The sequence below is a fragment of the Aminobacter sp. DSM 101952 genome, from assembly GCF_001424795.1.
In the GTDB taxonomy this organism is placed as follows: Bacteria; Pseudomonadota; Alphaproteobacteria; order Rhizobiales; family Rhizobiaceae; genus Aminobacter; species Aminobacter aganoensis.
Genome location: NZ_LMCL01000031.1, coordinates 165,765 through 222,696, shown reverse-complemented (window position 1 = coordinate 222,696; position 56,932 = coordinate 165,765). Strand labels below are relative to the sequence as shown.

Genomic DNA, 56,932 nt, shown 5'->3' with positions numbered 1-56,932 from the left:
CCGACACCCTCACCCAGCTCGGCACCCATGTTCAGACGCCGGCCTCGCCGGAAACCGCCGTGCTCGAAACCGTGCCCTACGACCGCGTCGGCGGCCCACCGGCCATCGTTCGCTTCACCTGCCCGGAGTTCACTTCGCTGTGCCCGGTGACAGGCCAGCCCGATTTCGCGCACATCGTCATCGATTATGCACCGGACAAGCTGCTGGTCGAATCCAAGTCGCTCAAGCTGTTCATGGTGTCGTTCCGCAACCATGGCGCCTTTCACGAGGACTGCACCGTGATGATCGGCCGCCGCGTCGTCGAAGCGACGAAACCGTTGTGGCTGCGCATCGCCGGCTATTGGTATCCGCGCGGCGGCATTCCGATCGACGTGTTCTGGCAGACCGGCACGCCCCCGGAGGGTTCGTGGCTGCCCGAAACCGGCGTTGCGCCCTATCGCGGGCGCGGCTGAGCCAACGCGACATGCTTCTGCCGGCTCATCGCGCCGCAGCGTCATCTATCACCTCGACCTTGGCGATCCGGCAGTTCGCATCGAAATGAACGGTTTCCACGCCGGATCGGCTGAGGCGCACGCCGGTCGCCGCATCCGAAGCGTCGAGCCGCCAGCGCGACCAGGCCGCCCGCGGCGACAGCGCGGCCACGGTCTCGTCCTTGGAAACCTGGTCGCCATAGACGGCAAAATAGCCGCGAAACGCCGCCATGATCGCATCGCGCCCGACGATCGCACCGACCCCATCGGAGACATATTCGGCATCCGGCGCGAAACAGGCTTCGATAGCCTCGAAGTCGAGGTCGTCGATGGCCGCGTGGTAGTGCTTCAACGCCGCAACGGGATCGAAGGCCAGCTCGTTCATGCCGCCGTCCATCAATACCACGCATCTTCCATCGACGCCTTCTTGCGCGTCATGAACTCCTGCAGCGCTTCGTCGATGCCGGGATCGAGCGGCGGCGCCTGATATTCAGCCAGCATCGTCTTCCAGCGCTTGTTGGCGCGAGCGGCGGCGTCGACCGAACCCGCCGCCTCCCATTTCTCGTAGGGCTCGTTGTCGGCGATGGCCGAATCCCAGAACGCCGTTTCGTAGTTGGCCATGGTATGGGCGCAGCCGAAGAAGTGGTTGCCGGGCCCGACCTCCCTGAAAGCGTCGAGCGCCAGCTGGTTGTCGTCGATCTTCACGCCGTCGAGATAGGTGTGCAGCGCCCCGCAGAAATCGGCATCCATGACGAACTTCTCGTAGGACATCGACAACAGCCCGTCGAGGAAACCGGCGGAGTGCAGGATGAAGTTAGCCCCGCAATGCACCGCCGCCAGCATCGACATGGTGCCTTCGTTCATGGCGTGGGCATCGGGCAGCTTCGAGGTGGTGAAATTGCCGGAGCAGCGCAGCGGCAGGTTGAGCCGCCGGGCCAGTTGCCCGATCACCATCGAGCCGATTGCCGGTTCCGGCGTGCCGAAGGTCGGCGAGCCCGAACGCAGCGACATGGACGACAGGAAATTGCCGAAGATAACGGGCGCGCCGGGTCGTTCGAGTTGGGTCAGAGCGCAGCCAGCCATGGTTTCGGCCAGCGACTGGGCGATGGCGCCGGCATTGGTCACCGGCCCCATGGCGCCGCCGAGGATGAAGGGCACGACCACCGCCGCCTGGTTGGCGCGGGCATAGGCGCGCAGGGCGGTGGTCATCGTGGCATCCCAGACCAGCGGCGAATTGACATTGACGTTGCCTAGGATGACGCAGTTTTTATCGGCGAACTCGTCGCCGAAGACGATGCGTGCCATGTCGATGGAATCTTCGGCGCGGGCTTCCGAGGTCACCGAGCCCATGAAGGCACGGTCGGAATAGCGGATATGGCTGTAGACCATGTCGAGATGGCGCTTGTTGACCGGCACGTCGACGGGCTCGCAGATGGTGCCGCCGGAATGGTGCAGCCAGGGCGAGGATTGGGCCAGCTTCACGAAGTTGCGGAAGTCCTCGATGGTGCCGTAGCGGCGGCCCTTGTCGAGATCCATGACGAAGGGCGAGCCATAGGCCGGCGAAAACACCACGCTCTTGCCGCCGATCTCGACCGAACGTTCGGGGTTTCTCGCGTGTTGGGTGAAGGTCGCAGGTGCAGTCCTCAGCAGTTCGCGCAGCAGGCCGGGCTCGAACTTGACCAGCACGCCCTCGACCTTGGCCCCTGCCCGCCGCCAGTGGTCGAGCGCCACCGGATCGTCGCGAAATTCGATGCCGATCTCGGCCAGGATGCGGTCGGCCGTCTCTTCGATGCGGACCAGGTTCTCCTCCGACAGCATGTCGTAGGTGGGGATGTTGCGGACGATATAAGGCCGGCCGTGCGCTTCGGGTCCGTGCGAGCGCTGCTCGCGGCGAGCGTTCCGGCCGCCGCGCTCGCGGCGTTTGACTGGCTCCACCTGGGTTTCGGGGGCAACGACGTTCATGCATGGCTCCTGAGCATTCCAGCATGAAGCTAGCCTTTGGCAGAGCGCCTGTGACGCTTGAAAATCCTCATCATTTGCATAAGCTTTGCTTATGCAAAGCCTGCGCCACCTATTGCCATCGGCCGGCAGCCTGATCGTCTTCGAAGCCGCCGGACGGCTGGCGAGCTTCACTGCAGCCGGGCGCGAGCTCGGCATGACGCAGGCGGCCGTCTCCTATGCCATCAGGGGACTTGAGGACCAGTTCGGCGCCAAGCTGTTCCAGCGCCGGCACCGACAGGTGCTGCTGACGGAGGCTGGCGAACGTTTCCACGCCGATGTCACGCTGGGGCTGTCGCATATCCGCAAATCGGCGGAAGAGCTCAGGGCGCGGGCCGGCGGCATGCATGTCACGCTGTCGGCATCGACCGCCTTTGCCTCGTTCTGGATGATGCCGCGCCTGCAAAAGTTCCGCGACGACCTGCCCGGCATCGACCTGCGCATCCAGACGGCCGACCGCGATCTCGACCTCGTCGCCGAAGGCATCCCGCTGGGCATACGCGGTGGCGACGCCGCCGACTGGCCGGATTATGAGCTGGCCCCGATTGCCGGCGAGGACATCTATCCCGTCGCCGGACCGGCCTATCTGGCGCGCGCCGACACGCCCAGGACGCCAGCGGAGATCACCCTGCACCACCTGATCCACCTCGACGAGCCCTACCGTCCGGCAGCGACATGGAACGAGTGGTTCCAGTCGGCCGGCCTGAACGGCGCGGTTGCCAAGCGCGGACTGGTCATCAACGACTATGTGCTTGTCATCCAGGCGGTGATGGAGGGCCAGGGCATCGCGCTCGGCTGGCGCCACCTTACCGACCGGCTGATCGCGGCCGGGCTTCTGGTCAGGCTCTCCGATCACGTAATGACGACCGGCAAGGGTTTTCACGTTGCCTGGCCGAAGAACCGGGCGCTCAGCGACAGCGCTGAAAAAGTGCGCGATTGGCTGGCGGCGCAAGCATGAGCCGACCATCGTGGCTCTGCCCCTCATCCGGCAAGGGGATGAGAGGCGGCATGCCATGCGACCACCAATCCACTGTGGATGCCCATAGCCCCCGCAATGCATCTGTCCCCGCTGAGCCGAATCCCGCTATAGTCCTGCCATGCCCATTCGCCAGCTTTCCGAAACGATGATCAACCAGATCGCCGCCGGCGAGGTCGTCGAGCGACCTGCCAGCGTCGTCAAGGAACTGGTCGAGAACGCACTCGACGCCGGCGCCTCGCGCATCGAGGTCGCGACCGCCGGCGGCGGGCTCAATCTGATCCGTGTCGTCGACGACGGCTCGGGCATGCCTGAGGAAGAGCTGGCACTGGCGATTTCGCGTCATTGCACCTCCAAGCTCGGCGAAGACATCCTCGACATCCGCTCGCTCGGCTTCCGTGGTGAAGCCTTGCCATCGATCGGTTCAGTGTCGAAGCTCATCATCCGCTCGCGCACGCGCCACGCCGACAGCGGCGCCGAAATTTCGGTGGAGGGCGGGCGGGTATCGGGCGTGCGGCCGGCGCCGACCAACAGGGGTACGTCGGTCGAGGTGCGCGACCTGTTCTACGCCACCCCTGCCCGGCTCAAATTCATGAAGACCGAGCGCGCCGAGGCAACGGCCATCGCCGACACGATCAAGCGCATTGCCATCGCCTTTCCCGCCGTGCGCTTCACGCTCTCCGGCACCGACCGCTCGACGCTGGAGCTTTCGGCGACCTCGGACAGTGTCGACGGCAGGCTCGCCCGCATCGCGCAGGTGATGGGCACCGACTTCCCCGACAATTCGATCGTCATCGATGCCGCGCGGGAGAGCGTTCGGCTGGAAGGTCACGTCTCGATCCCGTCCTACACCCGCGGCAACGCGCTGCAGCAATATGCCTATGTCAACGGCCGGCCGGTGCGCGACAAGCTTATCGCCTCGGCGATCCGCGGCGCCTATGCCGACGTCCTGCCGCGCGACCGCCATGCGGTGACGGTGCTGTTTCTTTCGCTCGACCCTGCCTATGTCGACGTCAACGTGCATCCGGCCAAGGCCGATGTACGCTTCCGCGATCCCGGCCTGGTTCGTGGCCTCATCGTCGGCGCGATCCGCCAGGCGCTGGCCGGCGCCGGCATCCGCCCGGCGACCACTGGAACGCACGCAATGATGGGCGCTTTTCGGCCGGGAGCTGCCAGCTACGGCCACCCCGGCCCGGCCAATGGCCATCGCGCCTACAATCCGGATTTCCGTGCGACGACCTCGCCAGGGTACGAGCCGCAACGCTCGCCGTTCCGGCCACTCGATGCCGGCTTCGCCGAGGCGGCACAGGCGAGCTTCGACACAGGTCCGCTGCACAGCGCCGACGCCCGCGCCGGATTGACCGAGGTCGCGGAAGTGCTGCTGCAGACCGAACTGGGTGCTGCCCGGGCCCAGGTGCACGAAAACTACATCGTCGCGCAAACGAGAGACTCTCTCGTCATCGTCGACCAGCATGCCGCCCATGAGCGGCTGGTCTACGAGGCGTTGAAGAACGCGCTGCATTCACGCCCCGTCGCGGCGCAAATGCTCTTGATGCCGGAAATCGTCGACCTGCCCGAGGAAGACGCGGAACGGCTTGCCATGCATTCGGAGACGCTGGCCCGCTTCGGCCTCGGCATCGAGCGTTTCGGCCCGGGTGCTGTCGCCGTGCGCGAGACGCCCGCCATGCTCGGCGAGACCGACGTCACCCAACTTGTGCGCGATCTGGCCGACGAGATCGCCGACAGCGATACGGCCGACACGCTGAAAGAGCGGCTGCATGCGATCGCCGCCACCATGGCCTGCCACGGCTCGGTCCGGTCCGGCCGCAGGCTACGGCCCGAGGAGATGAACGCGCTGCTGCGCCAAATGGAAGCAACGCCGGGTTCCGGCACCTGCAATCACGGCCGGCCGACCTATATCGAGCTCAAGCTTGCCGACATCGAAAAGCTGTTCGGCCGGCGCTGACACGTTTTCACGGTCCCTGCTCTCGGTGGGGTTCGTTCCAGCGGCGGCAGCTTGACCTCGGGCATTTGGTGGCCGTAAAAGCCGAGCAAGGAAGTTGAGCAAAAAGCGATGATGAACCGTTTCGAAGGCCCCGGCTCACGCGAAGCCCGTATCCGCTATCTCGACGGCGATTTCCAGGTGACGAGCCCCGGTTCCTTCGTGCGCTGTGCGGTGACGTCGGACTCGATACCGCTCGATGAGCTCAAATACTGGAGCGTCGCCCGCCAAGAACCTTATCGCGACGCGGCGGTTTCGCTGGCACGCGAGATCGACATGAACCCGGACCTGCGCAAGCGTCGCTAACTCAGCCAGCGATCATCCGTCGGCGCCAGGCATCGAGCGTTTCATCGACGATGCGCTCGGCCGAATGCTCGATGTCGAACACGGCATCGATCTCGAGCACGTTGAGGCGCTCGAGGAATGCGGGCGACGCCACGCCATGGCGCAGGCGCGCGGCGTCCTTGGACGTCGTCAGCAGCTCCAGTTCACCAGCGTCTGCTGCAGCCGCCAGATCGTCCAGTTCGTCGGGAAGATAGAAATGATGGTCGGCAAAGGCATGTGCCAGGACGACCGTGCCGCCGGCCTTGCCAATGGTGTCGAAGAACTTCTCGGGATGGCCGATGCCGGCAAAGGCAAGGAAGCGGCGACCGGCGAACGCCTTCTTGCCGCGCGGCCGCGCCGTCGCCGAAAAGACGGGCTTTCCGGCCCGCGCCGCCTGACGCACGACGGAATCGGCCCTTTCGCCCTCGCCCATCTTGAGGATGGCATCGGCAAAGCGGAGTTGGTCGATCAGCCGGGCGCGCATCGGCCCGCCGGGAATGACATGCCCATTGCCCAGGCCGAACCGCGCATCGACCACGATCAGCGAATAATCGATATGGATGCGCGCGCTCTGGAAGCCGTCGTCCATGATGAGGAAATTGCAGCCGCGTTCGATGAGCAGGCGCGCGCCCGCGGCCCGGTTGGCCGAGACGGCAACCAGCGCATGCTCGGCAAGCAGCAGCGGTTCGTCGCCAACATGCTTGGCGCTGTCATGGTGGGTATCGACGACGTGCGGCTCGGCGAAGCTTCCGCCATGGCCGCGTGACAGGAAGCCCGGCACCAGTTGCATGCGCTTGGCCTGCCTGGCGAGCGCGATCGCAATCGGCGTCTTGCCGGTGCCGCCGACAGTGAAGTTGCCGACGCAAAGCACGGGCGCGTCCATCTTCTCGCGACGGGCCGATTTCATGCGCCGGCCGGCAACCAAGGCATAAAGCGACGACACCGGGTAAAGCGCGTAGGCGCGCCAATCCGGCTTTTCCCACCAGAAAGGAGGCGCTTCGCTGGCCAGCTCTACCTCCCGCCCGCGCCCTTGAGGCGCGACTGAACGATCAGCGGATGGATGAAGGGCTCGAGCGATTTCAGCGTGCGGGCAAGTGCGCCGCGCATTTCCTCAACCGTCACCGCACCTGCGGCCATCATGTCGTGACGTGCGATCTCGTTGCCGAGCAGGAAGTTGACCGCACCCGCAAGCATGTCGCGGTCGCGCACGATCTTGGCGCCGCCACGGTCGATCAGCCGCTGATAGGTGTCGCGGAAATTCTGCACGTTGCGTCCAGCAAGCACCGCAGTGTCGAGCATGGCCGGCTCGAGCGGGTTCTGGCCGCCCTGCGAGGTCATGGACCGGCCGACAAAGGCGATCTCGGTCAGGCGCAGATAAAGCCCCATCTCGCCGATCGTATCGCCGAGAAGGATGTCCGTGTCAGGCGAGATGTTGTCGCCGCTGCTGCGACGAACGACGTTGAGGCCCATGCCTGTCAGTTCGGACATCAAGGCGACGGCACGATCAGGATGACGCGGCACGATGATGGTCAGCAGGCTGCGGTGGCGGTTGCGCAGCATGGCATGCACTTCCGCCGCCATGACCTCTTCGCCGTCGTGGGTGGAGATGGCGGCCCAGGTCGGCCGGCGGCCAATCTGGCGCTGGACCGCATGCAGGGCACGCTCGTCTGCCGGCGGCGGCGCCGTATCCACCTTGAGATTGCCCGAAACTGTGACGGGACGCGCGCCGAGAGCACGAAAACGCTCGCCGTCGACCTCCGACTGAGCGACCACATGGGCCATGTTTTCGAACAGCGCTTCGGCGATGTTGGCACGCCTCTTCCACGAAGCGAACGACCGGTCGGACAGGCGCCCGTTGACCAGTATCTGCGGCACGCGCCGTGCGCCGAGCTCGAGGATGGTCATCGGCCAGATCTCGGATTCCGCGATGATCGCAAGGTCCGGGTGCCAATGGTCGAGGAAACGGCTGACCGCCGGCTTGAGGTCGAGCGGCACATATTGATGGATGACCCGATCACCCAGGCGCTCTTCCACCACCTGCGCGGAGGTAACGGTGCCAGTCGTCAGTACGACATGAATGCCGTAGCCCAGAATGGCCTCGATCAGGGGCACGACCGCAATGGTCTCGCCGACACTTGCCGCGTGGAACCAGATCAGCGGGCCCTCGGGCCGTTCGCGACTCGGCACGCCATAGCGCTCGCGGCGACGATTGCGGTCTTCCTTGCCCTTGGAGGCTCGCCAGGCGACGTAGCCGCCAACCATCGGATATGCGGCGGCACCGGCATAACGATAGGCACTCAGAAAGGCGCGGGCCCAGCGTTCGCTCATCGGGGACCGTCCACCAGGCCATACGCCTTTTCGGTCGCCCGATTGAGAGCGGCGGTCACCTCGACGCGAATCCGTTCCATCTCAGCATCGTCGGCATCGGCTGGCACCGGGATCAACGGCTCGACGATAACCGCGCAACGGCCGAATGGCAGGCTGATCGTGGTCTTGTCCCAGGTCTTCTCCAGCACCTTGCGTCGGCTGGTGGCAATCGCGATCGGTGCGATCGGCCGCCCCGACAGGCGGGCCAGAAGGACAATACCCATGCCCGACTCACGCGGCTTCCCATGCGGAATGTCAGCGATCATGGCGACGTTCTTGCCGGCATCAAGCGCCTTTTTGAGGGCAATCAGCGCAGTTGCGCCGCCCTTTTCGAGCCTGCTCTTGCTTTCCCGCCCGCCGGAGCCGCGCACCGCTTCGATGCCGAATTTTTCGACCACCTGAGCGTTGAGCTCGGCGTCGGCACTGCGCGAGACCATCGCCACCAGACCGCGCTTGTTGGGATAGACCGTAGGCGCCAGGAGATGCTGGCCGTGCCACATTCCAAATACCAACGGCTCGCTGTCGGCATAGGCATAGTTGGCAAGATCGACGGAGCCATCGACCAGAGGGTTGGTGCGGCGAATGAAACTCAAGCCATAGGCAAACAGATTGGTGATCGCGGCCTTGGCGAAACGCGACTGGGCAAGCGGTTCGCGAATGCGCCGCCAAAACGTCTTGGATGCCTTCTTGGCACGCTTTTTCTTCGCCGCAGGCCTCGCGGCCGGTGGCGCCATGCCAGGTTGCTCCATCAATTCTGACCGGCCGCCTTCGTGTCCGGCTCCAGCAGCCGATGCAGGTGGACGACGAAGTAGCGCATATGGGCGTTGTCGACGCTCCCTTGGGCTTTCGCCTTCCAGGCAAGCTCGGCCGACTTGTAGTCGGGATAGACGCCAACGATGTCGAGCGCGTCGAGATCGCGGAACTCGGTTCCGCCCAGTTTCGTCAGCTCGCCGCCGAACACCAGATGCAAGAGCTGTTTCTTTCCGTCTTCTTCCGACATCTTCTTCCTTGATTCATCATCTCAGGGCCCGCCTGATCTAGACCAAACCGGGCCGTTTTGGAACTGTTTGCAGTTCGTCAGCCGTCTTGACCGGCAAGAACCCCTGCCATGACGTCGAGCAAGGCCCCGCTGCCGGCCATCAGCGCGCCATGGACGATCTCCCTGCCAGCAAAGGCCGGAAGGCCGCCGTGGCTGTCGAGCAGCTTTCCGCCGGCCTCGGCCAATATCAACTCTGCCGCGGCAATGTCCCAGTCATGTGCGTTCGGCTTGACGAAGGTCGCGTCGAGCGCACCGCTGGCGATCATCGCCAGACGATAGGCAAGCGAGGGGATATACGCCTCGCGATCGAGCCTGCCTTGCCATTCCTCCGGCATCCGGTCGATCATCGGCTTGGGGCCGGCCATGCGCACCCGCTCGCCCATCTCGCGAACCCGGATCGGTGCATCGTTGAGGAAAGCTCCGCCGCCCGCGACCGCCCAATATGTCTCTTCACGCGCCGGGCATTCGAGCACGCCGGCCAGCGACCGGCCGTTTTCGACGACGGCCACACTGACGCACCATGCCGTGCGGCCTTCAACGAAGCCGCGTGTGCCGTCGATGGGGTCCACCACGAAGGTGCGGCGTGCGCCGAGCCGGTCGGGATTGTCGGCGGTTTCCTCCGACAGCCAGCCATAGCCAGGCCGCGCCGCCATCAGCGTGTCGCGCAAATAGCTGTCGGCGGCGTAGTCAGCCTCGCTGACCGGCGAATTGCCGCCCTTGAACCAGACTTCCGGGCTCTGCCGGAAATAGCCCATGGCAATGCGCCCGGCCTCGGTCGCTGCCGAACGCAGCAGTTCGAGTTCGGCCTTGAGCTCCGCCTGGTCTGTGATCTCAGTCTCCGGCAAGGGTCATGCCTTCGATCAACAGGGTCGGCGCGGCGGTGCCGTAGTTGCGGTCGAGGTCGCTCGCCGGCACCATGCGCATGAACATGTCCTTGAGGTTGGAGGCGATGGTCACCTCCGACACCGCCCAGGCAAGCTCGCCATTCTCGATCCAGAAACCCGAGGCACCGCGGCTGTATTCGCCGGTGACCATGTCAACACCCTGGCCGAACACCTCGGTGACGTAGAAGCCGCGCTTCAGCGAGCGGATCAGCTCTTCGGGGGATTTCTCGCCCGGTTCGATGGCAAAATTGGTCGAGGATGGCGACACGGACGAGCCACCACGCGCACCGCGACCGTTGGTGACCAGTCCGAGTTCCCGTGCCGCCGACGTCGACAGGAACCAATGGTTGAGCACGCCCCTGTCGACCATCCTGAGTGTCGCGCCCTCGATGCCTTCGCCGTCGAAGGGCCGCGAGGCCTGGCCGCGCCGCTTGAGAGGTTCGTCGATCGCGGTGATCGCGGCGGATGCCACCTGCTTGCCCATCATGTCGCGCAGGAAGCTGGTCTTGCGGGCCACCGAAGCGCCGTTGATGGCGCCGGCAAGGTGCCCGGCGATGCCGCGCGCGACACGGGGATCGAAGACGACATCGACCGGTCCGGTTGCGGCCTTGCGCGCGTTGAGCCTCTTGACTGCGCGCTCGCCGGCCTTGCGGCCGATGTCGGCCGCGGCATCGAGATCGGCGAAATGCAGCCGAGAAGAGTAGTCGTAGTCGCGCTCCATCGACGTGCCCTCGCCGGCGATGACGCTGGCCGAGCGCGAGAAACGCGAACCGACATAGTGGCCGACGAAGCCATGCGACGTGGCGAGCACCAGGCCGCCCAGACCGGCGGCGGCACCGGCGCCAGCCGAGTTGGTCACGCCCTTGACGGCGAGCGCCGCCTCTTCGGCAGCAAGCGCATCTTCCCTCAGGCGCTCGGCCGATACCTCTGTGTCGTCGAAGAGATCGAGATCGCGCGGCGATTTGGCCAGAAGTGCTGCGTCGGCCAGACCCTGATAGGGATCCTCCGGCGACACCCTGGCCATGGCGACGGCGCGTTCCGCAAGAGTCCTGGGGTCAGACGCGGCAGTGGCCGATACGCTGGCAACCCGTTGGCCGACGAAAACACGAAGCGACATGTCCTCGCTTTCGGACGCCTCGGTGCCCTCGACCTTGCCCAATCGCACTGACACGCTGGTCGAACGCCCGCGTACGGCAACTGCATCGGCAGCATCGGCGCCGGCCCGTTTTGCCGCCTCGACGAGGCTCGCCACCCGGTCGGCCAGTTTCGCGGCGTCGTTGCTATCGTTCATTGGCATGTTCCGATTGCTTGCCGCATGGGACGCGGCCCGTCCCCTCCATCTATTGTCCCCGACCGGCTTGTGCAATGGGCGGGTGCATGGTCAAACGACCCTAGCCCGGCACATCGCCGCACAAATCTTCGGGAATTCGCATGTCCGCACAGGCCCAGGCACCGGCAAAATTCACCACCGGATCGACCATGCGCCATGTCGTGGTCATGACCGGCACCGGATCGATTGGGCTGATTGCGATCTTCATCGTCGACGCACTCAACCTGTTCTACATCTCGCTGCTCGGCATCGAGGAACTGGCTGCGGCGATCGGCTTTGCCTCGACGCTGCTGTTCTTCACGCTGTCGATCTCGATCGGCTTCACCATCGCCTGCGGTGCACTGGTGGCCCGCTGCCTCGGGCGTGGCCAGCGCGAAGAGGCCGCACGCATGGGCGGCGCCTCGATGGTCTTCATGGGCCTAGCGACCCTGGCCATGACCCTGGCTGCCATGCCGTTCCTGCGGCCCCTGGTTGCGCTTCTCGGCGCGACCGGCGACACACTCGACCTGTCGACGCGCTTCCTGCAGATCGTGCTGCCGTCGTTTCCGATCATGGCGCTCGGCATGTGCACGACGGGCATCCTGCGCGGCGTCGGCGACGCCAGGCGGGCGATGTATGTGACACTGGGCAGCGGCATCGCGGCGGCGATACTCGACCCGATCCTCATCTTCGGCTTCGATCTCGGCCTCGACGGTGCGGCGATCTCGACGGTGCTGACCCGCTTCGTGATGCTCGCCATCGGCTTGCATGGCGCCCATGTCGTGCACAAGCTGATCAGGCTTCCAAATCTGAGCGGCTTGCGCGATGCGGTGCGGCCGTTCTTCGCGATCGGCGTCCCGGCGATGCTGACGCAGGTCGCGACCCCCGTCGGCAATGCCTATGTGACGATCGAGATGGCCGCCTTCGGCGACCAGGCGGTAGCCGGCTGGGCGATCATCGGTCGCCTCGTGCCGGTCGCCTTCGGCGTCATCTTCGCGCTCTCGGGCGCAGTCGGACCGATCCTTGGCCAGAACTATGGCGCCCGCAAGTTCGACCGACTGACGACGACGATGCGCGACAGCCTGCTGTTCACCATCGTCTATGTCCTGGCTGTTTGGGCGCTCCTGGCCATCTTCGCCAATCCGATCGCCAGCGCCTTCGGCGCCGAAAACGTTGCGCGCGACCTGATTGTCTTCTTCTGCCACTTCGCCGCTGGCAGCTTCCTGTTCAACGGCGCGATCTTCGTCTCCAGCGCTGCCTTCAACAATCTGGGCTATCCGACCTATTCGACGGTCTTCAATTGGGGCCGCTCGACGCTCGGCGTCATCCCCTTCGTCTGGGCCGGCGCGCACTATTGGGGCGCGATCGGCGTCATCGCCGGCTGGGGCCTTGGGGCGGTTGTGTTCGGCGTCGCGTCGATGATCGTGTGCTTCCGCGTCGTCAAGGCGATCGCCAACGAACCTCAGCACCAGGACGAAGCCGTGCCGACAGCGCCACCGGCCGCGCAGTCGCCCTTTTCCACCGGCAAGGCATCGACGCTGCAATAGGCGCCGATACGGCTGAGCTACTGCAGCACTTCGTCGACGGCGCGCTTGAGTTCGTCCTTGATCGCCACGGTCTCGGCCATCACCTGGTCGATCTTGAGGAAATCGAGCGCCTTGAAGCGCGACACGGGCGGGCGCAGGAAGATGTCGGGCGGGTTCTGGCTCAGCTTGTTGGCGATGATCGACTGCATCATCAACTGGCTGGCACCGAACATCAGGTCGATCGAGTTGGGCTGCTTGCGGCCGTTTTCGAACGGTGCGCCGACGACGTCAATGGCGATGGTGAAATCGGCCACGCCATCGAGCAAATCGAACGGCACCGGGTTGTAGATGCCGCCGTCGATGTAGAGCGTGTTGCCGCGCAGCACCGGCTTGAAGACGGCCGGTATCGCCGCCGACGCCGCCAGCGCCGAGAACAGCTCGCCTTCCTCGAATACCGACAGGCAATGGCCGTAATAGTCGGTCGCCGTCACCTTGAGAGGCAATTTGAGTTCTTCGAAGGTCGCCGGAACGCCCTCCGGCAGGAATGCCTTGAGGATTCGCTCGACATTGAACTGGGTGACCCGGATGCCGCTTTCGACCATCTCGGAAAGCGTGCCGGGGCGCGCGCGCCACATGCGGCTGGCGACTTCGGCGGGCCGGCCGAGCACGGCGCGGGAATGCTCGTGGATGTCACGGCCGCTCAGGCCTGCGGCCATGCCGGCACCCATGACGGCGCCGATGGACGAGCCGGCAATCGCCACCGGTTTGATGCCGAGCTCGTCGAGCGCCTCGATGACGTGGATGTGGGCCAGCCCGCGTGCGCCGCCGCCGCCGAGTGCAAGGGCAAAGGTCGCGCTCATCCCTTGCTCGTTTCGGCGAATTTCGGGCCGAGGATCATCACTGCCGGCTCGACCGACAGCAGCTTGCGCGCCGCTGCCTTCACCTGCTCGAGCGTCACCGCATTGATCAGTTCGACGCGGCGCTGCATGTAGTCGATGCCAAGCTCGTCGGTCTGCAGGTCGACCAGCGTGCTGGCGATGGCACCCGAAGAGTCGAGATTGTTGATCGCATAGGCGCCAAGCATGTATTTCTTCGCCGCATCGAGTTCGGCCTCGGTGGGCCCCTCTTCCGCCATCTTGCGGATCACCTCGCGAATGACGCCCAAGGTCTCGACCGCCCGGTCGGAGCGGGTCGCGGTGCCGATGATCAGGGACGAGGCGTGCTCCTGGTTGATGAGCGCGGAACTGACGCTGTAGGCCAGCCCCCGCTTCTCACGCACTTCGTCGAACAGCCGCGACGAGAAGGTGCCACCGCCGAGGATGTGTTCCATCAGCGCCGCTGCAAGGAAGTCGGGCGCCTCGCGCGGCACGCCGGGATAGATCAGTTGCAGCGACGTCTGCGGCAACGGGTACTCCATATGCATCGTCTGGCGCAGCTTGGGCTCGACGCGTTCGACGACGCGCAGGTCGGCCTTTTCCGGCAAGCCGCCGAACACCTGGTCCAACCGCTTCTTCAGTGTTTCGGCATCGATCGCGCCGACAACCGCTACATGAATGTTCTGGCGGGTGAAATTGGCCTTGTGGAAAGCGCGCAGGTCGTCGGCGGTGATTGTGGCGAGCGACGTTTCCGTGCCCTGGTCGGGCCGAGCATAAGGATGGTCGCCATAAACCGCCTTGGCCCATTTACGCGCCGCCTGCGCTTCGGGGTCACGGGCGTTGGCAACGATGCCGGACACGATCTGCGAGCGGATGCGGTCGATCGGAGCCTGGTCGAAACGCGGCTTCTCGACCGCCAGCTTCAGCAACTCGAACGCCTCGTCCTGCCTGTCGGCCAACATGCGCATGCCGCCGCCGACTGCGTCGTTGCTTTCGTTGAAGCCCATCTCGGCACCGGCTTCGTCGAGCCTGGTCTGGAAGGCATCGCTGTCGAGGTCGCCGGCACCTTCGTCGAAGAGACCGGTCATCAGATTGGCAAGTCCCTCCTTACCGACTGGGTCCTGCGTGCTGCCGCCGTCGAACAGGAATTTGATGGCGATGATCGGGACAGAATAGTCCTCGACCAGCCAGGCGGTGATGCCCCTGTCCGACTTGACCTCCTGGATGCGTACCTCGGCGCGCGCGGCCACCACCGCCGGCAGCACCAGAAATACCAGCGCCAGCATCAGCGTCAGCGCCGACATCGAAATCCTGAACCGCATTGCCGTAAGTGTGGTCATCAGATCATTTCTCGACAGATTTGGCCGGCAGCAGATAGCCGGCGACCGAATGGTCGGGATTGAGGTACTTGGCAGCAACCGCCTTGATCTGGTCGGCGCTGACCGCCCGTATCCTGTCCGGCCACTGCTTGATGTCGTCGACGGTGCCACCGGTGGCCAGCGTGCTGCCATAGATGTTGGCCATGCTCGCCTGGTTGTCGCGCGCAAAGATCATCGAGCGGACAAAGCGGTCCTTGGCCTTTGCAAGTTCGTCCGAGGTCACGCCATCCTTGATGATACGGCGGATTTCGACGTCGACCGCGGATTCGACCTGCTGCAACCCGGCTTCGCCACGCGGCGCGCCGTAGACGGTGAAGCTGGTGTCGTCGACCATCGTTCCCTCGAAGAAGGCACCGGCAGATGAAGCGATGCCATCCTTGACCACCAGCGCCTGATAGAGCCGGCTGCGGTTGCCGCCACCCAGGATCTCCGAAAGCAGGTCGAGCGCCTCGGCCTCGCCTGCTTCGGCAGTCTGGTAGGACGGCACCACCCACGCCTTGGAGAAGCTGGGCACGCTCACCCGCTCGTCGGTGAGTTCGACCGTGCGCTTGGTGTTCTGCTCCGGCTCCGTCGGGCGGATGCGCGGCGGAAGGTCGGGGCCACGCGCGACCTGGCCGTAGGTTTTCTCGGCAAGCACCTTGACGTTTTCCGGCTCGACATCGCCGGCGACGATCAGGATCGCGTTGTTGGGCGCGTAATAGCGATCGTAGAAGGCGGTGGCATCGAGCCGGTTCAGTTTCTCGATCTCGTGCATCCAGCCGATGACCGGCGTTCGGTAGGGCTGGTTCTGGAACAGCGTCGCGTCGACTTCCTCGTTAAGCAGCGCGCCGGGATTGTTTTCGATGCGCGAACGGCGTTCCTCGAGGATGACGTCGCGCTCAGGCCCGATCACCGCGTCGGTCAGGACTAGGTTGCGCATCCTGTCGGCCTCGAAACCCATCATCGCTTCGAGCGCGCCTGGGGTTACCGTCTGGTGGTAGGCCGTGTAGTCATAGGTGGTGAAGGCGTTTTCGCTGCCGCCGATTTCAGCGACCCTCTGGCCGAACTCGCCGGCCTTGTGATTGGTCGTTCCCTTGAACATCAGATGTTCGAAGAAGTGCGCGATGCCGGATTTTCCGGGCATCTCGTCGGCGCTGCCGACCTTGTACCAGACCATGTGGGTGACGATCGGCGCACGATGATCGGGGATGACCACCACCTGCATGCCGTTGTCGAGCGTGAAGCTGGTGACGTCCCAGTCGCCGCGCGGCGCTTCGGCCAGAGCCGGTCCAGCCCATGACAGGCCCAAGGCGAACACGGCCGACAGCGAGCCCTTCGACCGCAAGAATCCCAAAATCATCAACTGCCTCTGAATGTGGACGTGCTGCCTTATAGGCGTCGGCACGAAGCGGCGGGAAGTGAATTGTTCGTAACCTTGGCGGCCGAAAGAGGCTGAAGTCGGGCGCCGGACCTATCGGGCTTCGATGAAGCGTATCACCGTTTCGCCATAGGAACGTTCGTCGACGACGGAAAAGCCGGGGCCCGGCTCGAACGGAACCGATGCCACTTCCTCGACCACGCACAGCGCACCCGGCGCGAGCCAACCGCCGGCACGAGCCGACCGCAACGCACCTTCGCCCAATCCCTTGCCGTAGGGCGGGTCGGCAAAGACCAAGCCAAACGGCCCCAGCGTGCCGGCGTCGCCGAGACCGGTCGCGTCGCGACGGAAAATCTTCGTCCGGCCGGTCAGGCCAAAGGCTTCGACATTGGTGCGGATGAGCCCGCGGCCTTCCGCGGACTCCTCGATGAACACGCAATAAGAAGCGCCGCGCGACAGCGCCTCGATGCCGAGCGCACCGGTGCCAGCGAAAAGATCGAGCACGCGCGCGCCTTCGAGCCTGTCGGCGAAGCGATGGGCAAGCATGTTGAACACCGCCTCGCGGGTGCGATCGGTGGTCGGGCGGATGGCGTTGTCGCGCGGCGTGGCCAACGGCCTGCCGCGCAGATCGCCGCCGACAACCCGCATCAGCCGCGATCCTTGCGCGGACCGCTTGGGCGTCCGCCACGCGGACCATCGCCTCTTGGCCTGTCAGAACGAGGCTTGTCCGAACGTGGCTTGTCGAAGCGGGGCTTGTCGAAATCAGGCCGACTGCGCGGCTTGGAAGCGGCTTCGGCCTTGGCCTTTTCGCTCTGCGGACGCGCGCCCGGAGCCATCCAGACATTGGCCTTGCGGGCGCCTGGAGTTTCGAACGGCTTCTTCTCGCGATCGTCGCCCTTCTTGCCGCCGAACTTCGGCTTGTCACCGAATTTGGGCTTGTCGCCAAACCTGGGCTTGTCACCGAACTTTGGCTTGTCGCCGAAGCCGGCGGGGCGCTCGGTCGAAAGACGGCCAAGCACATCCTCGCGATGACGCTCGTTGGAACGCTTGCGGTTCTTGATCAGGCCGCCCTCGCCGATGCGGCCGCGTTCGCCGTCGCGCTGGAACTTCGGACGTGCCGGTTCCTCCTCGCGCGGCTCGCGTGGCCGCACCGTCGGCTTGTTGGAGAAAGGCTTGACGATGTCGGCATCGAAATTGGCACCGGCCTCCTCGATCAGCCGCTCGCCAAGCTGGTCGCGCAGCATTTTGCCCTTGATCTCCTGGACGTGCCCCTCGGGCAATTCGCCGAGCTGGAACGGGCCGTAGGAGATGCGGATCAGCCGGTTCACTTCGAGGCCGAGCGCGCCGAGGATGTTCTTGACCTCGCGGTTCTTGCCTTCGCGTAGGCCGATGGTGATCCAGGCATTGGTGCCCTGCTCGCGGTCGAGGGTCGCCTCGACCGCTCCGTAGAACACGCCGTCCACGGCGATGCCGTCCTTGAGCCCATCAAGCGTCTTCTGCTCGACCTTGCCGTGGACGCGCACGCGGTAGCGCCGCAGCCAGCCGGTCGCCGGCAGCTCGAGCACGCGCGACAGGCCGCCGTCATTGGTCAACAGCAACAGCCCCTCAGTGTTGATGTCGAGACGACCGATGGTCATCAGCCTAGGCAATTCGGCCGGCAGCACGTCGAAGACGGTCTTGCGGCCCTCCGGGTCGCGGTTGGTTGTCACCAGTCCGGCCGGCTTGTGGAACAGGAACAGGCGGGTGCGTTCAATCGGCGGGATTTCGGTGCCATCGAGATGGATGACGTCGTCAACCATGACGTTGAATGCCGGCGACGACAGGATCTGGCCGTTGACCTTGATTCGGCCGGCAGCGATCAGTTCCTCGGCGTCGCGACGCGACGCAATACCGGCGCGCGCCAGCCGCTTGGCGATACGCTCGCCCGGCTCGGCTGCCTCTTCGGTCCGGCGCGGACGCGGCTTGAAGCCCTCGTCCCTGGGACGGTGGTCGCCCTGCGGCCGTGGACGGAACGCCCTCGCCTCACCATCGCCGCGCGGCTGGTCGCTGTCGAAGCGACGGGGACGCGGGGCACCGCCGTCACGCTTTTCATACGGCTTGCCCTGATAAGAGCCGCCTTCACGCTTCTCGTACGGCTTGCCCTCCGGGCGCGGGCCCTTGCGGAAAGGTCGCTCGCCGCCAGCACCTGCCTCGCCGTCGCGCGGACGGAATTCGCGGTGCGGCCGCTCGCCGCCTTCAGATGGCCGCGGACGGTAAGGCTTGTCACCGCCGAAGGAGCGGCCGCCCTCGCGCTTTTCGTAGGGCTTGCCCTCGGAGCGCGGACCCTTGCGGAATGGCCGCTCGGCGTCTGCTGAGCGGGCCTCGCCATCACGTGGACGAAAGTCGCGCTTCGGGCGCTCACCCTCGCCGCCCTCGGCTGGACGCGGACGATATGGCTTGTCCTGGAACGGACGGCCTTCACGCTTCTCGTAAGGCTTGCCCTCGGGACGCGTGCCCTTGCGGAAGGGGGCTGCAGCGTGTTCGGGCCGCGCCTCCCCGTCGCGTGGACGGAAGTCGCGCTTCGGGCGCTCACCGCCTTCGGCACCTTCGGCACGCTTCACGAAAGGCTTCTTGGCAAAGGGCTTGGCGCCGCCTTCGGCGCGCGGCTTGCCGAATTTCTTCGCACCGCCATCGCGGCCGCCTGCACCACCCGGCTTGGAGCCGCCCTTGCGCGGGAATTTCTTTCGATCATCGTCCATGGTGGCCTTTGCCCTTTTCGGCGGCTAGATAACAGGAAGCTCGGGGGTTAGCGAGGGGAAACAGGATGGCTGAGGCGTGAAACGGCCCGATTATATGGCTCTGGCATTCGCGGAAGCAGAAGCCGCTGCCGCACGCGGCGAGGTGCCGATCGGTGCAGTCATCGTCAACGCCGGCGAAGTCGTCGCGCGCGCCGGAAACCGCACCCGCGAACTGAACGACGCCACGGCCCATGCCGAAGTGCTGGCAATTCGCGAGGCGTCGGAAAAATTCGGCTCCGAGCGCCTCACTGGACATGACCTCTATGTGACGCTGGAACCCTGCACAATGTGCGCAGCCGCCATCTCGTTTTCACGGCTCAGGCGGCTCTACTTCGGCGCGGTCGACGACAAGGGCGGCGCAGTCGTCAGTGGCGTGCGCTTTTTCGCCGCGCCGACCTGCCATCACGCTCCGGACGTCTATCCGGGGATAGGCGAAACGCGGTCGGCCGAAATACTGAAAGGCTTCTTCAAGGACCGTCGCGACCTATAGGGGATCGCGACGCGTCAGCAATCGATCAGAACGGCCACCAGCTGCTGCTCTTCTTGGCAAGCTTCTTCTTGCGGCGTTCCTTCTTGATCTCGTCTTCGCCGAGTTCATCCTGCGCAGCACTTGCCGACGCCTCGCGATACACCAAAGGCGGCTCGCTCAGATATTTGCGGGTGCTGGCACTGCCCTGCTTGTTCTCGCGCAGGCGGCGCTCGATCTCTACCTTGCGCTGCGCGGGCGTCCACTTGCTCATGTCCGGGCCGTTCAGCGACGTCATGTCGTTGACGACCTGCGGCTCGAAGTTCGGGTTGTCGCGATTCTTGGTCGCATCGTCGCGAATACGGGCACGGCGTGCCTCGGGCGATTCGGGCCAATCGGCGCTGGCCGTGCTGACGATGTTGTCCTGCGGCGCCGGCAGAGCGGCAGCCTGGCCGGTCTTGGGCTTCACAAGCTCCGGACGCGGCTTGTAGTCGATGTTGTTGGTCTTCGGCTTCATCGAGAACATGTTGGTGACGTCGCCAGCCAGCTGCTCGGTCGCCGTCTTGTCGGTGCCGTAGGTGGGCGCGCTCATGCAGCCCGTCAGCGCCAGGCCGGAAACTGCGAGCGACGCAAGCAAAGCTCCACGCGCGCTGATGCGGTCCGTCATGCCAGTAATTTTCACTCGAACGCCTCTCGCTAGATGCCGGCCTTGAGCCGGGTCCCGGTCCGTTTGCTCATCCGACGGAAATCCGGCGACAATTTGTCTGCCGAAGTTTCGCGCTTTTACCTTAATGGGCCGTCAAGGGCAACGACCGGCAGGAGATGTCCCGCCGGTCGTTGTATTTCGGCAACCAGCCTAGAGCCGGCCGAGGGCCTGCAGTTCGTGCAGCGCGGCGGCATCCCGGGCCGATACATCGGCGAACGCGGCGTCGGAGCCGACGTCGCCGGTGTAGCGCCACGAACGGGCACACTTGACCAGCCCGCGGCCATCCGCCTTCTCGACAACCACCGCCACGCCGGGAACCTCGCGCAAGGCGAAGGCATCGGCCGGGACGTCGCCATGCGAGATGACGAGATCGCTGGTGATGCTGATCTCGGCCAGATCGATCCCGTCGAGAGCATCCTCCAGCACCGCATCGGTCATGTAGACGACCGGCACGGCCTCCAGGGACGAACCGATGGTCTTCTTGGCGCGTTCGAGCTCAAGGGCACCGGTTACCACGCTGCGCACCTGGCGGACCTTGCGCCACTTCTCGGCCAACGCCTCGTCACGCCAGGCAGCCGGCACCTCGGGGAACTGTTCGAGATGCACCGACTCGGACTGCGGATTGCGCTCGAGCCACGCCTCTTCGGTGGTGAAGGGCAGCATCGGCGCCAGCCACTTGACCAGGCAGTTGAACAGCTCGCGCACGACATGGACGGCGGCCTTGCGGCGCACGCTCGATGGCGCGTCGCAGTAAAGCACGTCCTTGCGGATGTCGAAGTAGAAGGCCGACAGCTCGACGACCATGAAGTCGATCAGCGCACGGGTGATGCGCTTGAACTCGAAATCGTCATAGCCCTTGCGGACCAGGGCATCGAGTTCGGAGAGCCGGTGCAGCATCAGCCGCTCCAGTTCCGGCATCTCGGCCAGCGCAATCTCCTCCCCATCGTCATGGGCGAGCGTGCCGAGCATCCAGCGGATGGTATTGCGCAGCTTGCGGTAGGCGTCGATGTTGGTCTGCAGCACGTTCTTGCCGAGGCGCTGGTCTTCCCAATAGTCGGTGGTCATCACCCACAGGCGCAGGATATCGGCGCCCGACTGCTTCATGACGTCCTGCGGCACGACCGTGTTGCCGAGCGATTTCGACATCTTGCGGCCTTCCTCGTCCATGGTGAAACCATGGGTGACGACCGCCTTGTAGGGTGCGCGACCACGGGTGCCGCAGCTTTCGAGCAGCGACGAGTGGAACCAGCCGCGATGCTGGTCCGAACCCTCGAGATAGACGTCGGCCGGCCATTTGAGATCGGGGCGATCCTCAAGCGTAAACGCATGCGTCGAGCCCGAGTCGAACCAGACGTCGAGGATGTCCATGACCTGCTTCCACGCCTCGTTGGCGCGCGAACCGAGGAAGCGCTCGCGAGCACCCTCGGCGAACCAGGCGTCGGCACCTTCCTTCTCGAAGGCCTCGACGATGCGGGCGTTGACCGCCTCGTCCTTCAGCACATTGCCGTCGGCATCGGCGAAGATGGCGATCGGCACGCCCCAGGCGCGCTGGCGCGACAGCACCCAGTCCGGGCGTTCGGCAATCATGGCCCGCAGGCGGGTCTGACCGGCCTCCGGCACGAAGCGGGTGTCGTCGATGGCCTGCAGCGCGCGGCTGCGCAGTGTCGTGCCGTCGCCGAGCTGCTTGTCCATGTAGACGAACCACTGCGGCGTATTACGGAAGATGATCGGCTTCTTCGAGCGCCAGCTGTGGGGATAGCTGTGCTTGAGGCGGCCACGCGCGAACAGGGCGCCACGCTTGATCAGTTCGTCGATGACGGCCTTGTTGGCGTCGCCCTTCTTGCCGTGATCGTCGATGACGCGCGCAGGTCCGCCCTCGCGGTCCGGACCGAAGCCCGGAGCGTCCTTGGTATAATAACCGGCGTCATCGACCGGAAATGGCAGCTGGGTGTCGATGCCGCGCTTTTCCAGCTCGGCAACGGCATCCATCCAGGCGTCGAAATCCTCACGGCCATGGCTTGGCGACGTATGCACGAAACCGGTGCCGGCATCGTCGGTGACATGGTCGCCGGCGAGCATCGGAACGGCGAATTCGTAGCCGCCACCGAAACCTTCGAACGGATGGGAAAGCGTAAGACTTCCAAGCTCTTCGCCTGGCACGCTGCGAAGCAGATTCAACGTGACCTTGGCCTTGGTTGCCGCCTCTTCGGCAAGCGCTTCGGCGAAGATGAGCTTTTCGCCCGGCTGCGGACCAAAATCATTCTCGGCAGCGGTAACTTCGTAGACACCATAGCCGACGCGGGGCGAATAGTTGACCGCGCGGTTGCCGGGGATGGTCCAGGGCGTGGTCGTCCAGATGACGACATGCGCACCAGCCAGTGCATCCGACCCCGAAGCTACGGGGAATTTCACCCAGATCGTATCACTCTCGTAATCCTGGTATTCGACCTCGGCTTCGGCGAGTGCCGTGCGCTCGACAACCGACCACATCACCGGCTTCGAGCCGCGATAGAGCTGGCCCGACATGGCAAACTTCAGCAACTCGCCGGCGATGCGCGCCTCGGCATGGAAGTTCATGGTGGTGTAGGGATTGTCGAAATCGCCGATGACGCCGAGGCGCTGGAATTCCTCGCCCTGGACCTTGATCCAGCCGGCGGCAAACTCACGGCATTCCTTGCGGAATTCGTTGATCTCGACCTCGTCCTTGTTCTTGCCGGCGGCGCGGTACTTCTCCTCGATCTTCCACTCGATCGGCAGGCCATGGCAGTCCCAGCCCGGCACGTAGTTGGAGTCGTAGCCGCGCATCTGGAACGAACGGGTGATGACGTCCTTGAGGATCTTGTTCAGCGCGTGGCCGATGTGGATGTTGCCGTTGGCATAGGGCGGGCCGTCATGCAGCACGTACTTCTCGCGGCCGGCAGCACTTGCGCGCAAGCGCTTGTAGAGGTCCATCTTCTGCCAGCGGGCAACCGTCACCGGCTCCTTCTCGGGCAGGCCGGCGCGCATCGGAAACTCCGTCTGCGGCAAATAAAGGGTCTTGGAATAGTCGATCTTTGCGGACGTGTCGGTCATCTGTCTTGCCATCTTGCCCGGCAAATCTGCCACGGGCGTTCAACTGTCGTGATCTGGAAAAGGCGCTGTGCGGCGCGCAGGCAAAGTCGTCCCGGACTTGCGGACGCGTCAAAGCGCCCGGAAGGCCGGGCCCATAATTCGTATCGAAGTCGCGAAGACGGGCGCGAGAAATCTCATGGCCGCGCTTTTAGCGGAGGCGCGGCGCGGAATAAAGCGTCTAATTCGCCGGAACTCAAAGGTTGAAGTCGAAGCGGTAGCTGGTCGAGACGCCGATCGTCAGCTGGTCGCGCGAACCACGCTCCTTGACGATGGTCGAATCCGCCGCCGGGCCCATCAGGCGCGAATATTCGGTGAACAGGCTGGCAGTGACGTTGTCGGTGGCCTTCCAGGTGATCGCCCCGCCGATGCCGGCCGACTTCACACCACTGCCCGGATCATATGCAGTAATGCCGGAGGCCAGTGCCTCCTGCGCGCTGACGCCGTAATAGGCATCGAAATAATCGGCGGTGGCGAAAGACACGCGCGGCCCGCCGGAAACGCGGATCGTCGGTGTCACGTCGTGGAAAGCATCGACGGCGATGTCGGCGACAACGCCGCTATGCGCACGGATGCCGTGACGGACTTCGGCGCGGGCGCGCATCCAGTCGGTCGGATAGAATTCGAAGAAGCCGCCGACTTCGCCACCCCAGCGAACGTCGTGCAGCCCCTGGAGTTCGTCATCGGCATCGCGCCCGAAGATGATCTTGCCGTTGAGGCCGGCGCGCACACCGCCGCTGTCGATCAATGCCAGCGAGATGTTGTCGTTGCGCGAGGAAAAGCGCGTCTCGCCACCAGCCTTGCCAAGCGAGATGATCGGCTGGGCGCTGAACATATATTTCTTGGAGCCCTCGAAGCTGGGGGCGACCATGCCGGTGGCGCCGAGCGTCAGGTACCAGTCGCCCTTCATCCAACCAAAAGCGCCGTCTTCGCCTGCAAAAGCCGGACCAGCGACCAAGGCAAGCGCAGAGGCTGCCACAGAGAGACGAACGAAAGAAACCATCACAACCCCGCGTACACGAAACATACCTGTCAGGACACCCCGGATTTGCCGCAAGTTCGGTAAAATTTGATTTAAATTCTTGATCTCGCGCGAGGTTTTGCTGGTCGGCCGTGGACGAGAATGCTGGACGCACTCAACTGCCGGTACTAGCGTTCATGCGTGGCCCACGGCCATGAATTGAAGACAGGCAACTTCAAGGAGAAGGGACCAATGGCTATTTCCGATCAAATGCCCGGCGGCGACGTGGCCGCGTTGCGCTCCAAATGGGGCTGGTTCGTGCTGTTGGGGGTCGCCCTGCTGGCAATCGGTTTCATTGCGGCAAGCAATCTCCTGACGGCCACGGTCGTGTCAGTGTTCTTCGTCGGTGCAATGATGATCGCCGCCGGCGTTGTCGAGATCATCCACGCGTTCGGCGTGAAAAGCTGGGGCAGCTTCTTCTGGTGGCTGCTCGGCGGCATCCTCTACGTCATTGCCGGCTGGCTCGCCTTCGTCAATCCGGTGCTGACGTCTGCGATCCTGACGCTGCTGCTTGCCGCCAGCCTTGTCGCGTCGGGACTGATGCGTGTCTGGATGGGCATCAAGGGCAGGTCTGTCCTCGGGAGCTGGGGCTGGATCGTCGCGGCCGGTGTCGTCACCGTGCTCGCCGGTCTCGTCATCGCCGCAGGCTGGCCGGTCAACAGCCTCATCATCCTCGGCATCTTCCTTGCCGTCGACCTGATGTTCCAGGGCATTGCCTACGTCGCCTTTGGCCTGGGCCTGAGGAAAGGCGCCTAGAAGGCCATCGCCCGATCAAGCTCGGAGAGGGGGCGTACGCCGGAGAGCAGCGCCCTCGCCTCGGCCTCGTCGCGCTTCATCTGAACGACAAGTGCGTCCAGGCCTTCGAACTTCACCTCGCCCCTGAGGTAACCGAAGAACGAGACCGAGGCGACCTCGCCGTAGAGGTCGCCGGAAAAGTCGAAGACGAAGGTTTCGAGCAGCGGCGCGAGATTGTCGCCCACGGTCGGCCGGCGGCCGAAGCTCGCCACGCCGTCATGCAGCGAGCCATCGGCCCGACGGAAGCGGACGGCATAGATGCCTTCCTTCAACCCGGCCTCGGCCGACAGCCGCATGTTGGCTGTCGGAAACCCAAGCGTGCGGCCCAGTTTCGCGCCGCCCACGACCTCGGCTTCGACCGTGTAGCGATAGCCGAGCAGACCGGCCGCCTCGGCCGCCTCGCCTTCGGCAAGCAGTTCGCGAATACGGCTCGACGAGATGATCTCGGTGCCTTCGTCGCGAAAGGCGTCGACCAGCGTCACGCCGAACCCATGGCGTTCGCCCGCCGCCATCAGGAAGGCCGGGCCGCCCTGGCGGTTCTTGCCGAAGTGAAAGTCGAACCCCGTCACGACATGGCTGATGCCGAGTTGCCGCTCCAGAATGGTCGTGACGAAGTCCTCCGCCGAAAGACTGGAGAATTCACGCGTGAACGGCCGCTCGATGACGGCGGCGAAGCCAAGCGCCTCGATCAGCCGCGCCTTGACATGCGGCGGCGTCAACACGAACAGCGGCACGTCGGGCCGGAACACCTTGCGCGGGTGCGGTTCGAAGGTCAGCACCAAAGCGGGTACGCCGCGCTGGCGCGCCTCTTCCAACGCGCGCTCCAGCACCGCCTGGTGGCCACGGTGGATGCCGTCGAAATTGCCGATGGCCACGACGCCGCCGCGCAGCCACTCCGGCACGGCTTCTTCACCTGCAACGCGGAGAAAGGCCTGTTCCATCGTATCGCCTACCGAAGCCTCGGAATGGTCGCCACCGGTGCGTAGCCGTGCTTGTCGAGAAACGCGGCAAGCTTGTCGGCATCGGGTGCCAGCGGATCGCCATAATCGCGGGCGTGAATGCCGCCCGAGACATAAAGCACGTCGACGCCGTTGTCGGCAGCGCCCTTGACGTCGGTGAACATGCCGTCGCCGATGGCCAGCGCCTCGGATGACTTGACCTCGCGGCCCAGCACCTCGCCGGCAGCGGCGAGTGCCGCCTCGTAGATCGGCCGGTGCGGCTTGCCCGAAACCAGCGTGCGACCGCCGAGCTGGCCATAATCGCGCGCCAACGCGCCAGCGCACCAGATCAGCTCGTGGCCGCGCTCGACGACGATGTCGGGGTTGGCGCAGATGAACGGCAGGTTGCGGGCGCGGAGGCGGCGCAGCATCCCGGCATAGTCGTCAGGCGTTTCGGTCTCGTCGTCGAACAGCCCGGTGCAGACCACGACGGACGCTTCGAACTCCTCGACGAGATCGACGTCGAGCCCGTCATAGATCGGGTAGTCGCGCTCCGGCCCGATGTGAAAGACACGGCGCGGCCCCGAACGGATCAGGTCGCGCGTCACGTCGCCCGACGTGACGACACGGTCCCAGGCGGAAGCCGGCACGTCAAGGTTCGCCAACTGGGCGATGACACCGTCGCGCGGACGCGGCGCATTGGTGATGAGCACCACGGCCACCCCCTTCGCGCGCGCCGCCTCGAGTGCTGCGGCGGCCTCCGGGAAGGCGTGCACGCCATTGTGGATGACGCCCCAGACATCGCACAGCAAGGCCGAGTAGCGGCCTGTGAGCGCTTCGAGCGACGCGATTGATTGCGGCAAACCCGCCATTGTCTGTCCTTCGATCGTTCCCAAAGGGAGAGTTTTTGGCCGAACGGCCAGGCAGCCCGGAATTATCCGAACCAGCCTTGCCTGTCACCAGCTTTCGCGGCATCCCGTTCCGACACCGACGAAACCGCAATCCGCCGGCGGGCGGATTTGGTTATCGCTTTACTAAGCAGTCGCTCATATTTCTCGCAATTTAGAGAACCGCAAATTTAAGGATTTCATGAGATCGTCCCCAGGTTGAGCTTGGGGAAGCAATCCAATGATCCGCAAATTCCTGAAGGATACGCGCGGCAGCTATGCCATTCTGACGGTTGCCGCGATGGTGCCCATCATGGGCGCGCTGGCGCTGGCGATCGATTATGCGGAAGTGTCGCGACAGCGCGAGGTGGTGCGCAATGCCCTCGACGCCGCCGGCATGGCGGTGGCGCGGCGATTGCTCGACGGTTCGCCCGGGGAAACGCTGACGGACGCCCAGTTGAAGGCCTATGCCGCCGATTTCTTCAACAGCAATCTCGGCTCAGTCAAACCCGCCAACGCCCCTCTGACGGTGACACTTCCGAACGCTGCATTCGGCGGCGGCACCTTGGAGATGGAAGCAACGCTCAGGTATGAGCCATACTTCCTGCCTGCTGCAGCAGCGCTGATAGGCAAGTCCAGCAGCGACATGGACCTGAACTTTGTCGTTCGATCAGGCATTCGCCTCAAGAACACGCTGGAAGTAGCTCTCGTGCTCGATAACTCTGGGTCGATGAGCTATCTGGGATCCGGCACCGGCCAAAAGCGCATCGACTTGCTGAAAAACGCTTCCAAGCAGCTTGTCGACACCTTGGCATTGCAAGCATTGCAGATGAAACAGATCGACAAGCCCGTTCAGTTCGGACTTGTGCCCTTTGCGGCCTCGGTCAATGTCAGTCCCACCAACGCGAACAAACCATGGATGGATATCGACGGAATCTCGCCTGTCCATCACGAGAATTTCGACTGGTCGACGTTGAACGCAGCAAACAAGTACGCCGAAAAGACGGGCGATATCTGGTACAAGCGTGGCAACGGATGGGGTGAAACCGAAGACACCCCTTTGACGCGGTTTTCGCTTTACATGGACACCGAGAAGGTCGTGGCCCGCGAGTTCGTCGAGACCAGCCGCGAATGGGTCTGCGTGAAAAAGAAAAACGGAAAATGCCAGACATATGACTGGAAGATCGAGGGGTACAACGTCGATATTCCCGGGCCTTTCGCGACGTGGCAGGGCTGTGTCGAAGCCCGGCCGGCTCCCTACAACAACAACGATGTCACCCCCAGCACGAGCAATCCCGCGACGCTCTTCGTCCCAATGTTCGCAACCGATGAGCCTGGCGACAATTGGGCCACGGAGACGGACGCCACCCCAGACGAGCGCTATGCAGTCAACAATTGGTGGAACGATGGCATCGAGGGTTCCGACACACTGACCAACAATCGTTCTCGTCAAAAGAACATGACGAAGTACTTCGACGTTCGCCCCTTCGACGCTGACCCTCCCAAGAAGGGCAATGGACCCAACTACTCCTGCACGACTAGCCCGATCACGCCGTTGCGCGATGTCAGCAAGGCGGACGAAAAGCTGGAAATCAAAAACGCGATCGACGAGATGATGCCAAGCGGCAACACGAATGTGCCTGAAGGCACCGCCTGGGGCTGGCGAGTTGTCTCGAGCGGCGCCCCGTTCACCGAAGGCAGGTCGGATGGTGAAAGAGGCAATGACAAGGTCATCATTGTGCTCACCGATGGCGCCAATACCTATGGTGACCTCGGAAGCACCGACCCGGCCGGCAACAAATCGACATATGCGGCATATGGCTACACAGGCAAGGGTTACAATGGCACCGGCACCAGCCGCATCTTCATGGACACCAGTTCCGCAGTAGGCAAGTCCACCTACACCAGCGACAACTACCAGGCTGCTATGGATGAGCAAATGCAGCAGGTCTGTACCAAAGCCAAGGGCACAAGCGCCCGCAATGACAAAGGCGAAGGCAACGACAGTGTCATCGTCATGACCGTCTCGCTGGATCTGACCGAAGCCAAAAGCGACGAGAAGAAGGCCATCGCCGCGCTCAAGAACTGCGCGTCCTATTCCCGCACGACGGTTGGCAAGAAGCTTTACTGGAATGCTACCGGCGACACCCTCATGAAGGTCTTCAAGGAAATCGCGGACGAGCTGTCCAACCTGCGCATCGTCAGCTGACGCAATCGGCATCAACGACAAAAGGCGCCCTCCTCGCGGACGGGCGCCTTTTTCATGTCAATCCATATGCGCCGCCGGCGCGCCACCGGCGGCGGCCTGTGCCTTTGGCTTGCGCAACAGCAGCGCCAGCGGGATGGCGCAGAGCGAGACGATCATCATCAGCTTGAAGTCGTCGATGTAGGAGATCATCAGCGACTGGATGTTGACCAGGCCATCCACCTGCGACAGCGCGGCCGGGTTGCCGGCAGCAGCGCCGGGCGACAGCGCCATGAGGTTGGGGTTAAAGGGCGTGACGTTGGCCGACAATTCGGCGTGGTTGATCTGCACATTGCGGGTCAACAGCACCGAGACGATGGAGATGCCGATCGACGAGCCAATGTTGCGGACGAGGCTGAACAGGCTCGCGGCATCGGTCCGGTGATGGGGCGCCAGGGTGGCGAACGCCACCGTCGACAGCGGCACGAACACCAGGCCCAGCCCAAGCCCCTGCACGACCCCGGTCGAGACAATCAGGAAGGCGTCCATCTGCGGCGTGAAACCGGTCATGTAGTAGAGCGATATCGCCGTCAGCAGCAGGCCAGCGACCACGAGATAGCGGGAGTCGACGATGCGCACGAGCCGCCCGACCAGCAACATCGAAATCATGGTGCCGACACCGCGAGGAGCCATGACAAGCCCCGTGGTGATCGTCGGGTAGCCATAGATGCGCGACAGCATCGGCGGCAGCAGCGCCAGGCTGGCGAGCAGGATCACGCCGATGACGAAGATGAACACCAGGCCGGTCACGAAATTGCGGTCGGTGAATATCTTCGGGTCGAGAAAAGTGTTTTGCGACATCGCCATGTGGACGGCGAAGACCCAGAAGCCGGTGATTGCGAGCCCAAGCTCGATCCAGATCTCGACAGCCGAGAACCAGTCGACTTCACCGCCGCGGTCGAGCATCAGCTGGAGCGCGCCGACGCCAAGGGACAGCATGGCGAAGCCGAAGAAGTCGAACCCGCGCAAGCGCTTCACCACAGCCGGCAGATAGGCTGCCGAGCCCATGAAGGCGACGATGCCCACCGGCAGGTTGATAAAGAACACCCAGCGCCAGTTGAAACTCTCGGTCAGCCAGCCGCCGAGCGTCGGGCCGATGATCGGCCCGACCATGATGCCGGCGCCCCACATGGCCATCGCCTGGCCGTGGCGCTCCTTGGGATTGATGTCGAGCAGGAAGGTCTGGCTCAGCGGCACGATCGCGGCGCCGAACACGCCCTGTAGGACGCGGAACAGCACCATCGATTCCAGACTCCAGGCAACGCCGCAGAGCATCGACATGATGGTGAAGCCGACGACCGAAACGAGGAACAGCTCCTTGCGGCCGAAGCGATCCGACATCCAGCCGGTCAGCGGCGTCATGATCGCGGCCGCGACGATGTAGGAGGTCAGCACCCAGTTGATGGTGTCCTGGGAGGCGCCGAGGTCGCCGATCATCGACGGCAGCGCGACATTGGCGATGGTGGTGTCGAGCACCTGCATCACCGTCGCGAGCATGATGGCGACGGTGATCAATCCTCGATGCGGCACATCGGTGAGAGACTTTGCGGCTGCCTGGCTCATTCGAACGACCCTTGGAACCTTGCGGCCGTCAAACGGCGACCGGAAAACCGGAGGGCCGGCCGCATGCGGCAGCCGGCACGATCCAGGACTTCATGCGCACCCTTGGTGGGCGTGTTATTCCGCGGCCACGGCGTGACCGAAGATGCTGCCAAAACCGCGCGAGACACCGGTATCGATAGACACGGTGGCGCTCATGCCCGTGCGCATGGCCAGCCCGCCGTCGGCGGTATCGACCTTGACGCGCACCGGGATGCGCTGGGTGACCTTGACCCAGTTGCCGGTGGCGTTCTGAGCCGGCAGCAGCGAGAACTCCGCGCCCGTGCCTGCACCGATCGCCTCGACCGTGCCGCGGAAGGTGCGGTCGGGATAGGTGTCGAGCACGATCTCGGCTTCCTGGCCCGGCTTCATGTGGGTCAGCTGCGTTTCCTTGAAGTTCGCCTCGACCCAGGTGTCGCCGGTCTCGACCAGGCTGAACAGCGCGGTTCCCGCGCCGACATACTGGCCGATCTTGAAGGACGCAGCCTGCGACACCACGCCGTCTGCGGGCGCGCGCACCGTCGTCTGGGCCAGATCGAAGGCCGCCTTGTCGCGCGCTGCCAGAGCCGACAGCACCGTCGGATGCTGGTCGGCCTCGATTTCCGGGTTGCCGCCGAGCGCCGCCTTGGCGCTGACGATGCCCTGCACGGCAGCACTGTGCTGCTCCTGTGCCTTGTCGAGATCCATGCGGGCCTCGTCCAAGGACGACTTTGTGTTGACGCCCTTGGTGACCAGCCCGTTGCTGCGATCGAACTGCGCCTGGGCATAGTCGAGGCCGCTGGCTGCGACGCGTTCCTGTGCCACGGCCTGGCTGTAGCCGGCACGAAGTTGCTCGACGTTGAGCCGCGCGGCGGCAAGTGCGGCATCGGCCTGGGCCAGCGCGATCCGGTAAGGTTCCGGATCGACCTCGAACAGCACGTCGCCGGCCTTCACTGCCGCATTGTCGGCGACGTCGACCTTGACGATCCGACCCGCCGCTTCCGAGGCGATGTTCACCCTGGCCTGGCGCAGATTTGCGTTTTCGGTTTCCTGATAGCGACCTCCGGTCACCCAGAAATAGCCGCCGCCGACAACCAGGGCCAACGGCAAGGCAGCCATCAGCACCATGCGTCCACGCTTCTTCGGCGCCGGTGCGGGCGCTGCCGCCGGCGGAAGCTGGGTTGCCGTCGCGAGTTCGACCTTTGCGCTGTCTTCGTTCACTTTCGCCACCGCGTTCATTTCGTCTTCTCTCTCAAACAATTCGCATCGGCGGGTTCGCCCGCGGAAAGGTTGTCGACTATGGTGCGCAAGGCACGGACCGTGGCGAGGCGCTCTTCAGTGGATAGCCCGTTCAGCGCGCGCTCGTAGACCTCACCGGCTACGGCCTTGACCTTGGAGAAGGCCTCAAGCGCCTTCTCGGTCGGGAAAATCATGCGCACACGCCTATCGGAGGCACCTTGCCGGCGCTCGATCCAGCCGCCCTCCTCCATGCGGTCCAGAAGCCGCGACACGCTGATCGGCTCGATTTCGAGAAGCTCGGCAAGGCGCGCCTGCGCCACGCCCTCGTCCTTGACCAGCCTGACCAGCAACCGCCATTGCGCCGCCGACAGGCCGAATTCGCTGCCGCGCTGCTCGAAATTGCGCCGCATCAGGCGCGCCGCGTCATGGATGAGGAAACCCAACCTCTCGATGCCTTCGTTTTTCATGAGCGGCATATATTATAAGCATGCTTACCATTCAAGACCTAATATAGCGCTTCGACATGGAGCTGCAGGTCGACGGCGCGGCGATTAGGCCCCTGTTAATCACGTCCGCACATCGTCTACGAAAAGGGCCACACGCCACGAGACCTGTTGCATGCAAAACCCGCCGCCGAACCGGCGCTACATCCTGAAAGCCCTTGCCGGCATGAGCGCCATGGCGCCCTTGCCGCTCTGGGCCGCGCCCCTGCCGACGGTGGAAGAAGTTGCCTTCGACCCCGACATCCCTGCGCTGGGCAATCCGGACGGCAACGTCACCGTCGTCGAGTACACGGACTACCAGTGCCCCTACTGCAAGCTGAGCTACATCGAACTGTCGAAAGTCATGGCCGAGGACGGCAACATCCGCGTCGTGATGCGCGACTGGCCGATCTTCGGGCAGATTTCGCGCAATGCAGCGCTGCTTACGCTGGCATCGCACAGCCAGGGACGTTACGCAGAGGCCGTGCAGACACTGATGACCGCCACCGAGCGCTTGACCTTTCGCAGCACCGCCACACTTCTGAGCGATGCCGGCATCGATGTCGACCTGGCCCGGAGCGAACTCGGCGCGCGACAGGATGTCTTCGTCAGCCTGCTGGCGCGGACCGAAGCGCAGGCGAAAGCCTTCCAGCTCAAGGGCACGCCAGGCTTCCTGATCGGCAAGGCACTCTACAAGCGTGGAATGACGGCCGACGACTTCCGCAAGGCGATCGCCCAGGCACGCGCTTAATTCGGTGAAATCTGGCTGTCGTGAAGCTGTCGTTCCCTTGACAGTAAAGGGGCGACGGACTATCTCACCGACACGTTAGCACTCGCCTGAAGTGAGTGCTAACCAAGTCCGGCCAGGCCGGACCGAGGGTTCTCAACAGTTCACCGAGGAAGTTCAAATGGCAAAGTCGAAGTTCCGCCCGCTTCATGACCGCGTGGTCGTTCGCCGGGTCGAATCCGAATCCAAGACCGCCGGCGGGATCATCATCCCCGATACGGCCAAGGAAAAGCCGCAGGAAGGCGAAATCGTCGCCGTCGGTTCCGGCGCTCGCGACGAAGCCGGCAAGCTCGTCCCGCTGGACGTCAAGGCTGGCGACCGCGTGCTGTTCGGCAAGTGGTCGGGCACCGAAGTGAAGCTCAATGGCGAAGACCTTCTGATCATGAAGGAATCCGACATCATGGGCATCATCGGCTAATCGCCACCCATCCGCACCATCCAATCTGAAATTCGGGCCTCCAAGGCCCAACTAGGAGCTTAAAATGGCTGCCAAGGAAGTAAAATTCTCCCGCGACGCCCGCGAGCGCATGCTGCGCGGTGTCAACATCCTCGCTGACGCGGTCAAGGTGACCCTCGGCCCCAAGGGCCGCAACGTCGTCATCGACAAGTCGTTCGGCGCCCCGCGCATCACCAAGGACGGCGTCACCGTCGCCAAGGAAATCGAGCTTGAAGACAAGTTCGAGAACATGGGCGCCCAGATGGTCCGCGAAGTTGCTTCGAAGACCAACGACATCGCCGGCGACGGCACCACGACCGCTACCGTTCTGGCCCAGGCCATCGTTCAGGAAGGCCACAAGGCCGTTGCCGCCGGCATGAACCCGATGGACCTGAAGCGCGGCATCGACCTGGCGGTGGCCGAGGTCGTTACCCACCTCGTCAAGAGCTCGAAAAAGATCAAGACTTCGGAAGAAGTCGCTCAGGTCGGCACCATCTCGGCAAACGGCGAGAAGGAAATCGGCTCGATGATCGCGGAAGCGATGCAGAAGGTCGGCAACGAAGGCGTCATCACGGTTGAAGAAGCCAAGACCGCCGAGACCGAGCTTGAAGTCGTCGAAGGCATGCAGTTCGACCGCGGCTACCTCTCGCCGTACTTCGTCACCAACCCCGACAAGATGGTTGCTGACCTCGAGGAGGCCTACATTCTCCTCCACGAGAAGAAGCTGTCGAACCTCCAGGCCATGCTGCCGGTCCTCGAAGCCGTCGTGCAGACCTCGAAGCCGCTGCTCATCATCTCGGAAGACGTCGAAGGCGAGGCCCTGGCCACGCTCGTCGTCAACAAGCTGCGTGGCGGCCTGAAGATCGCTGCCGTCAAGGCTCCGGGCTTCGGCGATCGCCGCAAGGCCATGCTGGAAGACATCGCCATCCTGACCGGTGGCCAGGTCATCTCGGAAGACCTCGGCATCAAGCTCGAGAACGTCGGCCTCAACATGCTCGGCCGCGCCAAGAAGGTGTCGATCTCCAAGGAGAACACCACCATCGTCGACGGCGCCGGCAAGAAGGCCGAGATCCAGGGCCGCGTTGCCCAGATCAAGCAGCAGATCGAAGAGACCACGTCGGACTACGACAAGGAGAAGCTGCAGGAACGCCTCGCCAAGCTGGCAGGCGGCGTTGCCGTCATCCGCGTCGGCGGTGCGACCGAGATCGAGGTCAAGGAGCGCAAGGACCGCGTCGACGACGCGCTGAACGCAACCCGCGCCGCTGTTGAAGAAGGCATCGTTCCCGGCGGTGGCGTGGCTCTGCTGCGTTCCTCGCTCGCCATCAAGGCGGCCGGCGAGAACTCCGACCAGGCCGCTGGCATCAACATCGTCCGTCGCGCTCTGCAGGCTCCGGCCCGCCAGATCGCTTCGAACGCTGGTGCTGAAGCTTCGATCGTTGCCGGCAAGATCCTCGAGAACAAGACGGCTACGTTCGGCTACAACGCCCAGACCGGCGAATATGGCGACATGATCGCCTTCGGCATCGTCGATCCGGTCAAGGTCGTTCGCACGGCTCTGCAGGACGCAGCCTCGGTTGCCGGCCTGCTCGTCACCACCGAAGCCATGATCGCCGAAGCTCCGAAGAAGGAATCGGCCGGCGGCATGCCGGGCGGTATGCCTGGCGGCGGCATGGGCGGCATGGGCGGCATGGATTTCTAATCCAGCTACCAAGCTCAAGCTTACGGAAAGGGCGCCTTCGGGCGCCCTTTTTCGTTGCTGAAAAGTTTTCAAAAAAACTGCTACGAGGCGGAACCTTTTCCGCCTGTCGACGTTTTGCCCTTGTCCGAGGCACGTCCGGATGGAGCAATCCTGAAGGAAAACCAAAGGACAAATAGGACGCCTCCAGCACTTCAACAGGTGCGGGAGGCGTTCTCTTACGTGCGCCCTAATCGTGTGCGCCCTATTCCGCCGCGGCAGCCACTTGGCCCGGAACGCCTGCACGACGGCGGATTTCGGCCGCGGCCCTGGCGATGTTGAGATTGTTTCGCAGCGCCAGCCTGCCGGCTTCGACCGTCAGGTCAACTTCGGCGACCGGCAGTTTCAGGCGAGTCGGAACCTGATTCAGCCTTGCGCGCATCCCGGCGTCGACGTCGTGAAACGAAACCAGCTCGATCACCAGCTCGACGTCCCGGCAATTCCAGCCCGTCAGGTCGCCGCGAAGCGTGCGCACTTGCGACAGCGACAGGCCGCAGCGGTAGCGCACCAGTTCGTCTTTCCAATTGTCGGTCGCGAGCTTGAGCGCGTCGAATTCGTTGCGAACCAATGACGAGATGGTCGTGCCTGCCGCGGCATCGAGCAAGGGCCCGACGCTCGGCCCGCTGACCGTCTCGCCCCATGTGACCGTGGTCGACTGGCCGGCATCGGCCACCACGAACATGAAGGTGCGCAGTTTCACCGCATCCGCCGGAGACAACGGCCCATAAGGCGTCTGCGCCGACAGGCGCTCGATGGTGAAGCCGGTTACGCCGATATTGTCGGTCAGGCCACCGTCGAGGAGCTTCACATAATCGAGGTCGTCGGCCTTCTGATAGCTCTGGAGCGCGCGGGCATAGGACCGCAGGCGCAGCGAAGCGCCGGGCGTATCGAGCGCCTTGGACAGCCATTCGGGCTGGGTGTAGTTGCAGTCCGGGTTCGTTGCCGCCACCACGAGCGGGGCAAAGACCACCGGCACCGCCGCCGATGCCGCAACCGCGTCCGACAAGCGGACCTTTTCAAGGTCGCTGCAAAGCGCGGCAAAGGTGTCATAAGTGAACAGGAACGGCGTGCGATTGAAGATGTCCGAGGCATTGATCCACACCACCGGCGCATCCGTCCGGTCGAGAGCAGCGAACGTCGCCCCGTCGAACAGGTTGTCGTCGAGCCAGCGCGGGAAGCCGTGGCGGTCGTTGACGCCGCCACCGTAGGCGCGAGCCAGGTTGAACGGCGAAATACTGGTGCGCAGATAGGCCTCGGCGTCCTTGACGAGAAACCGCTCTCGGAAGTCGCCGTAGCCGTCCCTGCCCTTGTAGCCGAAATAGGTCGCCGTTACCGCGCCGCCCGACGCGCCCGAGATCATCCTGATGTCGTCGACCAGGGTTCGTCTTTCTGGCTGAAGGTCGACGACCATCTCGTCGAGTTCACGCAGCACGCCATAGGCAAAAGCGGCGGCCCTGGTTCCGCCGCCGGAAAACGCAAGGCCGACGACGGTCGAACCGTCATCGGAGGCCTCGGGAATGAACTCTGCGGAAGAGCGGCCAACGGTGGACATAAGCTCGTTGATGGGGCCGACATCGTTGCCGACACAAGCGGCCGACAGCGAAGCGCAGGCAAGCGCAAGAGCAGCATTCAGAATTCGCACGCCATCCCCCGGCAAGCTTGCGCAATAAAGCGAAGAGCTTAGCCGCATTGGCGGCAGGCAGCAATTTGACCGCGGGCAAAAGAAACAAAAGCCCTCTTGCGCTACCCGACCAGCGTTGGATGCGAAGGGCGTGCCCACCCGTACTGACAGCGCATTTGGCCCAACCGGGGTGGCAAACCGCCCTCCTGTTCTACCTTAAAACCGAGGCCTCGGCCTTTGAACCGATTAGCTTTCCCGGGCGGCCCAATCTCCGCTTGATGCCTTGGGTGCAACGCGATAGGCCGATGCCCGCAACGACATTTTCGGAGACCTGATCGTGACAGCCCAGAAGACCAGAACCGAGACCGACACATTCGGACCGATCGAGGTCGCTTCCGACCGCTATTGGGGCGCGCAGGCGCAACGCTCTCTGGGCAATTTCAAGATCGGCTGGGAAAAGCAGCCGCTGTCGGTCGTGCGCGCGCTCGGCATCGTCAAGCGCGCCTGCGCCGAGGCGAACATGGCGCTGGGCCGCCTCGACCCCAAGGTCGGCAACACCGTGGTCGCCGCCGCCCAGGAAGTCATCGACGGCAAGCTCAACGACCACTTCCCGCTCGTCGTCTGGCAGACCGGTTCGGGCACCCAGTCGAACATGAACGCCAACGAGGTGATCTCCAACCGCGCCATCGAAATGCTGGGCGGCGAGATGGGCTCGAAGAAGCCGGTCCATCCCAACGACCACGTCAACATGAGCCAGTCGTCGAACGACACCTATCCGACGGCCATGCACATCGCCTGCGCCGAGCGCATCGTCCACGACCTGTTGCCGGCGCTGAAGCACCTGCATGCCGCCCTCGACAAGAAGGCGCGCGAATTCGACCACATCATCAAGATCGGCCGCACCCATACCCAGGATGCGACACCGCTGACGCTGGGCCAGGAGTTCGGCGGCTATGCGGCGCAGGTCGCTTCGTCAATCAAGCGCATCGAACTGACCTTGCCGGGCCTGCAGGAACTGGCCCAGGGCGGCACTGCCGTCGGCACCGGCCTCAACGCGCCGATCGGCTTCGCCGAGAAGGTGGCCGAGCAGATCGCCGCCATCACCGGCCTGCCCTTCGTCACCGCGCCTAACAAGTTCGAGGCGCTTGCGGCGCATGACTCGATGGTCTTCTCGCACGGCGCCATCAATGCGGCAGCCGCCTCGCTGTTCAAGATCGCCAACGACATCCGCTTCCTCGGCTCGGGCCCGCGCTCGGGTCTCGGCGAACTGGCACTGCCAGAGAACGAGCCGGGCTCGTCGATCATGCCGGGCAAGGTCAATCCGACCCAGTGCGAAGCGTTGACCCAGGTCTGCGTGCAGGTGTTCGGCAACAATGCGGCGCTGACCTTCGCCGGCAGCCAGGGCCATTTCGAGCTCAACGTCTACAATCCCGTCATGGCCTACAACTTCCTGCAGTCGGTTCAGCTGATGGCCGACGCGGCGGTGTCGTTCACCGACAACTGCGTCGTCGGCATCGAGGCGCGCGAGGACAACATCAAGGCCGCCCTCGACCGTTCGCTGATGCTGGTGACCGCGCTCGCACCGACCATCGGCTACGACAACGCCGCCAAGATCGCCAAGACCGCGCACAAGAACGGCACCACGTTGCGCGAGGAGGCGCTCGCTACCGGCCTCGTCAGCGCCGAGGACTACGATCGCATCGTCCGTCCGGAGGACATGACCCGGCCGGGCTGAGGCGAGAAAGCAAAATCGTTCCGATCGTGAACGATCTGTCGACACTTTCGCACCTTTAGTGAACAGTCGAAATCGCATAGGTGTGGGGCATCGAGTTTCAACGGAGCCCCACCCCATGTCCAACGCTTCCATCGCTTCCGAAAAGGCCGTCAGCGGCAACGCCTCGGCCCTCATCCTCGCAGGCCGCGTCCTGCTCTCGGTCATCTTCATCCTCGCCGGCTTTGCCAAGCTGACCGCCATTTCCGGCACTGCCGGCTGGTTCGCCAGCATCGGCCTGCCGGTACCGACCGTCACGACCGTCGTCGTCGGCCTGCTCGAGCTGGTCGGTGGCATCGCCATCCTGGTCGGCTTCCAGACCCGCATCGCCGCCATCCTGCTCGGCGTCTTCACGCTGGCCGCAACCGCCATCGCCCACACCGACTTCGCTGACCAGGTCCAGGTCATGTTCCTGCAGAAGAACCTGGCAATCGCCGGCGGCCTGTTCGTGCTCGCAGCCTTTGGCGCCGGCGCGCTGTCGATCGACGCCCGCCGCAAGTAAGTTTCAAGAATTCCTCCCAAGGAATGGCCCGGGCTCGTCCCGGGCTTTTTTGTGCGCAAATTGCGTGGCGGCGCGATGTGATGACTTTGCGAACATGCGGGCGCATTGTCGGCGGACCATCGAGAGTGCGCCAATGCTCGGAAACGTGTCGTTGCTGCTTGCGAGGCTGTTGATCGCTGCACTTTTCGTGCCGGCGGGCATCAGCACCTTGTCCAATGTCGCCGGTGCCGCCAGCTACTTTGCCGGACTTGGCTTTCCCCTGCCGACACTTGTCGCATTGGGTGTCGGCCTGTTCGAGCTGGTCGGCGGCGCGCTGGTCCTGATCGGCTTCCAGACGCGCATTGCAGCACCTCTGCTCGCTGCGTTCGCGCTATCGGCGGGTTTCGTCGGCCACTACGGCCAAGGCGGCGGCGACCCGGCCATGCTTTTCATGCACCAGCAGGCGCTGATGAAGGACATCGCCACGGCGGGCGGATTGCTGGCGTTGTCGGTCGCAGGCGCCGGGGCGATCTCGCTCGATCGCATGCTTCAACGCCAGGCTATTTGACCGGCGTACTCGGCCCATCCTCGACCGCCAGCACCAGCTTGCGGCCAGTGACCTTGGCGAGCTGTGCGAGGCGGCCGGCCGGACGTTCGCCATAAAGCTGACCGAATTCCGCGGGGATGACGAGTGCCAACACGCCCCCGCCCCTGTCTTCCCAGCGCAGCTTGGGCATGACGCCCGGCATCGAGGCCGAGAGCAGATAGACCACGCGCATCATCGCACCGAGGATGCGGGCGCGTTCGAGATAGCGCGGCGTCGCCAGTTCCTTCAGCTCGGGCGCGAAGCTGTCGTTGAAGACGCCGTCATGCCGGAACAGATTTGCCAGGGCCAGAAATGCCCGGCCGGGATGGTCGACGCCGATGAACGACGCGTGGGCGATGATGTTGAGCGATTGGCGTCCCCGGTATTCGGGATGGGCGCGCCAGCCAATGTCGGCGAGCAGGCAGGCGGCATGGCGATACCGCGCTTCCTCCTCGGTCTCTTCGATGCCGAAAGCGGCAAAGGCCTGCTTGGTCCACTCGGTCAGCTCACGGGCATGGCGCACCGAACGCGCGCGCAGCACCGCCAGTTCTTCGGCGGCCGAGATCAGTGGGTCGGAGCGGCGTTCTTCCTCATCGAGCAGCGAAAACAGAAAGCCCTCGCGGACACCCAGCGCCGAAACGACGATCTTGGACGGCTCCATCGCGGCGATGATTTCCAGAAGCACCACGGCACCGTAAGGCAGCAAGGAGCGGCGGTTCTTCGACACGCCCTCGATGCCCTTGAGCTTTTCGACGTCGCCGCGCGCCACCTGCTTGAGGAACGGGATCATACTGGTCGGGTCGAGCTGGTAGTGATGCATGACTTCCAGCGGATAGTTGGTCACGCCCATGTGCAGCCGGGCGAGGTTTCGCCAGGTGCCGCCGACGGCATAGAACGTCCTGCCCTGCCCGCCCTTGAGCAACTTGGCGCGCATCATCTCGGTGCGGGCGATCTTGGCCGCCATGACGGGCGAACCCTTGGCCATGTCCTGGAGACGCAGTCCGCCGAGCGGGAGCGTGATGCCGTCGCCGATGTCCTCGCCCCTGACATCGACCAGTTCGAGACTGCCGCCGCCAAGATCGCCGGCGATGCCATCAGCGGCATGGAATGCCGACATGACGCCCATGGCCGAGAAGTGCGCTTCCTCGCGGCCTGTGAGCACCTGGATCTCGGTACCGAGCACGCGCTCCGCACGCTCGATGAAATCCGGGCCGTTGACGGCCTCGCGGGCGGCGGCGGTCGCCAGCACATACATCTTCTCCGCGCCTGCCTGCTCGGACAGCGCGCGAAAGCGCCTGAACTCCTCCATCGAGCGGGTCACGCCCTCAGGATCGAGCTTGCCGGTCGAAACGATGCCGCGACCGAGGCCGGCGAGCATCTTTTCGTTGAACAACAGCGTCGGCGAGCGCGCCAGGCCCTCATAGACGACGAGACGTATGGAGTTCGAGCCGATATCGATGATCGACAGCGGTCGGCGGTCCTTGAGCCGGCCCTGCGAAAGCTCGGCCATCAGCTGGCCGCAGCCTCCGCCTTCTTGCGACGTTTGAATTGCGCAATGCGTTTGGGAGCATGGGACTTCAGCGCGTCACCCCGTCCGGACAGGCTCGGATTGGTCATGAAATATTCCTGCGCGTTGAATGGCTCTTCGCCCTCGTCCAGTGTCACCCGACGCGAGGTACCATCCGCCAATACTTCGAAACTTTGCTGGTTGTCCATGATATTTCCCAGCATCACCTGGCCAAGCACCTGCTCGTGGACAGTGGAATGCGTGGCAATCGGGACCATGCATTCGACACGGCGGTCGAGGTTGCGCGGCATCAGATCGGCCGAGCTGATGTAGACCACAGCCTCGTCCGAAGGCAGGCCATGGCCGTTGCCGAAGCAGTAGATGCGGCTGTGCTCGAGGAAGCGGCCGACGATCGAACGAACGCGGATGTTCTCCGACAGTCCGGGCACCTGCGGCCTCAGGCAACAGATGCCGCGCACCACGAGATCGATCTCGACGCCGCTTCGGCTGGCATCATAGAGCGCATCGATCACGTCAGGATCGACGAGCGAGTTCATCTTCATCCAGATCTGCGCGGGCCGGCCGGCGCGGGCATGCTCGACCTCGTCGGCAATGTGCTTGAGGATGCGGCTGCGCAGCGTATAGGGCGACAACGCGATGCACATCTCGTCCGCCGGCTCGGCGTAGCCGGTGATGAAATTGAAGATCTGAGCCACGTCGCGCGCGATCGCCGAATCGGTGGTGAAGAACGACAGGTCGGTGTAGATGCGCGCGGTGATCGGGTGGTAGTTGCCGGTGCCGAGATGAACGTAGTTGCGCAGGCGGCCGTCCTCACGGCGCACCACCAACGACATCTTGGCGTGCGTCTTGAGCTCCAGGAAGCCAAACACGACCTGTACGCCAGCGCGCTCGAGATCGCGCGCCCAGCGGATATTCGCCTCCTCGTCGAAGCGAGCCTTGAGCTCGACAAGTGCCGTCACCGACTTTCCCGCCTCGGCAGCGTCGACCAGGGCGCGCACGATCGGGCTGTCGTTCGACGTGCGGTAGAGCGTCTGCTTGATCGCCACCACCTCGGGGTCGATCGCCGCCTGACGCAGGAACTGCACCACCACGTCGAAGGATTCGTACGGGTGGTGGACGACGAAGTCCTTTTCCCGGATGGCCGCGAAACAGTCGCCGCGATGCTCGCGGATACGCTCGGGGAAACGTGGATTGAAGGGCGGGAACTTGAGGTCGTCGCGCGGAACGGCGACGATTTCGGAGATCTGGCTGATTGCCAGCGGGCCGCTGAGGACGCTGACTCGGCTCGCCGACACGCCCAGTTCGCCGGCGACGAAGTCGCGAAGTTCGGACGGCATCTGGCTGTCGAACTCGATACGGATGACCGAACCGCGGCGGCGGCGCTTGAGTGCAGTCTCGAACAGCCGAACCAGATCCTCGGATTCTTCCTCGACCTCGATATCGCTGTCTCGAATGATCTGGAACGTGCCCGATCCCTTGACCTCGTAGCCGGGGAAGAGCTTGCCGATGAACAGGTTGACCGTTTCCTCGATCGGAATGAAGCGAACCGTGCGCTTGCGATCCGGCAGGCGGATGTAGCGCTTGAGCGCCACCGGCAGGCGCAGCAGCGCCGTCATCTCCTCGCCGCTCTTGCGATGGCGCAACTGGAGCGCGATCGAGAAACCAAGATTGGGAATGAACGGGAACGGATGCGCCGGATCGATCGACAGCGGCGTCAAGACCGGAAAGATCTGCTCCATGAAGTGGTCCTCCAGCCACTTCTTTTCGTCCTTGCCGAGGTCGGCTGCGGCGATGCTTTCGATGCCTTCGAGCTTGAGCAGTTCCATCAGGCTCGACAGGCTCTTCTGCTGGTCTTCCTGGAGACGCTCGACCTCGAGCAGAAGTTGATTGAGTTGCTGCTCGGGGGTGCGGCCATCGGCACTGCGGACGGTGATGCCTTCGCGCACCTGGCCGGCAAGGCCGGCGACGCGAACCATGAAGAACTCGTCGAGATTGCCGGCCGAGATCGACAGGAAGCGAACGCGCTCCAGCAGCGGGTGGTTCGGATTTTGCGACTGTTCGAGCACGCGCCGGTTGAACTGCAACCAGGAGAATTCCCGATTGACGAAGCGGTCGGGATTGCCGTCGACTGCGCCGGTCGGCGACTTGTCATTGACGAAATCGGTATGGACCGGCTTCAACTGATTCATATGCAAACCTTCCCCACTGCCGCGTTCCGCCGCTTATCCGGCTCAACTTATCCTCTGACAGGCAATTGCGACAGTTTCATTTCAGCATCTTGCAAACCCGTCGCTTATGATACAAACGCTGTCGAATAACGGCGTCGCGCGCCCTGTGGACGCGCCGAAGACGTCTTGGCATTCATGCGCGCAGTTCCTCAGAAGGGAAAAACACCATGGCCGGCGGCTCCATCCCCCACTTCCAGAACGATGCTGGACATGCCGTGATCGAAATCGGCGTGAAGGAATTCATGTGCGTCGGCGCCAACCCGCCCTTCGACCATCCGCATGTCTTCCTCGACATGGGTGCGGATGCCGAGAAGGTCTGCCCCTACTGCTCGACGCTCTATCGCTACTCGTCCAAGCTGAAGGCCACAGAGACGCTACCGCAAGGTTGCCTCTACGTGGTCGACCGCGCAGCCTGACCCGCAAGCCGCGGTCATGCCATCGCGGCGGATCGTGGTCGCTGGAGCCGGCATTGCCGGGCTCACTGCAGCCATCGCCTTTGCAAGGCATGGCTTCGGCGTTCGCGTCTTCGAACGCTCGCCGGTGCTCGAGGAGGTCGGCGCCGGCCTGCAACTCTCCCCCAACGCGACCCGCATCCTCGACCGTCTCGGTGTTCTCGACCTGGTCAGCCCGTCGACCGTGCGTCCGGAAGCGGTCGTGTTGCGCGATGCGGCAACGCTGAGCGAACGGGCACGCGTTCCGCTGGGGGCAGCCGCAGAACGCCGCTGGAAGGCTCCCTACCTCGTCGCCCATCGCGCCGACCTGCAGAGTGCGCTGCTTGCTCGCGCGACGGAAAGCCCGTTGATCGAGGTCTTGACGGACGCCACGGTCAGCGGGGTCGAGGCGCAGTCCGGCGGCAACAGGATAACCCTCACGCAAGCGGGCATCGTCTCCCACGAGCAAGCCGCGCTGCTGGTTGCGGCAGATGGCGTCTGGTCGACGAGCCGGCGCCTGGTCGGTCCCAACGAAAAGAGCCGCTTCACCGGCGAGTTGGCCTGGCGCACGACGCTTTCCGCCGATGGCGACGTCGGCCGGCATTTTGCCTCGCTAAGTTCGCCGGCCATGGTGACGACCTATCTTCATTCAGGCTTCCACCTGGTCGCCTATCCGATCCGCGCCGGGACTGCGATCAACCTCGCCGCATTCACGCCGGGCAATTCAATTGCCGAGCAGTGGTCGGGGGAGACCGACGCCGGTGCGTTGAAACGCGCGATGCGCGGCACTGCTCCCGGGCTCTCCAGGCTGATCGAGGATGCCGGGCCATGGACGGTCTGGCCGCTGCATGCCGTCGATCAGTCTCGGCCATGGACAGCGCCGAGCGGCATCGCACTCATTGGCGATGCCGCTCATGCGATGACGCCCTTCGCGGCACAGGGCGCGGCGATGGCGATCGAGGACGCCTTTACGCTGGCCGACGCGATTGCCGCCGCCAAGAACACCGCCGATGGCCTGTCGCAGTGGGAGACGTTGCGGAAACCGCGCGTGCGGAAAGTGGCGCGACGCGGCGCGCTCAACCGCCTCGCCTGGCACGCCAGCGGACCGGTCGCGCTCGGGCGCAACATGTTCCTCAAGTTCAAATCGCCGGAAAGCCTCGCAGCCGACATGGACTGGCTTTACGGCTGGACCCCGCCCGGCTGGACCGACGACGGCCGGTTGTAGAGGCCAAGCGACCAGTTCAGCGTCACAGGCAGCGGATTCCACCACCCTGTCGTCAGGCCTGCCTGCCGCAACGCAGCCGCAGTCCAGGTGTTGCAGCCGGCGAGCGCATTGAACTTGCCATTGGCGTCGAAGAAACCGTCATAGGCACCATAGGCGACACCGGGAATGCGCTGAACGCCCGTGGCGCTCCGCACGAAACTGCGCTCGATGAAGTCGAGCATCGAGGCAAACCCGGCCTCGCTGACGTCGAACCTGCTAACCGTCGGTTGCGGCAGGGCGACATCGCCGGCGAGATCGACATGCATCACCGAGCTGTCGAGCGTCAGCGCCGCAAGCACAGGCCCGGGCTTCAGCTCCGACCATGTCGGCGTACCGATATAGAAGGCCTTGCTGCCCCAGCCGAACACCAGATAGCGCGCGCCCGGCAGGCCGGCCTGGATTCCTTCCTCCACCAGGAAGCCGAACCTTTCCAGCACCCCTTCGTCGATCGGTACGGCGATGTCGGTGTGGATCGGATTGGTGAAAACGAGAATGTGGCGCGGGGTTGCACCGCCTGCCGCCGCGCCGCCGAACAGCGGCCTCGGCACCACGGTACCGAGCGCCACACCAACGGCGACCAGCAAGAGAAACACGCCCAGGAGACGGAAGGCTCTTCGCAACGGCTTGGCATTCCTGCTGCTGTTTCGACGGCTCCAACAAAAAGCCCGGCCGAAATGCGACCGGGCTTCTCGAAATATTCCAGCCGAACCTAGTGCAGTATCTGGCTGAGGAAGAGCTTGGTGCGCTCGTGGCGGGGATTGTCGAAGAACTCGCCCGGCGTGTTCTCCTCGACGATCTGGCCCTGGTCCATGAAGATCACCCGGTTGGCGACCTTGCGGGCAAAGCCCATCTCGTGGGTCACGCACAGCATGGTCATGCCCTCTTCGGCGAGGCCGACCATGGTCTCCAGCACTTCCTTGATCATTTCCGGATCGAGCGCCGAGGTCGGCTCGTCGAACAGCATGATGCGCGGGTTCATGCACAGCGAGCGCGCGATCGCCACGCGCTGCTGCTGGCCGCCCGAAAGCTGGCCCGGATACTTGTTGGCCTGCTCGGGGATTTTGACCCGGCGCAGGAAGTGCATCGCCTGCTCTTCGGCCTGCTTCTTCGGCGTCTTGCGCACCCAGATCGGCGCCAGCGTGCAGTTCTCCAGGATGGTCAGGTGCGGGAACAGGTTGAAGTGCTGGAACACCATGCCGACTTCACGGCGGACCTCGTCGATCTTCTTGAGATCGTTGGTCAGTTCCTTGCCGTCGACGATGATCTTGCCCTTCTGGTGTTCCTCCAGCCGGTTGATGCAGCGGATCATGGTCGACTTGCCCGAGCCGGACGGGCCGCAGATGACGATGCGCTCGCCGCGCATGACCCTGAGGTTGATGTCCTTGAGCACGTTGAATTCGCCATACCACTTGTGCATGCCGACGATGTCGATGGCGACATCGGTGTCCGAGATATGCATCTTCGCCCGATCAACCTTGATCTCGTCGGCGCTGACTGCGTTTTCGATGGCCATGGGCCGTTCCCTTATGTTGTTCGTTATCGCTTATGCCCGGTGTCGAGCCGTCGTTCCATGAAAATAGAATAGCGCGACATACCGAAACAGAAAATCCAGAAGACGAGCGCTGCGAAGACCAGGCCCGAAGCCGGCGTCTGCGGAGAAGCCCAGGCCGCATCGGAGAAGTTCTGGCGCACCACGCCGAGCAGGTCGAACATCGAGATGATGTAGACCAGGCTGGTGTCCTTGAACATGCCGATGAAGGTGTTGACGATGCCGGGAATGACCAGCTTCAACGCCTGCGGCAGCACGATCAGCCCCATCTTCTGCCAGTAGCTGAGACCGAGCGAGTCTGCGCCTTCATATTGCCCCTTCGGTATCGCCTGCAGGCCACCGCGCACCACCTCGGCCATGTAGGCAGAAGCAAATAGCGACACGCCGATCAGCGCCCGCAGGAACTTGTCGAAGCTGACACCGGCCGGCAGGAACAGCGGTAGCATGACGCTGGCCATGAACAGCACCGTGATCAGTGGCACGCCGCGCACCGTCTCGATGAAGATGACGCAGAGCATCTTAACCACCGGCATCTTGGAACGCCGTCCGAGCGCAAGCAGGATGCCAACGGGCAGCGAGACCACGATGCCGACGAAGGACAGCGTGAGCGTCACCAGCAGGCCGCCCCAGAGCGGGGTCTCGACATGCGGCAACCCAAACACGCCACCGATCAGCAGGAAGTAAGAAACGACCGGAAGCACCAGGAAGAACAGGACGGCGTTGAGCCCCTTGCGCGGGACGCGTGGAATCAGCAGCGGCACCAGCAGGGCCACGAACATGATTGCCACCAGGATGACGCGCCAACGCTCGTCGAGGGGATAGCGGCCGAACATGAACTGGCCGAACTTCGCCTTGACGAACGCCCAGCAGGCGCCCGACCAGCCGTCGGGCTGGATGCCGCCCTGCGCCACGGTAGCGCAGAAAGTTCGATCGGTGCCGGTCCACTGGGCATTGACGATGGCCCAGTTGAACAGCGGCGGCAGGATCATCGCCACGATGACAAGCCCCACGATCGTCAACGCCGAATCAAACGGGTTGGCGAACAGGTTCTTGCGCATCCAGGCCAGCGGCCCGCGCTCGCGAAGTGGCGCCGGCTGCGGCAGCGCCATTTCGGTACGGACGTATCCGATATCTTGCGACATGCCCGCCCCTACCTTTCCACCAGCGCCATCTTGGCGTTGAACCAGTTCATGAAGGCTGACGTGATCAAGCTGAGACCGAGATAGACAACCATCCAGATGACAACGATCTCGATGGCCTGGCCGGTCTGGTTGAGCACCGTGCCCCCGACCGCGACCAGGTCCGGGTAGCCGATGGCGATCGCCAGCGACGAGTTCTTGGTCAGGTTGAGGAACTGGCTGGTCAACGGCGGAATGACGATGCGCAGCGCCTGCGGCACCACCACCAGCCTGAGCGCCTGCGCGGACCTCAGGCCGAGTGCGGCGGACGCCTCGCTCTGCCCGCTGCTGACGCCGCGAATGCCGGCCCGGACGATCTCGGCGATGAAGGCAGCCGTATAGAACGAAAGGGCGAGATACAGCGACAGGAACTCCGGCTTGATCTGCAGGCCGCCGGTCAGATTGAAGGTCGACTTCTGCGGGAAGTCGAAGCTCAACGGAAAGCCGGTCGCGACCAGCGCCAGGAAAGGCAGGCCGATGATCAGCGCCACCGACGTCCAGAACACGGGAAATGTCGCGCCAGTGGCCATTTGCCTCTGCTTGGCCCGCCGTGCGACGAACCAGGACATGGCAATGCCGAGCAGCAGCGCCACCGGGACCAGCATCGACCCCTCGCCCCAGACCATCTTCGGGAAATAGAAGCCACGGCTGTTGAGGAAGGAGCCGAAGGGCAATTCGATGCTCTCCTTCGGCAGCGGCAGCACCGAAAGCACGCCGAAGTACCAGAAGAAGATGACGAGCAACGGCGGAATGTTGCGGAACAGCTCGACGTAGACCGTGCAGATCTTGCGGATCAGCCAGTTGTGCGACAGCCGGCCGATGCCGATCAGGAAGCCGAGAATCGAAGCGGTGACGATTCCGGCCGCGGCGACGACCAAGGTGTTGATGAAGCCGACAAGCAAAGCGCGCCGATAGGTCGAATCCGAATCGAAGGCGATCAGCGTATCGCTGACGTCAAAGCCGGCCCGACCGTTGAGAAAGGCGAAACCCGAGGCGATGTTGGCGCGCTTGAGGTTTTCGACCGTGTTGCCGATGATCCAGTAGACGAACGCTACAAGCGCTACGACCACCAGGATCTGGAAGAAGATGCCGCGCACCTTCGGATCGTAGAAAAGCGACGCGCGGCCGCCCCCTACGTCTTGGGGAATGTCCTGCGTAGCCATCTGAAGTCCCTCTGAAAGAGTAACCGGAAGGCAGACGACCTGCCTTCCGGACGAGACTTCGGATCAGCGGATGGGCGGCGCGTACTGCAGTCCACCCTTGGTCCAGAGCGCATTGATGCCACGGGCGATCTTAAGCGGGCTGCCCTGGCCGACATTGCGTTCGAAGACTTCGCCGTAGTTGCCCACGGCCTTGACGATGTTGACGACCCAGTCGTTGCCGAGGCCGAGATCGGTACCGATCTTGGTGTCTGCCTCAGTGCCGAGGACGCGCTTGATCTCGGGATTGCCCGATGCCTTCATCTCCTCGACATTGGCCTGGGTGATGCCCAGTTCCTCGGCGGTCAGCAGGCCGAAATAGACCCACTTGACGATGTGGTACCACTTGTCGTCGCCCTGGCGCACGGCAGGTCCGAGCGGCTCCTTGGAGATGATCTCGGGCAGCACGACGTGATCGTCCGGCGAGCTCAGCTTCAGGCGAATGCCATAGAGCCCCGACTGGTCGGTGGTGTAGACGTCGCAACGGCCGGCGTCATAGGCAGCGTCGACCTCTTCCAGCTTCTCGAAGACGACCGGGCTGTACTCCATCTTGTTCGCCTTGAAGTAGTCGGCGAGGTTGAGCTCGGTCGTCGTGCCGGTCTGCACGCAGACGGCGGCGCCCGACAGCTGGAGCGCGGAATTCACGCCCGGCAGCTTCTTGGCGTTGATCATGAAGCCCTGGCCGTCATAGTAGGTGACGCCGACGAAGTTCAGGCCAAGTGCGGTATCGCGATTGATGGTCCAGGTGGTGTTGCGCGACAGCATGTCGATTTCGCCCGACTGAAGTGCCGTGAAGCGCTCCTTGGCCGAAAGCGGCGTGAACTTGACCTTGGTGCCGTCACCAAAGATCGCGGCAGCCACGGCGCGGCAGAAGTCGACGTCGAGACCCTGCCAGTCACCCTTGTCGTTCGGCGCCGAAAAACCGGCCAGGCCGGTGCTGACGCCGCATTGCAGAAACCCCTTAGCCTTGACGTCCTCGAGCGTGCCGGCCGAAGCGGCAGTCGCCATGAGGCCGAGCGCAGCAGCCCCGAGAATGCCTGAAATGATGTATTTCATGACCCACGAACCCTTTTCTGTTTTTTCCAGGCTGTTGCCTGTCTTTTTAATGTGTGAACTCAGCATCCCCTATCCGGCCCATATCCGGATTGCGCACCTTGCCGGTGCGCTTTGCTGCAGTCCGGTTCACAAATGCCATCGAAGGCGATAATTCTTGTTAGGTCAAGCAATAAAGGCCTGCCGACACCGGCTGCACCTTTAGTATTAGTCCGGCCTCGCCGCTAAGCTTCAAAGCGCATTGGACGCCTTGTTCTACGCTCCTGCGACAGGAAGCCTGCCTTGGCGCATCCCCATCGCTGCCGGCAGCATCTTTCCAGGCCTCGGCCGGAAGCCGACACGCCGGGCGGCCAGAAAGCGCGCCATGACCACCGTCAGCACGAAAGCGAACAGAAATCCCGCGAGGACATCGGAGGGATAGTGGGCAATGGCCGGAACGCGAAAGGCCGACAGCACAAGGCAGACGACACCGATCGGCAGCCACTGGCGCGGAGACCAGATCATCAGCACCGCGGCAAGAGCGCCGAGCGTCGTCGAATGCCCCGACGGAAAGCTCGAGAAATACTTGCTCACCACAAACGGGTCGAAATGATAGGCACCAAACTCGCCGAACATCGAGGGACGCGCGCGGCCGATGACGATCTTCACCACATTGACGGCGATGCCGGTAATGGCGACCGCGCCGAACAGGAACGCCGCCTGCCCGAACCAGGAAACGAGCCGGGCCCTGACGCGATAGCCTGAATTTCTCCAGTCCGCCGTGGCCGTCACCAGATAGACCAGCAGCGCCGGCACCAGATACCATTCCGACTTGCCCGCCTGGCTCGCCTCCGCAAGCCAGCCTGTCAACCGGCCGCGGTTGGACAGCATGAAGTCCATCACCCGGGCGTCGACCGTAAACAGCAGCAGGACAATCACCGCACCGCCTGCCGCCAGCCATGTCAGTTCGCGCGTCCAAACCCGCTCGTGCACCCCGATGGGATTGCGCCAGATGCGGCGCCAGGAAACCGACACCGTTTCCGCGAGGCGCCCGAAATGGCCAGCCGGCCAGATCTGGCCCAGCCGAACGGCGGGGCGCGGCGGTTGCGCCGGCCCGGTCGGCGCACTATGGCTGGCGTCTTCGCTGAAAGGGTGCGGATTCATGACTCGAGACAACGGCAGGATCAAAGGCGTCAACACGCGGCTCGCGCATTCCGGGCACGATCCACACGGCTTTCATGGCTTTGTCAATCCGCCGGTCGTCCACGCGTCGACGGTTCTGTATCCCAACGCCGCAACGATGGCGGCGCGTGCTCAAAAATACACATATGGCACCCGTGGAACGCCGACGACGGACGCCCTTTGCGCGGCCATCGACGAACTGGAAGGCTCGACCGGCACCATCGCCGTGCCATCGGGGCTGGCGGCAGTCACCATCCCCCTGCTCGGCTTTCTCTCGTCGGGCGACCACATCCTGATCACCGATTCCGTCTATCACCCGACGCGCCATTTCGCCGACACCATGCTCAAGCGGCTCGGCGTCGAGGTCGACTATTACGATCCGCATGTCGGCGCTGGCATCGCAGCACTCATCAAGCCGAACACCAAGGTCGTGTTCACCGAGTCGCCTGCATCGAACACATTCGAGATCCAGGACATCCCGGCCATCGTCAAAGCGGCGCATGCCGCCGGCGCGATCGTCATGATGGACAACACCTGGGCCACGCCGCTCTATTTCAAGGCGCTCGACTTCGGCGTCGACGTCACCATCCATGCGGCGACCAAATATCCCGCCGGCCATTCCGACGTGCTGAGCGGCACGGTTTCGGCCAACGCCGACTGCTGGCCACGGCTCAGCGAGGCCTTCTTCACCCTCGGCTGCTGCGCCGGCCCGGACGACGTCTACCAGGTGCTGCGCGGCCTGCGCACCATGGGCGTCCGCCTCGCCCACCACGAAAAGAGCGCACTCGACATAGCGCGCTGGCTGGAAAGCCAGCCGGGCGTCTCTCGCGTGCTCCATCCGGGCCTCGAAAGCCACCCCGACCACCAGCTGTTCAAGCGCGACTTCGGCGGCTCGAGCGGCATCTTCTCGGTGGTGCTGTCGGGCGGCGGCCAGAAGAAGGCCCACGCCTTCCTCGATGCGCTCGAGATCTTCGGCCTGGGCTATTCCTGGGGCGGTTTCGAAAGCCTGGCGGTGCCGGTCAACGTCAGCGACCGCCATGTGGCCAAGGGTCCCTATGAGGGTCCGATCATCCGCCTGCAGATCGGGCTTGAAGACATCGCCGACCTCAAGGAAGATATCGCGGCCGGGCTGAAAGCGGCAAACGCGGCGGAGTAAGGCATCCAGGCTTTCGTCCCATCGACACAGATCGACAGCCTGAGGCATGCCGCGACAAGGACAGATTGAGTTTCCGCGAGGAACAACATGACCACGTCCGACCGCCCCGCCGAGATCGCCCACTGGACCGAAGTCGAGCGCCCCGACGGCGAGACGTTTTCCGGCACTGACGAATTGCGGGCTCTCGGCGCGCCACTTGCTGTGTATTTCGGCCTGCAGCGGCTCGGCATGCACCACATGCGGTTGCCGCCGGGCCGGCGCACGTCTTTCCCCCATGCCGAAAGCCTGGAGGAGGAGTTCGTCCACGTGCTGGAGGGCGAACCCGACGTCTGGCTCGACGGCAAGCTGCATCGGCTGAAGCCCGGCGATTCCGTCGGCTTCCCGGCAGGCACGGGGCTGGCGCACAGCTTCCTCTACAACACCGAAACCGACGTGCGGCTGCTGGTTGTCGGCGAAACCAACAAGGCCGAAAACCGCATCGTCTATCCCGTCAATCCCGAGCGCAAGGCGATGCGCAACGACTGGTGGGACGACGCGCCTCAGCGCGTCCTCGGCGACCATGACGGCGTGCCCGACCGGTTGCGCCCCAATCGCTGAAAACGGACATTGGGGAAAGTGAACGATCATTGTCCTGATGGGGCCCGCGCCCTACAGATACGAAATCGTGGACAGAAAACGAACCGGGAGCCTGATCAATTGTTCAGGCCCGTGCGGTGTGTGCCCTGCGAAGGACAGGCTGTCACCGGGTCCCATGAGATATCGCATCGAACCGATCCGGTAGGTCATTTCACCCTCCAACAGGTACAAGAACTCCATTCCGAAATGTTCGAGCGGTGGAAAGGCGTCTGTCTCCTTGTCCAAGGTGAAGAGGTAGGTTTCGACCGTCGGACTGCTCGCATGAGTGCCAAAGTACCCGAGCAGTTTGTAGCGCTGGGCAGCGCGGGCCTCACCCATTTCAAACGCAGTTTCGGCCCCGGCCGGAACGAAGATGGCGTTGCCCTCGTATTCTCGACCTCGCAGGAACGTGGTGAGAGGGACGTCGAGCGCACGCGACAGCGCCTGGAGCGTGGCCAACGACGCGGAAATCACTCCGTTCTCGATTTTCGACATCATACCGACGGAAATGCGCGAAGCGCGCGCGAGATCGGCCGCCGTCATGCCAAGCCGCGTGCGGCAGGCACGCACCTGTATCCCGATTGCCAGTTCAAGCGGATTCTCGCCGGATCCATTGCCTGAACCAGGGTACTGGTGCGGCGGCATTGACGTACTCATCCTGGCACCTTCCGCTGTCTGGAATGCGCAGCCTTATTGCCCCGAGGCATGGGCGACTGGCCAAAAGTTGGATTGAACGGAGCGCGCCTCCCCCCGGGGCAGCGCACAAGCTGACCGGCGTTGGTCGCGCGGCATGCGCCCAGCGGAGAATCCCGCTGGGCGCATCGCTTGCTCAGACCGTTTCGGACGGCCGTCTCGGCTTGCCGTCTGCCGAGATGCAGCGCGCGATACCGCAACGGCGGTAGTAGTCCGCCGCTTCCCGCATCTCCCGGTCCTCATCAACGATGCAGCGGTAGTGCCACCAGACCCAGAAGCATACCGCGCCTGCCACCAGCAGCCATTCGAAGCCCTGGAAGGGGTAGAAGGCACCGATGGTGTCGAGATTGGTCCAATCAGTCAGTCCGGGTTCCATAGATTATGTCTCCTCCACGTTGTTGACGGTCATGAGCGCGCAGCCTCGTTGCGCTCCAGGGCTTCGAACTCGGTGACCACACCGGCGCCATAGGGATAGATGTCCCGATTGTGCCAGGTGTCGGCACCTGCCAGTTCGACTTCAAACGGTTCGCGCAGGATGCCCATGCGCTGCAGCACCTTGGCCACGACCCAGGTGGCAAGAAAGCCGAACACCCCGAAGGTGAGAATCGCACCGATGATCATGCCGATGGGGTTGATCGCCGGGTCTCCCGCCGGCGTCGTGCCGAGCCAACCGACAGATCCTGCCCAGTTCTGCACATCGGGTGCGGCCGGTGCGGCGGGATAGCCCCACAGGACAAAGCCGCATACGATGAGCCCCCAAACGCCCGCATAGCCGTGAACCGCAATGGCCCCGACAGGATCGTCGATGCGGAAACGGCGCTCGACATAATGGTGAAGCTTGAACGCGATCGCCGCGCCCGATGCGCCGATGAACATCGCCACCAGCGGGTGGTAGAGATCATTGCCCGCCGAGGCAGCGATGATGCCGGCAAGGCCCCCGGACAGCGTCCAGAACGGATCGCCGCGGCTGACCACATAAGCCGCCATCAGACCACCGGCGAGCGACATCAGGAAGTTGAAGGTGATGGCCGAGAGCGTGGTGGGCGTTCCATAGATGGTCGTCGCCGCGAACCGGACGGTTTCGGCGTCGCGGCTCACATCGACGATCGGAATGTTGCAGGCCGCATAGAAGCCCCAGAAGCCCGTGTAGATGATGAACAGGCCAAGAACCGAGAGGAAGGAGTTGTGCGGCTTGATCTCGCGGACCTCGCCGTTCGGACCAAACTTGCCGATGCGGGGTCCCAGCACGATCGTCAGCGCCAGGCAGGCGCCGCCGGCGATGGCGTGGATGACGCCCGATGCGTAAGCATCGTGATAGCCGAGCAACTGCGTCGTCCAGCCGGTGGCGTTCCAGCCCCAGGAGGCGTGCCAGATCCAGGTGACCGATCCGACAAGGACGGACAGGATCATGAAGGCGCCGGTTCTCACCCGTTCAATCGCCACGCCGGACAGGATGGCGCTCATCACCCAGGAAAACAGCAGGAATGCCGCCCAGAACACGCCCTGTATGTTGTCCTGGAAATTGGGGCCCATCTGCTCTGCCCAAGGCAGTGCCGCAGCCGTTGCCGCATTGGATATGACGCCGCCGAAGAGAAACGGCCCGTTGTTGAACGCCCAGTAGATCCACCAGGCAAACAGGAACCAGGTGACCGTCACCAGCGCCAGGCTCATCGTGTGGCGGACCAGGGTCTGGTTGAGATTTTTGGGACGGGTGACGCCGAATTCATAGGCGAGCAGACCGGCATGAATGAGAAACATCATGACGACCGTGACCCAGTAGTAAAACTCAGTGAAAATCGTCGTTAGTGCAGTTAGTTCGTTATTCATATGTTCCCCTACAATTCTGTTTCCATGGGCGGCAGACAACAGTCAGCCCCTCCATCAGGCGCATGGCGCGATGGTCGAACAGCTCCTCCCCAGGGCGGCAGCGGACACCTGAAACGACCAATGGCTTGCTCGGCGCGATGACTCGGCCAGCCACAGCTCTATTCATGGTCATTCGACGGAGTGATGGACGCTCAGACGTCAGAAAAATGCCACGGCGTGCGAGGCATTGGACACACACCCAAGCGTCAGAACCGCTTCCGAATGATACGCGACGGCCTCCTTACTCTCGTCAGCGTAAGAGAAGGGCCGTCCCTTGGTGTGTATCGAGGCGCAGGTCGTCCTGCACAGTAGGAAGTTTACTTTCCTATCAGTGGAAATCAACTGGTCGGCATCGATTATTTTTCGAAAATGACCGGCGATGGTAAGATGGCCATTCCGGCAGGTTGGCTCACAGTAAAATGAAGCATTGCGTCGGACGGAAAGCTCAAGGTAGTACCTGGAACACACGCGCGCGGCCTAATTGCGTGGGCGAACTGTTGATAGGGTGACATGCGCTTTCACTGCCGTACGGGCTTCGGAATCTTCTGTGTTCTAGCTTTGGCGACCGGCGCCCAAGCGCAGGATCTCACCGCTCATGACTGGTCGGGCGTGTACCTTGGAGCCAGCATTGGCGGGGTCGGCGGCTCTGGAAAGGTCGAAGCCACGACCTCGGACGGCTTTGTCGGATCCTACTTTACCTCTCCCGATCCCGAGCAGATTGCCGCGACTGTGGCCGGTCCCCTTTCGCAATGGAGAGCCACTGGCGGCGTATTCGCCGGCTATGGACAGCAATGGGACAATCTCTACCTGGCGGTCGAGGGCAGTGCGAATAGTTTGAGCTTTGAT

General features: G+C 63.7%; 52 protein-coding genes (2 of these 52 only partly in view). 19 read left to right on the top strand and 33 right to left on the bottom strand.

Annotated features, from left to right (window positions below):
* Positions 1–452, top strand: the 3' portion of a protein-coding gene (queF, locus tag ASC75_RS19575; RefSeq protein ID WP_055978945.1) for a preQ(1) synthase. The gene continues 10 nt to the left of window position 1, outside the view; only the last 452 of its 462 coding nucleotides appear in the window; its start codon lies beyond the left edge, outside the window; its stop codon occupies positions 450–452.
* A 25-nt stretch (positions 453–477) separates the two neighbouring features.
* Here queF and ASC75_RS19570 read toward each other — a convergent pair whose 3' ends face one another.
* On the bottom strand, positions 478–855 hold the full coding sequence (locus tag ASC75_RS19570; RefSeq protein WP_055979274.1) for a nuclear transport factor 2 family protein: 378 nt from the start codon (positions 853–855) through the stop codon (positions 478–480).
* Between the two features lie 11 nt (positions 856–866).
* A complete protein-coding gene (locus ASC75_RS19565) occupies positions 867–2,432 on the bottom strand; it encodes a trimethylamine methyltransferase family protein (RefSeq protein ID WP_055978942.1) in 1,566 nt (521 codons plus the stop codon).
* Positions 2,433–2,523: 91 nt separating this feature from the next.
* Between ASC75_RS19565 and ASC75_RS19560 the strand changes: the two genes are divergently transcribed.
* From ASC75_RS19560 to ASC75_RS19550, 3 genes are all read left to right on the top strand, one after another.
* Complete coding sequence (locus ASC75_RS19560; protein WP_055978939.1) at positions 2,524–3,426, top strand: LysR substrate-binding domain-containing protein; 903 nt, start codon at positions 2,524–2,526, stop codon at positions 3,424–3,426.
* Between the two features lie 139 nt (positions 3,427–3,565).
* Positions 3,566–5,410, top strand: a complete 1,845-nt coding sequence (gene mutL / locus ASC75_RS19555) for a DNA mismatch repair endonuclease MutL (RefSeq protein WP_055978937.1) — start codon at positions 3,566–3,568, stop codon at positions 5,408–5,410.
* A 108-nt stretch (positions 5,411–5,518) separates the two neighbouring features.
* Entirely contained in the window at positions 5,519–5,752 is a 234-nt protein-coding gene (locus tag ASC75_RS19550) for a DUF2093 domain-containing protein (protein WP_055978934.1), read from the top strand.
* A gap of 1 nt (position 5,753) precedes the next feature.
* Here the strand turns inward: ASC75_RS19550 and lpxK are convergent, their stop codons facing one another.
* From lpxK to ASC75_RS19520, 6 genes are all read right to left on the bottom strand, one after another.
* Positions 5,754–6,779, bottom strand: coding sequence for a tetraacyldisaccharide 4'-kinase (gene lpxK / locus ASC75_RS19545; protein ID WP_055978931.1), 1,026 nt, complete (start codon positions 6,777–6,779; stop codon positions 5,754–5,756).
* Between the two features lie 2 nt (positions 6,780–6,781).
* Entirely contained in the window at positions 6,782–8,098 is a 1,317-nt protein-coding gene (waaA, locus tag ASC75_RS19540) for a lipid IV(A) 3-deoxy-D-manno-octulosonic acid transferase (protein WP_055978929.1), read from the bottom strand.
* Positions 8,095–8,871: a lysophospholipid acyltransferase family protein gene (locus ASC75_RS19535; RefSeq protein WP_244487880.1), complete on the bottom strand. Its 777-nt coding sequence runs from the start codon at positions 8,869–8,871 to the stop codon at positions 8,095–8,097. The genes waaA and ASC75_RS19535 overlap by 4 nt, the downstream gene beginning before the upstream one ends.
* Positions 8,872–8,885: 14 nt before the next feature.
* Complete coding sequence (locus tag ASC75_RS19530) at positions 8,886–9,137, bottom strand: DUF4170 domain-containing protein (protein ID WP_055978923.1); 252 nt, start codon at positions 9,135–9,137, stop codon at positions 8,886–8,888.
* A 77-nt stretch (positions 9,138–9,214) separates the two neighbouring features.
* Positions 9,215–10,021: a 3'(2'),5'-bisphosphate nucleotidase CysQ gene (locus tag ASC75_RS19525; RefSeq protein WP_055978920.1), complete on the bottom strand. Its 807-nt coding sequence runs from the start codon at positions 10,019–10,021 to the stop codon at positions 9,215–9,217.
* Complete coding sequence (locus ASC75_RS19520; protein WP_055978918.1) at positions 10,008–11,351, bottom strand: TldD/PmbA family protein; 1,344 nt, start codon at positions 11,349–11,351, stop codon at positions 10,008–10,010. The genes ASC75_RS19525 and ASC75_RS19520 overlap by 14 nt, the downstream gene beginning before the upstream one ends.
* Before the next feature lie 140 nt (positions 11,352–11,491).
* Here ASC75_RS19520 and ASC75_RS19515 point away from each other — a divergent pair, with 140 nt between their 5' ends.
* Positions 11,492–12,916, top strand: coding sequence for an MATE family efflux transporter (locus tag ASC75_RS19515; protein ID WP_055978915.1), 1,425 nt, complete (start codon positions 11,492–11,494; stop codon positions 12,914–12,916).
* Positions 12,917–12,933: 17 nt separating this feature from the next.
* Here the strand turns inward: ASC75_RS19515 and ASC75_RS19510 are convergent, their stop codons facing one another.
* From ASC75_RS19510 to ASC75_RS19490, 5 genes are all read right to left on the bottom strand, one after another.
* On the bottom strand, positions 12,934–13,755 hold the full coding sequence (locus ASC75_RS19510; protein ID WP_055978912.1) for a patatin-like phospholipase family protein: 822 nt from the start codon (positions 13,753–13,755) through the stop codon (positions 12,934–12,936).
* Positions 13,752–15,110 (bottom strand): pitrilysin family protein, encoded by a 1,359-nt coding sequence (locus tag ASC75_RS19505; RefSeq protein ID WP_055978909.1) that lies wholly within the window; start codon positions 15,108–15,110, stop codon positions 13,752–13,754. The genes ASC75_RS19510 and ASC75_RS19505 overlap by 4 nt, the downstream gene beginning before the upstream one ends.
* 4 nt (positions 15,111–15,114) lie before the next feature.
* Positions 15,115–16,488, bottom strand: a complete 1,374-nt coding sequence (locus ASC75_RS19500) for a pitrilysin family protein (protein WP_082496670.1) — start codon at positions 16,486–16,488, stop codon at positions 15,115–15,117.
* 111 nt (positions 16,489–16,599) lie between these two features.
* Positions 16,600–17,154 (bottom strand): 16S rRNA (guanine(966)-N(2))-methyltransferase RsmD, encoded by a 555-nt coding sequence (gene rsmD / locus ASC75_RS19495; RefSeq protein ID WP_055978906.1) that lies wholly within the window; start codon positions 17,152–17,154, stop codon positions 16,600–16,602.
* Positions 17,154–19,244, bottom strand: coding sequence for a pseudouridine synthase (locus ASC75_RS19490; RefSeq protein ID WP_055978903.1), 2,091 nt, complete (start codon positions 19,242–19,244; stop codon positions 17,154–17,156). The genes rsmD and ASC75_RS19490 overlap by 1 nt, the downstream gene beginning before the upstream one ends.
* Before the next feature lie 76 nt (positions 19,245–19,320).
* On the opposite strand from ASC75_RS19490, the gene ASC75_RS19485 reads away from it, so the two are divergent.
* Positions 19,321–19,773, top strand: coding sequence for a nucleoside deaminase (locus tag ASC75_RS19485; RefSeq protein ID WP_055978899.1), 453 nt, complete (start codon positions 19,321–19,323; stop codon positions 19,771–19,773).
* 25 nt (positions 19,774–19,798) lie between these two features.
* Here ASC75_RS19485 and ASC75_RS19480 read toward each other — a convergent pair whose 3' ends face one another.
* From ASC75_RS19480 to ASC75_RS19470, 3 genes are all read right to left on the bottom strand, one after another.
* Positions 19,799–20,416, bottom strand: a complete 618-nt coding sequence (locus ASC75_RS19480; RefSeq protein ID WP_184117338.1) for a hypothetical protein — start codon at positions 20,414–20,416, stop codon at positions 19,799–19,801.
* Between the two features lie 189 nt (positions 20,417–20,605).
* The gene (gene ileS, locus ASC75_RS19475) at positions 20,606–23,527 is read right to left on the bottom strand and encodes an isoleucine--tRNA ligase (protein ID WP_055978892.1); all 2,922 of its coding nucleotides are present in this window, start codon (positions 23,525–23,527) and stop codon (positions 20,606–20,608) included.
* A 232-nt stretch (positions 23,528–23,759) separates the two neighbouring features.
* Positions 23,760–24,566 carry a MipA/OmpV family protein gene (locus tag ASC75_RS19470; RefSeq protein WP_055978889.1) on the bottom strand — a complete coding sequence of 269 codons (807 nt, stop codon included), beginning with the start codon at positions 24,564–24,566 and terminating at the stop codon, positions 23,760–23,762.
* Between the two features lie 210 nt (positions 24,567–24,776).
* On the opposite strand from ASC75_RS19470, the gene ASC75_RS19465 reads away from it, so the two are divergent.
* Positions 24,777–25,340, top strand: a complete 564-nt coding sequence (locus ASC75_RS19465) for an HdeD family acid-resistance protein (protein ID WP_055978887.1) — start codon at positions 24,777–24,779, stop codon at positions 25,338–25,340.
* On the opposite strand, the gene ASC75_RS19460 is transcribed toward ASC75_RS19465, so the two are convergent.
* Both ASC75_RS19460 and ASC75_RS19455 read right to left on the bottom strand, forming a co-directional pair.
* A complete protein-coding gene (locus ASC75_RS19460) occupies positions 25,337–26,320 on the bottom strand; it encodes a bifunctional riboflavin kinase/FAD synthetase (protein ID WP_055978884.1) in 984 nt (327 codons plus the stop codon). The two genes, ASC75_RS19465 and ASC75_RS19460, sit on opposite strands and share 4 nt — an antisense overlap.
* An 8-nt stretch (positions 26,321–26,328) precedes the next feature.
* Positions 26,329–27,189, bottom strand: a complete 861-nt coding sequence (locus ASC75_RS19455; protein ID WP_055978881.1) for a TIGR01459 family HAD-type hydrolase — start codon at positions 27,187–27,189, stop codon at positions 26,329–26,331.
* A 256-nt stretch (positions 27,190–27,445) separates the two neighbouring features.
* On the opposite strand from ASC75_RS19455, the gene ASC75_RS19450 reads away from it, so the two are divergent.
* Entirely contained in the window at positions 27,446–29,413 is a 1,968-nt protein-coding gene (locus tag ASC75_RS19450; protein WP_055978876.1) for a pilus assembly protein, read from the top strand.
* A gap of 57 nt (positions 29,414–29,470) precedes the next feature.
* On the opposite strand, the gene ASC75_RS19445 is transcribed toward ASC75_RS19450, so the two are convergent.
* The 3 genes from ASC75_RS19445 to ASC75_RS19435 form a co-directional block, all read right to left on the bottom strand.
* Positions 29,471–31,012, bottom strand: coding sequence for a DHA2 family efflux MFS transporter permease subunit (locus ASC75_RS19445; RefSeq protein ID WP_055978873.1), 1,542 nt, complete (start codon positions 31,010–31,012; stop codon positions 29,471–29,473).
* A gap of 114 nt (positions 31,013–31,126) precedes the next feature.
* Positions 31,127–32,266 (bottom strand): HlyD family secretion protein, encoded by a 1,140-nt coding sequence (locus ASC75_RS19440; RefSeq protein WP_055978871.1) that lies wholly within the window; start codon positions 32,264–32,266, stop codon positions 31,127–31,129.
* Positions 32,263–32,733: a MarR family transcriptional regulator gene (locus ASC75_RS19435; RefSeq protein WP_055979268.1), complete on the bottom strand. Its 471-nt coding sequence runs from the start codon at positions 32,731–32,733 to the stop codon at positions 32,263–32,265. Before ASC75_RS19435 ends, ASC75_RS19440 begins: the two co-directional genes overlap by 4 nt.
* A 151-nt stretch (positions 32,734–32,884) precedes the next feature.
* On the opposite strand from ASC75_RS19435, the gene ASC75_RS19430 reads away from it, so the two are divergent.
* From ASC75_RS19430 to groL, 3 genes are all read left to right on the top strand, one after another.
* The gene (locus ASC75_RS19430; RefSeq protein WP_055978869.1) at positions 32,885–33,499 is read left to right on the top strand and encodes a thioredoxin domain-containing protein; all 615 of its coding nucleotides are present in this window, start codon (positions 32,885–32,887) and stop codon (positions 33,497–33,499) included.
* A gap of 157 nt (positions 33,500–33,656) precedes the next feature.
* Positions 33,657–33,953, top strand: a complete 297-nt coding sequence (gene groES / locus ASC75_RS19425) for a co-chaperone GroES (protein ID WP_018427182.1) — start codon at positions 33,657–33,659, stop codon at positions 33,951–33,953.
* A gap of 64 nt (positions 33,954–34,017) precedes the next feature.
* Positions 34,018–35,670, top strand: a complete 1,653-nt coding sequence (groL, locus tag ASC75_RS19420) for a chaperonin GroEL (protein WP_055978866.1) — start codon at positions 34,018–34,020, stop codon at positions 35,668–35,670.
* Positions 35,671–35,911: 241 nt separating this feature from the next.
* On the opposite strand, the gene ASC75_RS19415 is transcribed toward groL, so the two are convergent.
* Entirely contained in the window at positions 35,912–37,258 is a 1,347-nt protein-coding gene (locus ASC75_RS19415) for a patatin-like phospholipase family protein (RefSeq protein ID WP_244487891.1), read from the bottom strand.
* 406 nt (positions 37,259–37,664) lie between these two features.
* On the opposite strand from ASC75_RS19415, the gene fumC reads away from it, so the two are divergent.
* From fumC to ASC75_RS19400, 3 genes are all read left to right on the top strand, one after another.
* A complete protein-coding gene (gene fumC / locus ASC75_RS19410; protein ID WP_055978863.1) occupies positions 37,665–39,062 on the top strand; it encodes a class II fumarate hydratase in 1,398 nt (465 codons plus the stop codon).
* Positions 39,063–39,177: 115 nt separating this feature from the next.
* Positions 39,178–39,600 carry a DoxX family protein gene (locus tag ASC75_RS19405; RefSeq protein ID WP_055978860.1) on the top strand — a complete coding sequence of 141 codons (423 nt, stop codon included), beginning with the start codon at positions 39,178–39,180 and terminating at the stop codon, positions 39,598–39,600.
* A 133-nt stretch (positions 39,601–39,733) separates the two neighbouring features.
* The gene (locus ASC75_RS19400) at positions 39,734–40,147 is read left to right on the top strand and encodes a DoxX family protein (protein WP_055978857.1); all 414 of its coding nucleotides are present in this window, start codon (positions 39,734–39,736) and stop codon (positions 40,145–40,147) included.
* Here ASC75_RS19400 and ppx read toward each other — a convergent pair.
* Positions 40,140–41,675, bottom strand: coding sequence for an exopolyphosphatase (ppx, locus tag ASC75_RS19395; RefSeq protein ID WP_055978855.1), 1,536 nt, complete (start codon positions 41,673–41,675; stop codon positions 40,140–40,142). The genes ASC75_RS19400 and ppx overlap by 8 nt on opposite strands.
* Entirely contained in the window at positions 41,675–43,882 is a 2,208-nt protein-coding gene (locus ASC75_RS19390; RefSeq protein ID WP_055978852.1) for an RNA degradosome polyphosphate kinase, read from the bottom strand. Before ASC75_RS19390 ends, ppx begins: the two co-directional genes overlap by 1 nt.
* A gap of 206 nt (positions 43,883–44,088) precedes the next feature.
* Here ASC75_RS19390 and ASC75_RS19385 point away from each other — a divergent pair, with 206 nt between their 5' ends.
* Complete coding sequence (locus ASC75_RS19385; RefSeq protein ID WP_055978849.1) at positions 44,089–44,337, top strand: zinc-finger domain-containing protein; 249 nt, start codon at positions 44,089–44,091, stop codon at positions 44,335–44,337.
* 16 nt (positions 44,338–44,353) lie between these two features.
* Positions 44,354–45,577: an FAD-dependent monooxygenase gene (locus ASC75_RS19380; RefSeq protein WP_055978840.1), complete on the top strand. Its 1,224-nt coding sequence runs from the start codon at positions 44,354–44,356 to the stop codon at positions 45,575–45,577.
* On the opposite strand, the gene ASC75_RS19375 is transcribed toward ASC75_RS19380, so the two are convergent.
* The 6 genes from ASC75_RS19375 to ASC75_RS19350 form a co-directional block, all read right to left on the bottom strand.
* Positions 45,532–46,236 (bottom strand): TIGR02117 family protein, encoded by a 705-nt coding sequence (locus tag ASC75_RS19375; RefSeq protein ID WP_055978838.1) that lies wholly within the window; start codon positions 46,234–46,236, stop codon positions 45,532–45,534. The genes ASC75_RS19380 and ASC75_RS19375 overlap by 46 nt on opposite strands.
* An 89-nt stretch (positions 46,237–46,325) precedes the next feature.
* The gene (locus tag ASC75_RS19370) at positions 46,326–47,129 is read right to left on the bottom strand and encodes an amino acid ABC transporter ATP-binding protein (RefSeq protein ID WP_055978835.1); all 804 of its coding nucleotides are present in this window, start codon (positions 47,127–47,129) and stop codon (positions 46,326–46,328) included.
* Positions 47,130–47,152: 23 nt separating this feature from the next.
* Positions 47,153–48,307 (bottom strand): amino acid ABC transporter permease, encoded by a 1,155-nt coding sequence (locus tag ASC75_RS19365; protein ID WP_055978831.1) that lies wholly within the window; start codon positions 48,305–48,307, stop codon positions 47,153–47,155.
* A gap of 8 nt (positions 48,308–48,315) precedes the next feature.
* Positions 48,316–49,506, bottom strand: a complete 1,191-nt coding sequence (locus ASC75_RS19360; RefSeq protein ID WP_055978829.1) for an amino acid ABC transporter permease — start codon at positions 49,504–49,506, stop codon at positions 48,316–48,318.
* A gap of 63 nt (positions 49,507–49,569) precedes the next feature.
* Positions 49,570–50,598 (bottom strand): amino acid ABC transporter substrate-binding protein, encoded by a 1,029-nt coding sequence (locus ASC75_RS19355; RefSeq protein WP_055979263.1) that lies wholly within the window; start codon positions 50,596–50,598, stop codon positions 49,570–49,572.
* Between the two features lie 252 nt (positions 50,599–50,850).
* Entirely contained in the window at positions 50,851–51,762 is a 912-nt protein-coding gene (locus ASC75_RS19350) for a phosphatase PAP2 family protein (RefSeq protein WP_162244944.1), read from the bottom strand.
* Here ASC75_RS19350 and ASC75_RS19345 point away from each other — a divergent pair.
* Both ASC75_RS19345 and ASC75_RS19340 read left to right on the top strand, forming a co-directional pair.
* Positions 51,737–52,912 carry a cystathionine beta-lyase gene (locus ASC75_RS19345; protein WP_055978823.1) on the top strand — a complete coding sequence of 392 codons (1,176 nt, stop codon included), beginning with the start codon at positions 51,737–51,739 and terminating at the stop codon, positions 52,910–52,912. The genes ASC75_RS19350 and ASC75_RS19345 overlap by 26 nt on opposite strands.
* Positions 52,913–52,999: 87 nt before the next feature.
* On the top strand, positions 53,000–53,509 hold the full coding sequence (locus ASC75_RS19340) for a cupin domain-containing protein (protein WP_055978820.1): 510 nt from the start codon (positions 53,000–53,002) through the stop codon (positions 53,507–53,509).
* Between the two features lie 51 nt (positions 53,510–53,560).
* On the opposite strand, the gene ASC75_RS19335 is transcribed toward ASC75_RS19340, so the two are convergent.
* From ASC75_RS19335 to ASC75_RS19325, 3 genes are all read right to left on the bottom strand, one after another.
* Positions 53,561–54,172, bottom strand: a complete 612-nt coding sequence (locus tag ASC75_RS19335; RefSeq protein WP_162244943.1) for an XRE family transcriptional regulator — start codon at positions 54,170–54,172, stop codon at positions 53,561–53,563.
* A 184-nt stretch (positions 54,173–54,356) separates the two neighbouring features.
* A complete protein-coding gene (locus ASC75_RS19330) occupies positions 54,357–54,596 on the bottom strand; it encodes a hypothetical protein (RefSeq protein WP_055978814.1) in 240 nt (79 codons plus the stop codon).
* 29 nt (positions 54,597–54,625) lie between these two features.
* Positions 54,626–56,047: an ammonium transporter gene (locus ASC75_RS19325; protein ID WP_082496668.1), complete on the bottom strand. Its 1,422-nt coding sequence runs from the start codon at positions 56,045–56,047 to the stop codon at positions 54,626–54,628.
* Between the two features lie 549 nt (positions 56,048–56,596).
* On the opposite strand from ASC75_RS19325, the gene ASC75_RS19320 reads away from it, so the two are divergent.
* Positions 56,597–56,932, top strand: the beginning of a protein-coding gene (locus tag ASC75_RS19320; RefSeq protein WP_082496667.1) for an outer membrane beta-barrel protein. The gene runs 447 nt beyond the window's last position; the window shows 336 of its 783 coding nt (coding positions 1–336); its start codon is at positions 56,597–56,599; the stop codon falls past the right edge of the window.

Coding starts and splice junctions, on each gene's coding strand:
- ASC75_RS19530 (WP_055978923.1), bottom strand. CDS start 9,137: ATGTCGGAAGAAGACGGAAAGAAACAGCTCTTGCATCTGGTGTTCGGC.
- rsmD (WP_055978906.1), bottom strand. CDS start 17,154: ATGCGGGTTGTCGGCGGCGATCTGCGCGGCAGGCCGTTGGCCACGCCG.
- ASC75_RS19440 (WP_055978871.1), bottom strand. CDS start 32,266: ATGAACGCGGTGGCGAAAGTGAACGAAGACAGCGCAAAGGTCGAACTC.
- ASC75_RS19505 (WP_055978909.1), bottom strand. CDS start 15,110: ATGACCACACTTACGGCAATGCGGTTCAGGATTTCGATGTCGGCGCTG.
- ASC75_RS19480 (WP_184117338.1), bottom strand. CDS start 20,416: ATGACGGACCGCATCAGCGCGCGTGGAGCTTTGCTTGCGTCGCTCGCA.
- ASC75_RS19460 (WP_055978884.1), bottom strand. CDS start 26,320: ATGGAACAGGCCTTTCTCCGCGTTGCAGGTGAAGAAGCCGTGCCGGAG.
- ASC75_RS19340 (WP_055978820.1), top strand. CDS start 53,000: ATGACCACGTCCGACCGCCCCGCCGAGATCGCCCACTGGACCGAAGTC.
- ASC75_RS19535 (WP_244487880.1), bottom strand. CDS start 8,871: ATGGCGCCACCGGCCGCGAGGCCTGCGGCGAAGAAAAAGCGTGCCAAG.
- ASC75_RS19570 (WP_055979274.1), bottom strand. CDS start 855: ATGAACGAGCTGGCCTTCGATCCCGTTGCGGCGTTGAAGCACTACCAC.
- ASC75_RS19455 (WP_055978881.1), bottom strand. CDS start 27,189: ATGGCGGGTTTGCCGCAATCAATCGCGTCGCTCGAAGCGCTCACAGGC.
- ASC75_RS19490 (WP_055978903.1), bottom strand. CDS start 19,244: ATGGACGATGATCGAAAGAAATTCCCGCGCAAGGGCGGCTCCAAGCCG.
- ASC75_RS19515 (WP_055978915.1), top strand. CDS start 11,492: ATGTCCGCACAGGCCCAGGCACCGGCAAAATTCACCACCGGATCGACC.
- ASC75_RS19415 (WP_244487891.1), bottom strand. CDS start 37,258: ATGTCCACCGTTGGCCGCTCTTCCGCAGAGTTCATTCCCGAGGCCTCC.
- ASC75_RS19560 (WP_055978939.1), top strand. CDS start 2,524: ATGCAAAGCCTGCGCCACCTATTGCCATCGGCCGGCAGCCTGATCGTC.
- ASC75_RS19325 (WP_082496668.1), bottom strand. CDS start 56,047: ATGAATAACGAACTAACTGCACTAACGACGATTTTCACTGAGTTTTAC.
- ASC75_RS19390 (WP_055978852.1), bottom strand. CDS start 43,882: ATGAATCAGTTGAAGCCGGTCCATACCGATTTCGTCAATGACAAGTCG.
- ASC75_RS19550 (WP_055978934.1), top strand. CDS start 5,519: ATGATGAACCGTTTCGAAGGCCCCGGCTCACGCGAAGCCCGTATCCGC.
- ASC75_RS19370 (WP_055978835.1), bottom strand. CDS start 47,129: ATGGCCATCGAAAACGCAGTCAGCGCCGACGAGATCAAGGTTGATCGG.
- ASC75_RS19565 (WP_055978942.1), bottom strand. CDS start 2,432: ATGAACGTCGTTGCCCCCGAAACCCAGGTGGAGCCAGTCAAACGCCGC.
- ASC75_RS19435 (WP_055979268.1), bottom strand. CDS start 32,733: ATGAAAAACGAAGGCATCGAGAGGTTGGGTTTCCTCATCCATGACGCG.
- groES (WP_018427182.1), top strand. CDS start 33,657: ATGGCAAAGTCGAAGTTCCGCCCGCTTCATGACCGCGTGGTCGTTCGC.
- ASC75_RS19380 (WP_055978840.1), top strand. CDS start 44,354: ATGCCATCGCGGCGGATCGTGGTCGCTGGAGCCGGCATTGCCGGGCTC.
- ASC75_RS19405 (WP_055978860.1), top strand. CDS start 39,178: ATGTCCAACGCTTCCATCGCTTCCGAAAAGGCCGTCAGCGGCAACGCC.
- waaA (WP_055978929.1), bottom strand. CDS start 8,098: ATGAGCGAACGCTGGGCCCGCGCCTTTCTGAGTGCCTATCGTTATGCC.
- ASC75_RS19520 (WP_055978918.1), bottom strand. CDS start 11,351: ATGAACGATAGCAACGACGCCGCGAAACTGGCCGACCGGGTGGCGAGC.
- ASC75_RS19345 (WP_055978823.1), top strand. CDS start 51,737: ATGACTCGAGACAACGGCAGGATCAAAGGCGTCAACACGCGGCTCGCG.
- ASC75_RS19510 (WP_055978912.1), bottom strand. CDS start 13,755: ATGAGCGCGACCTTTGCCCTTGCACTCGGCGGCGGCGGCGCACGCGGG.
- groL (WP_055978866.1), top strand. CDS start 34,018: ATGGCTGCCAAGGAAGTAAAATTCTCCCGCGACGCCCGCGAGCGCATG.
- ASC75_RS19450 (WP_055978876.1), top strand. CDS start 27,446: ATGATCCGCAAATTCCTGAAGGATACGCGCGGCAGCTATGCCATTCTG.
- ASC75_RS19330 (WP_055978814.1), bottom strand. CDS start 54,596: ATGGAACCCGGACTGACTGATTGGACCAATCTCGACACCATCGGTGCC.
- ppx (WP_055978855.1), bottom strand. CDS start 41,675: ATGGCCGAGCTTTCGCAGGGCCGGCTCAAGGACCGCCGACCGCTGTCG.
- ASC75_RS19355 (WP_055979263.1), bottom strand. CDS start 50,598: ATGAAATACATCATTTCAGGCATTCTCGGGGCTGCTGCGCTCGGCCTC.
- ASC75_RS19500 (WP_082496670.1), bottom strand. CDS start 16,488: ATGATTTTGGGATTCTTGCGGTCGAAGGGCTCGCTGTCGGCCGTGTTC.
- ASC75_RS19335 (WP_162244943.1), bottom strand. CDS start 54,172: ATGCCGCCGCACCAGTACCCTGGTTCAGGCAATGGATCCGGCGAGAAT.
- ASC75_RS19365 (WP_055978831.1), bottom strand. CDS start 48,307: ATGTCGCAAGATATCGGATACGTCCGTACCGAAATGGCGCTGCCGCAG.
- ASC75_RS19400 (WP_055978857.1), top strand. CDS start 39,734: ATGCTCGGAAACGTGTCGTTGCTGCTTGCGAGGCTGTTGATCGCTGCA.
- ileS (WP_055978892.1), bottom strand. CDS start 23,527: ATGACCGACACGTCCGCAAAGATCGACTATTCCAAGACCCTTTATTTG.
- ASC75_RS19470 (WP_055978889.1), bottom strand. CDS start 24,566: ATGGTTTCTTTCGTTCGTCTCTCTGTGGCAGCCTCTGCGCTTGCCTTG.
- mutL (WP_055978937.1), top strand. CDS start 3,566: ATGCCCATTCGCCAGCTTTCCGAAACGATGATCAACCAGATCGCCGCC.
- ASC75_RS19445 (WP_055978873.1), bottom strand. CDS start 31,012: ATGAGCCAGGCAGCCGCAAAGTCTCTCACCGATGTGCCGCATCGAGGA.
- ASC75_RS19360 (WP_055978829.1), bottom strand. CDS start 49,506: ATGGCTACGCAGGACATTCCCCAAGACGTAGGGGGCGGCCGCGCGTCG.
- ASC75_RS19430 (WP_055978869.1), top strand. CDS start 32,885: ATGCAAAACCCGCCGCCGAACCGGCGCTACATCCTGAAAGCCCTTGCC.
- ASC75_RS19385 (WP_055978849.1), top strand. CDS start 44,089: ATGGCCGGCGGCTCCATCCCCCACTTCCAGAACGATGCTGGACATGCC.
- ASC75_RS19465 (WP_055978887.1), top strand. CDS start 24,777: ATGGCTATTTCCGATCAAATGCCCGGCGGCGACGTGGCCGCGTTGCGC.